This is a genomic window from Priestia sp. 53B2 (genome assembly GCF_056099005.1).
Map to the genome: position 1 here is coordinate 974,722 of NZ_JBLZXA010000008.1, position 57,671 is coordinate 1,032,392.

Annotated in this window: 54 protein-coding genes and 1 other annotated feature (2 of these 55 only partly in view); of the genes, 12 read left to right on the forward strand and 42 right to left on the reverse strand. The window is 38.4% G+C overall.

What is annotated here, in order from left to right:
• From ytaF to ACN6NE_RS08445, 10 genes are all read right to left on the reverse strand, one after another.
• Positions 1–368, reverse strand: partial view of a sporulation membrane protein YtaF gene (ytaF, locus tag ACN6NE_RS08400; protein ID WP_129705024.1) — the 5' portion only. It extends 262 nt beyond the left edge of the window; 368 of the gene's 630 nt are visible here — the first part of the coding sequence; it begins with the start codon at positions 366–368; its stop codon lies off the left edge, out of view.
• A gap of 60 nt (positions 369–428) precedes the next feature.
• Complete coding sequence (mutM, locus tag ACN6NE_RS08405; protein ID WP_129705026.1) at positions 429–1,262, reverse strand: DNA-formamidopyrimidine glycosylase; 834 nt, start codon at positions 1,260–1,262, stop codon at positions 429–431.
• Positions 1,263–1,283: 21 nt separating this feature from the next.
• Positions 1,284–3,911 carry a DNA polymerase I gene (gene polA / locus ACN6NE_RS08410; protein WP_129705028.1) on the reverse strand — a complete coding sequence of 876 codons (2,628 nt, stop codon included), beginning with the start codon at positions 3,909–3,911 and terminating at the stop codon, positions 1,284–1,286.
• 328 nt (positions 3,912–4,239) lie between these two features.
• Entirely contained in the window at positions 4,240–6,012 is a 1,773-nt protein-coding gene (pnpS, locus tag ACN6NE_RS08415) for a two-component system histidine kinase PnpS (RefSeq protein WP_129705030.1), read from the reverse strand.
• Positions 6,005–6,721 (reverse strand): response regulator transcription factor, encoded by a 717-nt coding sequence (locus ACN6NE_RS08420; protein WP_013085192.1) that lies wholly within the window; start codon positions 6,719–6,721, stop codon positions 6,005–6,007. Before ACN6NE_RS08420 ends, pnpS begins: the two co-directional genes overlap by 8 nt.
• 178 nt (positions 6,722–6,899) lie before the next feature.
• Complete coding sequence (locus tag ACN6NE_RS08425) at positions 6,900–7,376, reverse strand: MaoC family dehydratase (protein ID WP_016765707.1); 477 nt, start codon at positions 7,374–7,376, stop codon at positions 6,900–6,902.
• Positions 7,377–7,513: 137 nt separating this feature from the next.
• A complete protein-coding gene (gene mdh, locus ACN6NE_RS08430; protein WP_013085194.1) occupies positions 7,514–8,452 on the reverse strand; it encodes a malate dehydrogenase in 939 nt (312 codons plus the stop codon).
• A 28-nt stretch (positions 8,453–8,480) separates the two neighbouring features.
• Positions 8,481–9,773 carry an NADP-dependent isocitrate dehydrogenase gene (gene icd / locus ACN6NE_RS08435; protein ID WP_255255780.1) on the reverse strand — a complete coding sequence of 431 codons (1,293 nt, stop codon included), beginning with the start codon at positions 9,771–9,773 and terminating at the stop codon, positions 8,481–8,483.
• 75 nt (positions 9,774–9,848) lie between these two features.
• Positions 9,849–10,967: a citrate synthase gene (citZ, locus tag ACN6NE_RS08440; RefSeq protein ID WP_016765709.1), complete on the reverse strand. Its 1,119-nt coding sequence runs from the start codon at positions 10,965–10,967 to the stop codon at positions 9,849–9,851.
• 360 nt (positions 10,968–11,327) lie between these two features.
• The gene (locus tag ACN6NE_RS08445; RefSeq protein ID WP_057244987.1) at positions 11,328–11,789 is read right to left on the reverse strand and encodes a DUF441 domain-containing protein; all 462 of its coding nucleotides are present in this window, start codon (positions 11,787–11,789) and stop codon (positions 11,328–11,330) included.
• A 113-nt stretch (positions 11,790–11,902) separates the two neighbouring features.
• Between ACN6NE_RS08445 and ytvI the strand changes: the two genes are divergently transcribed.
• Positions 11,903–13,012: a sporulation integral membrane protein YtvI gene (ytvI, locus tag ACN6NE_RS08450; protein ID WP_129705032.1), complete on the forward strand. Its 1,110-nt coding sequence runs from the start codon at positions 11,903–11,905 to the stop codon at positions 13,010–13,012.
• 39 nt (positions 13,013–13,051) lie between these two features.
• Here ytvI and ACN6NE_RS08455 read toward each other — a convergent pair whose 3' ends face one another.
• The 7 genes from ACN6NE_RS08455 to dnaE all read right to left on the reverse strand — a co-directional run bounded on the left by ACN6NE_RS08455 (position 13,052) and on the right by dnaE (position 23,306).
• Positions 13,052–13,444: an FxsA family protein gene (locus ACN6NE_RS08455; RefSeq protein ID WP_025750656.1), complete on the reverse strand. Its 393-nt coding sequence runs from the start codon at positions 13,442–13,444 to the stop codon at positions 13,052–13,054.
• 79 nt (positions 13,445–13,523) lie between these two features.
• A complete protein-coding gene (pyk, locus tag ACN6NE_RS08460) occupies positions 13,524–15,284 on the reverse strand; it encodes a pyruvate kinase (protein ID WP_129705034.1) in 1,761 nt (586 codons plus the stop codon).
• Positions 15,285–15,763: 479 nt separating this feature from the next.
• Positions 15,764–16,741, reverse strand: coding sequence for an acetyl-CoA carboxylase carboxyl transferase subunit alpha (gene accA, locus ACN6NE_RS08465; RefSeq protein WP_013059450.1), 978 nt, complete (start codon positions 16,739–16,741; stop codon positions 15,764–15,766).
• Positions 16,735–17,616, reverse strand: a complete 882-nt coding sequence (gene accD, locus ACN6NE_RS08470; protein WP_013059451.1) for an acetyl-CoA carboxylase, carboxyltransferase subunit beta — start codon at positions 17,614–17,616, stop codon at positions 16,735–16,737. The genes accA and accD overlap by 7 nt, the downstream gene beginning before the upstream one ends.
• Positions 17,617–17,843: 227 nt before the next feature.
• On the reverse strand, positions 17,844–18,446 hold the full coding sequence (locus tag ACN6NE_RS08475; RefSeq protein WP_016765715.1) for a FadR/GntR family transcriptional regulator: 603 nt from the start codon (positions 18,444–18,446) through the stop codon (positions 17,844–17,846).
• Between the two features lie 79 nt (positions 18,447–18,525).
• The gene (gene ystJ, locus ACN6NE_RS08480) at positions 18,526–19,755 is read right to left on the reverse strand and encodes an NADP-dependent malic enzyme (protein ID WP_013059453.1); all 1,230 of its coding nucleotides are present in this window, start codon (positions 19,753–19,755) and stop codon (positions 18,526–18,528) included.
• 200 nt (positions 19,756–19,955) lie between these two features.
• Complete coding sequence (gene dnaE / locus ACN6NE_RS08485) at positions 19,956–23,306, reverse strand: DNA polymerase III subunit alpha (RefSeq protein WP_474325135.1); 3,351 nt, start codon at positions 23,304–23,306, stop codon at positions 19,956–19,958.
• 141 nt (positions 23,307–23,447) lie between these two features.
• On the opposite strand from dnaE, the gene ytrH reads away from it, so the two are divergent.
• Complete coding sequence (ytrH, locus tag ACN6NE_RS08490) at positions 23,448–23,783, forward strand: sporulation membrane protein YtrH (protein WP_013059455.1); 336 nt, start codon at positions 23,448–23,450, stop codon at positions 23,781–23,783.
• Complete coding sequence (ytrI, locus tag ACN6NE_RS08495; RefSeq protein ID WP_057233227.1) at positions 23,780–24,298, forward strand: sporulation membrane protein YtrI; 519 nt, start codon at positions 23,780–23,782, stop codon at positions 24,296–24,298. Before ytrH ends, ytrI begins: the two co-directional genes overlap by 4 nt.
• A 38-nt stretch (positions 24,299–24,336) precedes the next feature.
• Here ytrI and ACN6NE_RS08500 read toward each other — a convergent pair whose 3' ends face one another.
• Positions 24,337–25,275 (reverse strand): DHH family phosphoesterase, encoded by a 939-nt coding sequence (locus ACN6NE_RS08500; RefSeq protein ID WP_074893748.1) that lies wholly within the window; start codon positions 25,273–25,275, stop codon positions 24,337–24,339.
• Between the two features lie 251 nt (positions 25,276–25,526).
• On the opposite strand from ACN6NE_RS08500, the gene ACN6NE_RS08505 reads away from it, so the two are divergent.
• The gene (locus tag ACN6NE_RS08505) at positions 25,527–25,823 is read left to right on the forward strand and encodes a YtpI family protein (protein ID WP_474325137.1); all 297 of its coding nucleotides are present in this window, start codon (positions 25,527–25,529) and stop codon (positions 25,821–25,823) included.
• A gap of 26 nt (positions 25,824–25,849) precedes the next feature.
• Here the strand turns inward: ACN6NE_RS08505 and ACN6NE_RS08510 are convergent, their stop codons facing one another.
• The 8 genes from ACN6NE_RS08510 to ACN6NE_RS08545 all read right to left on the reverse strand — a co-directional run bounded on the left by ACN6NE_RS08510 (position 25,850) and on the right by ACN6NE_RS08545 (position 32,885).
• The gene (locus ACN6NE_RS08510; protein WP_013059459.1) at positions 25,850–27,166 is read right to left on the reverse strand and encodes a CBS domain-containing protein; all 1,317 of its coding nucleotides are present in this window, start codon (positions 27,164–27,166) and stop codon (positions 25,850–25,852) included.
• A gap of 81 nt (positions 27,167–27,247) precedes the next feature.
• Positions 27,248–27,484, reverse strand: a complete 237-nt coding sequence (locus ACN6NE_RS08515) for a hypothetical protein (protein WP_129705038.1) — start codon at positions 27,482–27,484, stop codon at positions 27,248–27,250.
• Between the two features lie 98 nt (positions 27,485–27,582).
• Positions 27,583–27,762, reverse strand: a complete 180-nt coding sequence (locus tag ACN6NE_RS08520; RefSeq protein WP_474325139.1) for a hypothetical protein — start codon at positions 27,760–27,762, stop codon at positions 27,583–27,585.
• 134 nt (positions 27,763–27,896) lie between these two features.
• Positions 27,897–28,574: a metal-dependent hydrolase gene (locus ACN6NE_RS08525; RefSeq protein WP_013059461.1), complete on the reverse strand. Its 678-nt coding sequence runs from the start codon at positions 28,572–28,574 to the stop codon at positions 27,897–27,899.
• A 113-nt stretch (positions 28,575–28,687) separates the two neighbouring features.
• The gene (gene ald / locus ACN6NE_RS08530) at positions 28,688–29,809 is read right to left on the reverse strand and encodes an alanine dehydrogenase (RefSeq protein WP_013059462.1); all 1,122 of its coding nucleotides are present in this window, start codon (positions 29,807–29,809) and stop codon (positions 28,688–28,690) included.
• A 150-nt stretch (positions 29,810–29,959) separates the two neighbouring features.
• Positions 29,960–30,127, reverse strand: coding sequence for a hypothetical protein (locus ACN6NE_RS08535; protein WP_013059463.1), 168 nt, complete (start codon positions 30,125–30,127; stop codon positions 29,960–29,962).
• Between the two features lie 164 nt (positions 30,128–30,291).
• A complete protein-coding gene (gene argH / locus ACN6NE_RS08540) occupies positions 30,292–31,680 on the reverse strand; it encodes an argininosuccinate lyase (RefSeq protein WP_474325141.1) in 1,389 nt (462 codons plus the stop codon).
• Positions 31,677–32,885 carry an argininosuccinate synthase gene (locus tag ACN6NE_RS08545; protein ID WP_129705042.1) on the reverse strand — a complete coding sequence of 403 codons (1,209 nt, stop codon included), beginning with the start codon at positions 32,883–32,885 and terminating at the stop codon, positions 31,677–31,679. The genes argH and ACN6NE_RS08545 overlap by 4 nt, the downstream gene beginning before the upstream one ends.
• A gap of 312 nt (positions 32,886–33,197) precedes the next feature.
• Here ACN6NE_RS08545 and ACN6NE_RS08550 point away from each other — a divergent pair, with 312 nt between their 5' ends.
• Positions 33,198–33,512: a hypothetical protein gene (locus tag ACN6NE_RS08550; RefSeq protein WP_129705045.1), complete on the forward strand. Its 315-nt coding sequence runs from the start codon at positions 33,198–33,200 to the stop codon at positions 33,510–33,512.
• Between the two features lie 25 nt (positions 33,513–33,537).
• Here the strand turns inward: ACN6NE_RS08550 and ACN6NE_RS08555 are convergent, their stop codons facing one another.
• The 8 genes from ACN6NE_RS08555 to sppA all read right to left on the reverse strand — a co-directional run bounded on the left by ACN6NE_RS08555 (position 33,538) and on the right by sppA (position 40,917).
• A complete protein-coding gene (locus ACN6NE_RS08555; RefSeq protein ID WP_474325143.1) occupies positions 33,538–34,383 on the reverse strand; it encodes an EcsC family protein in 846 nt (281 codons plus the stop codon).
• Between the two features lie 228 nt (positions 34,384–34,611).
• Positions 34,612–35,802: an acetate kinase gene (locus tag ACN6NE_RS08560; protein WP_013059468.1), complete on the reverse strand. Its 1,191-nt coding sequence runs from the start codon at positions 35,800–35,802 to the stop codon at positions 34,612–34,614.
• Between the two features lie 196 nt (positions 35,803–35,998).
• Positions 35,999–36,991 (reverse strand): class I SAM-dependent methyltransferase, encoded by a 993-nt coding sequence (locus ACN6NE_RS08565; protein WP_129705047.1) that lies wholly within the window; start codon positions 36,989–36,991, stop codon positions 35,999–36,001.
• Between the two features lie 147 nt (positions 36,992–37,138).
• The gene (gene tpx / locus ACN6NE_RS08570; protein WP_013059470.1) at positions 37,139–37,633 is read right to left on the reverse strand and encodes a thiol peroxidase; all 495 of its coding nucleotides are present in this window, start codon (positions 37,631–37,633) and stop codon (positions 37,139–37,141) included.
• A 176-nt stretch (positions 37,634–37,809) separates the two neighbouring features.
• Positions 37,810–38,277 (reverse strand): GerW family sporulation protein, encoded by a 468-nt coding sequence (gene ytfJ / locus ACN6NE_RS08575; RefSeq protein WP_474325145.1) that lies wholly within the window; start codon positions 38,275–38,277, stop codon positions 37,810–37,812.
• Between the two features lie 13 nt (positions 38,278–38,290).
• Positions 38,291–38,989 (reverse strand): DUF2953 domain-containing protein, encoded by a 699-nt coding sequence (locus ACN6NE_RS08580; RefSeq protein ID WP_129705051.1) that lies wholly within the window; start codon positions 38,987–38,989, stop codon positions 38,291–38,293.
• A gap of 403 nt (positions 38,990–39,392) precedes the next feature.
• Positions 39,393–39,896 (reverse strand): RDD family protein, encoded by a 504-nt coding sequence (locus ACN6NE_RS08585; RefSeq protein WP_013059473.1) that lies wholly within the window; start codon positions 39,894–39,896, stop codon positions 39,393–39,395.
• A gap of 10 nt (positions 39,897–39,906) precedes the next feature.
• Positions 39,907–40,917 (reverse strand): signal peptide peptidase SppA, encoded by a 1,011-nt coding sequence (sppA, locus tag ACN6NE_RS08590; RefSeq protein ID WP_474325148.1) that lies wholly within the window; start codon positions 40,915–40,917, stop codon positions 39,907–39,909.
• 149 nt (positions 40,918–41,066) lie between these two features.
• Here sppA and ACN6NE_RS08595 point away from each other — a divergent pair, with 149 nt between their 5' ends.
• Positions 41,067–41,867 (forward strand): NAD kinase, encoded by an 801-nt coding sequence (locus tag ACN6NE_RS08595; RefSeq protein WP_013059475.1) that lies wholly within the window; start codon positions 41,067–41,069, stop codon positions 41,865–41,867.
• A 23-nt stretch (positions 41,868–41,890) separates the two neighbouring features.
• Here ACN6NE_RS08595 and ACN6NE_RS08600 read toward each other — a convergent pair whose 3' ends face one another.
• The 4 genes from ACN6NE_RS08600 to ACN6NE_RS08615 form a co-directional block, all read right to left on the reverse strand.
• Entirely contained in the window at positions 41,891–43,483 is a 1,593-nt protein-coding gene (locus ACN6NE_RS08600) for an amidohydrolase (RefSeq protein ID WP_474325150.1), read from the reverse strand.
• 123 nt (positions 43,484–43,606) lie between these two features.
• A complete protein-coding gene (locus ACN6NE_RS08605) occupies positions 43,607–43,795 on the reverse strand; it encodes an alpha/beta-type small acid-soluble spore protein (RefSeq protein ID WP_013059477.1) in 189 nt (62 codons plus the stop codon).
• 88 nt (positions 43,796–43,883) lie between these two features.
• On the reverse strand, positions 43,884–45,095 hold the full coding sequence (gene thiI / locus ACN6NE_RS08610) for a tRNA uracil 4-sulfurtransferase ThiI (RefSeq protein ID WP_014458016.1): 1,212 nt from the start codon (positions 45,093–45,095) through the stop codon (positions 43,884–43,886).
• 6 nt (positions 45,096–45,101) lie between these two features.
• The gene (locus ACN6NE_RS08615; RefSeq protein WP_164796609.1) at positions 45,102–46,244 is read right to left on the reverse strand and encodes a cysteine desulfurase family protein; all 1,143 of its coding nucleotides are present in this window, start codon (positions 46,242–46,244) and stop codon (positions 45,102–45,104) included.
• 222 nt (positions 46,245–46,466) lie between these two features.
• Here ACN6NE_RS08615 and brnQ point away from each other — a divergent pair, with 222 nt between their 5' ends.
• Positions 46,467–47,822 (forward strand): branched-chain amino acid transport system II carrier protein, encoded by a 1,356-nt coding sequence (brnQ, locus tag ACN6NE_RS08620; protein WP_474325152.1) that lies wholly within the window; start codon positions 46,467–46,469, stop codon positions 47,820–47,822.
• A gap of 30 nt (positions 47,823–47,852) precedes the next feature.
• Here the strand turns inward: brnQ and ezrA are convergent, their stop codons facing one another.
• The gene (ezrA, locus tag ACN6NE_RS08625; RefSeq protein ID WP_013059480.1) at positions 47,853–49,544 is read right to left on the reverse strand and encodes a septation ring formation regulator EzrA; all 1,692 of its coding nucleotides are present in this window, start codon (positions 49,542–49,544) and stop codon (positions 47,853–47,855) included.
• A 213-nt stretch (positions 49,545–49,757) separates the two neighbouring features.
• On the opposite strand from ezrA, the gene hisJ reads away from it, so the two are divergent.
• Positions 49,758–50,552 (forward strand): histidinol-phosphatase HisJ, encoded by a 795-nt coding sequence (hisJ, locus tag ACN6NE_RS08630; protein ID WP_129705063.1) that lies wholly within the window; start codon positions 49,758–49,760, stop codon positions 50,550–50,552.
• Here the strand turns inward: hisJ and refZ are convergent.
• Positions 50,544–51,191: a forespore capture DNA-binding protein RefZ gene (gene refZ / locus ACN6NE_RS08635; protein ID WP_474325154.1), complete on the reverse strand. Its 648-nt coding sequence runs from the start codon at positions 51,189–51,191 to the stop codon at positions 50,544–50,546. The two genes, hisJ and refZ, sit on opposite strands and share 9 nt — an antisense overlap.
• Positions 51,192–51,408: 217 nt before the next feature.
• On the opposite strand from refZ, the gene ACN6NE_RS08640 reads away from it, so the two are divergent.
• Together ACN6NE_RS08640 and rpsD are read left to right on the forward strand one after the other, a co-directional pair.
• Positions 51,409–51,888, forward strand: a complete 480-nt coding sequence (locus tag ACN6NE_RS08640) for a GAF domain-containing protein (protein WP_013085220.1) — start codon at positions 51,409–51,411, stop codon at positions 51,886–51,888.
• Positions 51,889–52,304: 416 nt separating this feature from the next.
• Positions 52,305–52,907, forward strand: a complete 603-nt coding sequence (gene rpsD, locus ACN6NE_RS08645; protein ID WP_013059485.1) for a 30S ribosomal protein S4 — start codon at positions 52,305–52,307, stop codon at positions 52,905–52,907.
• Positions 52,908–52,979: 72 nt separating this feature from the next.
• On the opposite strand, the gene tyrS is transcribed toward rpsD, so the two are convergent.
• Positions 52,980–54,239: a tyrosine--tRNA ligase gene (gene tyrS, locus ACN6NE_RS08650; RefSeq protein WP_013085222.1), complete on the reverse strand. Its 1,260-nt coding sequence runs from the start codon at positions 54,237–54,239 to the stop codon at positions 52,980–52,982.
• A gap of 75 nt (positions 54,240–54,314) precedes the next feature.
• Positions 54,315–54,525, reverse strand: a binding site (T-box leader).
• A 139-nt stretch (positions 54,526–54,664) separates the two neighbouring features.
• Positions 54,665–56,380, reverse strand: a complete 1,716-nt coding sequence (acsA, locus tag ACN6NE_RS08655; protein ID WP_043975961.1) for an acetate--CoA ligase — start codon at positions 56,378–56,380, stop codon at positions 54,665–54,667.
• Positions 56,381–56,664: 284 nt separating this feature from the next.
• On the opposite strand from acsA, the gene ACN6NE_RS08660 reads away from it, so the two are divergent.
• Together ACN6NE_RS08660 and ACN6NE_RS08665 are read left to right on the forward strand one after the other, a co-directional pair.
• Positions 56,665–57,297: an N-acetyltransferase gene (locus tag ACN6NE_RS08660; RefSeq protein ID WP_129705065.1), complete on the forward strand. Its 633-nt coding sequence runs from the start codon at positions 56,665–56,667 to the stop codon at positions 57,295–57,297.
• Between the two features lie 30 nt (positions 57,298–57,327).
• Positions 57,328–57,671: the 5' portion of an acetoin utilization AcuB family protein gene (locus tag ACN6NE_RS08665; RefSeq protein WP_016765739.1), read on the forward strand. Its footprint extends 298 nt past the window's final position; 344 of the gene's 642 nt are visible here — the first part of the coding sequence; it begins with the start codon at positions 57,328–57,330; its stop codon lies off the right edge, out of view.

Below are 57,671 nucleotides of genomic sequence, written 5' to 3' on the forward strand. Positions count from 1 at the left end.
AAATCCGCTGCAATTGGCTTTTTCAATACGTTGATGACTAGGCCAATTGACTTAATTTCAATTTTCACTAATGTTTTTTCTTCTTTCACTCGAGATGAATCTGCCGGACAAAAAAACTGGTATAAAATCCACATCCCAAGCAGAACAAGAATACCTCCGCCTACTTTATTTAGTACATCCACTGAAAATAGATGCGTAAGTACTTTTCCTAAAAACATAGAAAACATTAAAGAAAATGCTGAGCAACATGAAATAATAAAAATGGATTTCAGCGGGATTTTCACCTTTCGAAGTCCGTATGTCAGGCCAACGCTAAAGCTGTCAAGACTTACGGCAAAAGCAAGAATAAGTAAAGAAAATGTTATCATGATGAGAGGACTCCTTTCCTTTCTGTCTATACGTAGTATATGAAAGAAGCCCATCCATTGTTATTTTTTAGCCGGCTGACAATTTGGGCAGATATGTGTTCCTCTACCGCCTACAACAAATTTTTCAATTGGGGTACCGCACATTTTACAGGATTCGCCTTTTCTTCCGTACACATAAAGCTGCTGCTGAAACATGCCTATTTGTCCCTGTGTGTTTACATACGTGCGAATTGTGCTGCCTCCTTGTTTCACAGCTTCTTGAAGAGTCGCTACAATTTCTCCGTACAATTTTTCATACTCTTCGTCTGTTAATTGGCTGGCCACTCGTTCAGGATGAATCCCTGCGCGAAACAGTGCTTCATCTACATAAATATTTCCAAGCCCAACCACGACATTTTGATCGAGTAAAACCGGCTTGATTTTTCGAGAGGTTTTGCCGATTCTCATTTTTAATTGACTAGGATTAAATGTTTCGTCAAACGGTTCAGGTCCAAGGCCAATAAGAGGAGGAAACAGATCTTCCTCTCCCTTTTTAAATAAGTGCATAGTACCAAACTTCCTTACATCCCGGTATCGCAATTCCGTTCCATCCGTGAAGTGAAAAAAGACGTGTACATGCTTATCTGGTTCTTCTGCATTCCCATGGAGAGCATATTTCCCTTCCATACGCAAATGAGAAACCATCGTATAATCATCGAGCACAATTTTCAAAAATTTACCTCTACGTTCAACATCTCGAATGGTTTGTCCAACAAGCGCATCACAAAACTGTTCAACTTGTTCAGGACGTTTGATAATATTAGGCCATTTAACTGTTACACGCTCAATGGTCTTTCCACTGGCTAATTCAATTAACGTACGTCTGACGGTTTCAACTTCTGGTAATTCTGGCACGTTTGTCACATCCTTTTTCCACTACTTTGCTTCGTACCAAGTCTTTCCGTAAGAATAATCTACTTTCAACGGAACTTCTAGCTCTAAAGCGTTCTCCATTACTTCTGGTACGATTTTCTCTAAAATTTTAATTTCTTCTTCTGGGGCTTCAAAAATCAGCTCATCGTGTACTTGAAGCAGCAGCTTAGCCTGAAGATTTTCATCTTTTAAGCGCTTATCCATTTCAATCATTGCTTTTTTAATAATATCAGCTGCTGTCCCTTGGATAGGCGTATTCATAGCCGTACGCTCAGCGAAGCTCCGGAGGTTAAAGTTTCGGCTCGTGATTTCAGGCAAGTAACGTCGGCGGTGCAAGAGCGTTGTTACATATCCCTTTTCTTTTGCATCGCGTACAATCGTATCCATATACTCCTGTACACCAGGGAAGCTTTTTAAATAGCGTTCAATAAAAGTAGCCGCTGCTTTTCTTGTAATTCCTAAACTTTGCGATAAACCGTAATCACTGATGCCATAGACGATTCCAAAGTTAACTGCTTTAGCCTGGCGGCGCATATTCGACGTTACTTCTTCTCTTTCGACGTGGAACACATCCATCGCTGTTTTCGTATGAATATCTAAGTCATGCTTAAACGCATCGATTAGCTTTTCATCATCTGCAATATGAGCCAGTACGCGCAGCTCAATTTGTGAATAATCCGCCGCAAATATTAACCAATCAGGCTGTGAAGGCACAAACGCACCTCTTATTTTTTTACCTTCTTCAAGACGAATCGGGATGTTTTGCAAGTTAGGATCTACTGAGCTTAACCTTCCCGTTTGAGTTAACGTTTGATTAAAGCGGGTATGAACTTTTCCATCGCTTTCATGAATAACCTTTTTTAATCCTTCAATATACGTAGACTGTAATTTTCCTAGCTGACGGTATTGTAAAATCTCTGGGATAATATCATGGGTACTAGCTAATTGCTCTAATACATCGGCTGATGTGGAATAGCCTGTTTTTGTTTTCTTTATGACTGGAAGCTGCATTTTTTCAAAAAGAACAACTCCTAGCTGCTTTGGCGAATTAATATTGAATTCTTGTCCAGCGTATTTGTAGATTTTCGCTTCAATTTTTTCAAGCTGCTCTCGAAGATCTTCGCCCATTTCATCCAAACGCGCGCGGTCAATTTTCACCCCTTGATATTCCATATCAGCAAGGACAATGGCAAGAGGCATTTCAAGCTTCTCAAACAGCTCAAACTGTTCATTTTCAACCAATTCTTTTTCTAACACTTCTTTTAAATAAGCTACGGCGGCTGCTTTTCTTATAACATGCTCAGCTAGCTGAGCAGCTTCCGCAATGCTTCGCTTAGCTCCTTTTCCATACACAGCTTCATCTGATTGCACTTGATGGTATCCTTTTAATTTCGCAATTGTCGCTAGGTCATCATTTGCCTCAGCAGGATTCAAGATGTAAGAAGCAATCATTACATCATGTTCAATTCCTTTAATTTCATGCCCCGCCCATTTTAACGATACAATCGTACGTTTCCCATTAAACACCGTCTTTTTTACGCGTCCATCTTCTAACCATTCTTTAAATTTAGAAGATGAAAGAGCTGTATCTTTATCAATAAAATAGTGGCCATTTTTGTTGCTGATTCCAAAACCGAGCAGCTGATTATGATGGTAGTTTTCTTCATACCCTTCTACGATCAGAGCTGCTTCGCTTGTTAACATATCATCGTGAACTTCCTGCGCTATTTCAAACGTCAGTTCTTCAAAATCTGCTTCCTCTTCTGCTGATTCACCAAATTTAGCAAGCAGAGAATTAAACCCAAGCTCTTTAAATAATGAGATGACTTTTGAAGATTCAAACCCGTCATACTTTGCATCTTCTACTGATACTTCAAGAGGCGCTTTGCAATAAATAGTTGCAAGCTTTTTACTCATGATGGCTGATTCACGATTATCTTCTAGCTTTTCTTTTAATTTTTTACCGCTGACTTGATCGATAGATTCCAATACATTTTCAACCGTTTCAAACTCTTTTAATAGCTTTAAAGCTGTTTTTTCTCCTACTCCGGGCACGCCTGGGATATTATCCGAGCTGTCCCCCATAAGGCCTTTCATATCAATAATTTGTGCAGCCGTAATACCATACTTTTCATCAATGGCTGCAGGCGTATAGGAATCGACATCTGTAATCCCTTTTCTCGTAATATCTACGGTTACATGTTCTGACACAAGCTGAAGTAAATCTTTGTCCCCGGAAATGACTTTTACGGCCATTCCTTTTTGTTCAGCTTGTTTTGAAAGTGTCCCGATAATATCATCTGCTTCATAATCAGGCAGTTCATAGCGCTTAATCCCATATGCATCTAATAACTCACGAATAAAGGGAAACTGCTCTGAAAGTTCAGGAGGCGTCTTTTGTCTGCCTCCTTTGTATTCCGTAAATGTTTTGTGGCGAAACGTTGTTTTCCCTGCATCAAAAGCCACCAGTAAATGCGTTGGCTTCTCTTCCTCTAAGATACGTGTCAGCATTGTAGTAAAGCCATATATGGCATTTGTATGTATTCCTTTATCATTGTTTAAAAGCGGCAAAGCAAAAAATGCACGGTAGGCAATACTATTCCCGTCAATTAATACTAGTTTTTGTGTCATTCATGTTCCTCCATTTCGCTCTCTTCTTATCTTACCTTTATTTTAGCAAACAATAAGCTTTAAGGACAAAAAGTACTCTTGAATTCAACGTTTTATTTTCATGTGGTCATAAGATTTATATATCATAAAATAAAAACACCGCCTAGTTATTTTAGGCGGTGTAGCATGTGAATGGATAGAAATTGTCAAAAAGAATCGGCGAAAATAGCACGGTTAAAGCTATTTTCGCCTTACACATTGGCTCCTTGGATGAAGGGGTTTCCATGAAAAATTGTATCAATTAATTATTAAGCTACATTAAATAAATTGTAAAAGGAACGTAAACATTTTATATCTGCGGCAAATACTTGTGCAGCTTCACCGAAAAAGTTGTCCCTTTATTGACTTCACTTTTCACTTCAATCTCCCCTTTATGAGCTTCAACAAGATGTTTAACAATTGCTAATCCAAGACCTGTTCCTCCGGAATTACGGCTTCTTGCTTTATCTACTCGGTAAAAGCGCTCAAAAATACGTGAAATTTCATCAGAATCAATACCGATACCTGTATCTTGAACATGAACTGTAATCGTTTCTTCTTCCTCTTCAAGCGAAACGTGAACAGTTCCTCCAGGCATTGTATACATGAGCGCATTGCCGATTAAGTTAACAAACACTTGCATAAGGCGCTGACTGTCACCATCAATCCACGCTTCTTCAGGAAGCGTATCTAACGTTAGCGTGATTTCTTTTTCAGTCGCTCGGTTTGATAGCACCGTCGTCACTTCGTAAAGAAGCGTATTCAAATCTACTGAATGAATGCTTAGTTTAAACCCTTGCTGTTCAACTTTAGACAAATCTAAAAGATCTTGAATCAAGCTCTCCATGCGCTGACTTTCCGTTAAAATGATAGATAGAAACTGCTGGCGCAGCTGTGGATCTTCCATGGCACCGTCTAACAATGTCTCACTAAACCCTTTTATAGACGTAATAGGAGTTTTTAGTTCATGAGACACATTCGCTACAAAGTCACGGCGAACTTGTTCTAGTTTTTTTAGCTCGGTAATATCATGGAAAACAAGCACAATCCCTTTCCATTCATCGTTTAAGCCAATAATCGGCGCTCCGTAAACATCAAAATATCTTCGTTCAATATTTAAAGGCAGAACCACTTGTTTTCGAACCTTTACTTCCGTCATAAATATTTTTTCCACAAGCTTAATGATTTCTTTATGCTCAAATACCTCGTAATACAAATGATAAAGGAAGTCATCCGGATGTATATGAAACTGCTCTTTATAAGCTCGATTCACTAAGTTTATATAGCCTCGACTATCGATAAGAAGCATGCCGCTTCCCATATTTTCAATTAGCGTGCGCAGCCTGTCCTGCTGCATTTCTTGATTAGTGATAGACTCTTGCAGATTACGAGCAAGTGCGTTAATAGACTGACTCAGCATCCCTGTTTCATCTACATAATCTTCATATGTACGAGCTTTATAATTCCCTTTTGCAAGTTCCACAGCCACCTTGGTTGCCGATTCAATAGGACGGGTATAGCGTCCCATAATCTTTACACCTAAGAGTAAGATCACAATCAAAGCTAGACCTAAGCTTCCAATAAGAAGGCCCCAAATTTGCTGATTTACTTGTTTTAATGAATCAAACGATGTACTCAGCACAACAAATCCCTCTTGCTTACCTTCTATAATAAGCGGGATACCATAGTAATATAAGTCGTAATCTTCTTTAATTTGATCAAAGCTTTTTTTACTGTTTAACTGCTTTTTTAATACTTGTTGAATTACGATACTTTTTTCGATTCTTTGCTGCTTGCTGCCTGGATTTGAGTCAACTAATATTTTTCCGTCTTTTTGAACGATAGTCGTTCGTACACTTAACGAATGGCTGATTTGATCAACTTTAGATTTTAAAGCAGGACTTGTGATACCTTCTTCGCTAATGTACATTTCTACAAGCTTTGCTTCTTTTTCCATTCGCTCTTGAAACGTCTGAAAATAAAAGTTTTTAAACAACTGTCCCAGCAGCAGGCCAAGACCTACTAATACAATAATAATAAGTACTAATAGAGCCAAAAGTAGCCTTGAACGAAATTTATTCATCTACCTTTGGTTCCTCCAGCTTATATCCTAATCCTCTAATCGTTTTTATATAAACAGGTTTTCGCGTATTGTGTTCAATTTTCTCACGCAAATGGCTGATGTGCACATCTACAATTCGCGTATCTCCGGCAAAATCATAATTCCACACTGCACTTAGCAGCTGATCACGAGTTAATACCCGTCCTTTGTATTTTGCCAAATATAATAATAACTCAAATTCTTTTGGAGTAAGCTCAAGCTGCTCTTGATTAAAGTAGGCCTCATAATGATCTGGAAGAATTTTTAAATCACCGATCATGATGCGCTCGCCATCTTCCTCTTGTTCATTTTCCTGAGCAATAATTTGTGTTCTGCGTAAAATGGCTTTTACACGCGCTACTACTTCTCGAGGACTAAATGGTTTCGTCATGTAGTCATCTGCGCCAAGCTCTAGCCCTAATACTTTGTCGAACTCATCGTCTTTTGCAGTTAACATTAAAATAGGCGTCATCACTTTTTGCTGACGAAGCTTTTTACAAACTTCAATTCCATCCATCTTAGGAAGCATCAAGTCTAACACAATTAAATCCGGTTTTCCTTCTAGTGCCTTGTTGTATCCTTCTTCCCCGTCTTCAGCTGTTTCTACTGTAAAGCCAGCTTGTTGTAAATTATATTGTAATAATGTTGAAATTGATTGTTCATCATCTACGACTAATAATTTCTTACTCATATTAACGATATAAGCCTCCATCTAGTTAAATTAAACCGCAGCTTCATCCAAATGATATTATTTTCTATTTATCTTCTCTTATCATACAATGTTTTAGCCTCGTTCTCCAATACATTTCAACATTTTCAGAAAATATGACCAAACAGTTTCTTCTATATTTATAAATATTTAAGGCGTTTTAAAAATTTTCAAAGTCGTGTGTCTCTACTGATGGAAGTCTAAACGGCGGATACACAAGAAACCGCGCCGTTACTACTTTCTCTTTTTGCTCATTGACCGCTTCCACCTCAATCGTAACAGTTCTAGAAGAAACATCTACCTCTGTCACTTCAAATAAAAATTCAATCGTGCTATAATGATGAATTTTTTTGGGGAAGGCTACCGTATGTTCTGCAACGTGACTTCCAGGTCCGGGCAAATACTTTGAAATAGCTGCTGTCATAATACCGGTAATCATAATACTTGGCACAATAGGTTTTTTAAAAGGGGTCTGAGATGCGTAATCATGCTGAATGTATAAAGGGTTCGAATCATTTGTCAGCCCTAAGTACAATAAGATATCTTTATCTTCAATTCGTTCCGTTAGCGTTAATTTTTCTCCAACTTTTATATCTTCAATACTTCGGCCTATTTTTTGTTTTTTACCTAATACCATCATCATTCCACCTTTTGTATAAAGTAATAGCTTTTCTTTCTCCATATACAAGAAAAATTCGAGGTTTCCCCCGAATTTTCCTTGTGACTATTGTTTGAATATCTATAAAAACCTATACTCAAACCTATTTTATTGTATTAAGCTAATACACCCATGACAGTTTTAACTGATTTTGCTGATTGATCTAAAGAAGCTTTTTCAGAATCAGTCAGTTCTAATTCAATTACTTGCTCAATTCCTGCAGCTCCTAATACGGTTGGAACACCTAAGTAGATGCCGTTATAACCATATTCACCCTCTAGGTAAGCAATCGCTGGTAAAATACGACGCTGATCTTTTAAGATCGCTTCTGTCATTTCCACTAAAGAGGCAGCAGGCGCGTAGTATGCACTTCCGTTACCTAATAAGTTAACGATCTCGCCGCCGCCTTTGCGTGTTCTTTCAACAATTGCTTCAAGACGCGCTTTTGGAATAAGCGTTTCAAGAGGAATACCGCCAGCATATGAGTAGCGTACAAGAGGTACCATATCATCGCCATGTCCACCAAGTACAAAACCTGTGATATCTTTTACTGAAATGTTTAACTCCTGCGCTACGAACGTACGGAAACGTGCAGAATCTAATACGCCTGATTGACCGATTACGCGGTTTTTAGGAAAACCAGATTCTTTAAATACTGTATACGTCATAGCATCTACCGGGTTTGTCAACACGATGATGTGACAGTTTGGCGAGTATTTAACAACTTCTTGAGTAACAGACTTCATGATTTTTTGGTTCGTTGTTACTAAATCATCGCGACTCATACCTGGCTTACGCGCGATACCAGCTGTAATAATGACAATGTCAGAATCAGCTGTGTCTTCGTAGTTGGCTGTTCCTGTAATGTTAGCGTCAAAGCCTTGTACAGGACTTGCTTCTAACATATCCAGCGCTTTACCTTTAGCTGGATTTTCTAATTGCGGAATATCAACTAATACAACATCAGCTAATTCTTTTTGACCAATTAAAAAAGCAGTTGTAGCTCCTGTAAAGCCCGCTCCGATAACAGATACTTTTTTACGCATATTTGCCATTATAATTCCTCCCCTAAATGAATAGCTATTAAACTGTTACTTGTTTTCCTAGATTGCTAATTAATTCATCAGCAAACTCTGAACACTTCACTTCTGTTGCGCCGTCCATTAAACGTGCGAAATCATATGTTACTACTTTTGAAGCAATTGTTTTTTCCATTGATTTCATGATTAAATCCGCTGCTTCATTCCAGCCAAGGTGTTCAAGCATTAACACACCTGATAATAATACAGAAGATGGGTTTACTTTATCTAAACCAGCATATTTAGGTGCTGTACCGTGAGTTGCTTCAAAGATAGCATGTCCAGTTTCATAGTTGATATTTGCCCCTGGAGCAATTCCGATACCACCAACTTGTGCTGCTAATGCATCTGAAATGTAATCTCCATTTAAATTCATTGTTGCTACTACATCGAATTCACGTGGACGAGTTAAAATTTGTTGTAAGAAGATATCTGCAATTGAATCTTTTACAATAATTTTTCCTGCTGCTTCCGCTTCTGCTTGAGCTTTGTTTGCAGCCTGTGCACCTTCTTTTTCAACGATGCGGTCATATTGAGCCCAAGTAAATACTTTATCGCCGAATTCTTTTTCAGCTAGCTCATAGCCCCAATTTTTAAATGCGCCTTCTGTATATTTCATAATGTTACCTTTGTGTACAAGCGTAACAGACTTGCGGCCTTGTTCAATTGCATAGTTGATTGCTGCACGCACAAGACGCTCTGTTCCTTCAGAAGAAATAGGCTTAATACCTAATCCAGAAGTTTCAGGGAAACGGATTTTATTTACGCCTAATTCCGTTTGTAGGAATGAAACAAGCTTTTGTACTTCTTCAGAACCCTTCGCATATTCAATACCAGCATAAATATCTTCAGTATTTTCACGGAAGATAACCATATCTGTATCTTCAGGGCGCTTAATTGGAGAAGGTACGCCGTCAAAGTAGCGAACAGGACGTAAGCATGTGAATAAGTCTAATTCTTGACGCAATGCCACGTTTAGAGAACGAATTCCACCGCCTACTGGTGTTGTTAATGGTCCTTTGATTGCAATTATGTATTCGCGAATTGCATCTAACGTTTCTTCCGGTAACCATTCGCCAGTTTGATTAAATGCTTTTTCACCTGCTAATACTTCTTTCCAAACGATTTCTTTTTCACCATTGTATGCTTTTGCAACCGCTGCTTCTAATACGCGAGAAGCTGCTGCCCAGATATCCGGACCAATTCCGTCACCTTCGATAAATGGAATAATTGGGTTATTTGGTACGTTTAACACGCCGTTTGCTACAGAAATTTGTTCACCTTTTGTCATGAGAATGACCTCCTTAAAAAATTTGTCTACTTTCACTTATGGAAAAGTGCTCAACGAACGTGAGCACCTTCGTCACATTGTTTAGCTGCGCTCTTCAAGCGGAATGTACGTTTGTTTTCCAGGACCGATATAATCAGCTCTTGGACGAATCAAACGATTGTTTGAATACTGCTCTAAAATGTGAGCAATCCATCCTGATACGCGGCTTACAGCAAAAATCGGAGTAAATAGATCGTGATCAATGCCTAAGCTGTGGTATACAGAAGCTGAATAGAAATCAACGTTTGGCGGAAGCTTTTTCTCGCCTGTTACGATTTCCTCAATTTTCACTGACATATCGTATAGCGTTGTATCTCCTGCTTGTTTTGTAAGTTTTTCAGACATTTCTTTCAAGTGCTTGGCACGAGGATCACCCTGCTGATACACACGATGTCCAAATCCCATAATCTTTTCTTTTTTTGCGAGTTTTTCGCGAATATAAGGTTCCGCGTTTTCAACTGTTTGAATGTCAGACAACATTTTCATAACAGCTTCATTCGCTCCCCCGTGAAGAGGACCCTTTAACGCCCCAATAGCGGCTGTAATTCCTGAATAAATATCGGATAACGTTGCCACACAGACACGCGCTGTAAAAGTTGATGCATTTAGCTCATGGTCAGCGTGTAAGACAAGTGCTTTATCAAACGCTTCTACTTGGATATCAGTTGGCTCTTCGCCGGTTAACATATATAAAAAGTTAGCGGCAATGCTATAATTTTCGTTTGGCTCAATTGGCTCTAATCCGTTACGGACTCTTGAAAAAGCCGTTACCACCGTTGGTAATTGTGCTTGCAAACGAACAGCTTTGCGATAATTTGCTTCCTCATCCATTAAATCAGCTTCAGGATCGTACAACCCCAATAGTGATACGACTGTTCTTAAAGCTGCCATTGGATGAACATCTTTAATTGGATAAGTTTTGAAATGATCTAAGACTTCTTGGGGTAATTTAGCGTTTTCTGCTAGTAATCTAGAAAACACAGATAATTCTTCTTTGTTAGGTAATTTTCCGTGCCATAGTAAATACACCACTTCTTCAAATGTTGCATAATTCGCTAAATCATCAATATTGTAGCCTTGATATGTTAAAGTGTCATCAATAATTGAACTTACTGCTGACGTTGTAGCGACTACCCCTTCTAGACCTCGAGTTGCTGTCATAAATCTCCACTCCTTTACAGAAAAAATTCCCCATACCTTTCTGTGTAAAACGTGAAAAACAAAATTGAGCCTATGCTCAACTAGACATTAAATGATATACGAAGCGCCTCTTTTGAATATATATCTTGGAAGAACATTTCTTCACCCCACGTAAAGAAAATGCTTACATTTCCATTTGTTTCAATAACACACAAAATCAAAACATCTGCATGTGTCATTGCTTTGTTACAGCCCTATAGGTAAAACATACAATTGTATGTAAAAAGATGCGGCCTCAAAATATATTATAAACAATTATCTGACTTTTGTGAATCAAAAGAGAGAAGAAATTTCAAAAAAATTATTATTATACAAAAATTTCTACGAAAAAAGTTCAGTTAATTTCATAAATAAATAAGCGATTCCAGCACCGATTAACGGACCTACTGCTACCCCTTGAAACAGCGCCACAGCAAGAATTGTGCCAAAAACTAAAGCGGTCGTAATATGCGGATCATCTTCCAAGAGTGTAAGTCCATATTTAGCAATAATTGCTACAGCAATTCCGGCTCCTAGAGCAATCCAGGCATAAGAAGATTTCACGGCCTCTCCTAATTGTTTGAATCCTATGTCTCCTGTTGCAATTGGCACAAGAACGGCAATTGTAATAACCGTTACTCCAATATTAATTCCTTTTGATTGTAGAAACGGAAAAACCTTACCGTCTAACCCGATTAATTTTAAAATAAGTAAAAATGCAACTGCAATGATTAATGATTGATTTTTAGCCACTAATCCAATTACGAGTAAAACAGCTAAAAAAAGTATGGGTTGTGAGAACATTTTACTCATCCTTTCTTTTTTTATTGTGATAAATCTAAAGCGTATTACGTAAATATTTTATGAGTAGCTTTTTCTTTTGTTGACTATCGTTTACAAGGAGGCCTCTATTTATTGTGTACAAGCTTCATTTACATCGACTATTTCGCTTAGCTTGTGTGTTGGCAATTATTGCAGCATCTATATTTCTTAGTTATTATGTCTCTTCTCTCATATATCCATTTATTATCGCCTGCTGCATCGCTTTTTTTATAAATCCTATGGTTAATCTATTTGAATTGAAGCTGCGCTTACCCCGCTACTTAGCTGTTTTACTGTCAATGGTTCTTATCTTCTCTCTTTTGGCCGGACTTATTACGTTACTTATCACAGAAATCATTGCAGGAAGTACGTATTTAGCGAAAGTTGTTCCCACAAATTTCAAAGAAGTGGTCATATTTATTGAAAATATTGCTACAGAACAAATACTTCCTTTTTATGAACGCATTACTTCTATGTTTAATAACTTAAATACCGGTCAGCAAGCAACTATTTTATCGAACATTAAAGGGGTAGGCAACCATATCGCTCAAACGGTGGGCGATTTTCTGCAAAATGTATTGCAAAGCATCCCAGTACTTTTATCCGTACTGCCTAATGCAGCTACTGCGATTATTTTTTCATCACTGGCTACTTTTTTTATTAGTAAAGATTGGTACAAGCTGATGGCTAAAAGCAGCGTGTTTATTCCTAAAAAAGTAAGGGAAAATGGACAGACAGTGGTTGTGGAGCTTAAAAATGCACTGTTTGGTTTTATTAAAGCTCAGCTTACGCTTATTTCGATTACCACAATCATCGTTCTTTTTGGTTTACTTGTTCTTAGGGTTGATTATGCTATTACGGTCGCTTTATTGATTGGCTTAGTAGATATTCTTCCTTACCTCGGAACAGGACTGGTTTTTGTTCCTTGGATGATTTATGCCTTTGCCACAGATAACGTGTCATTTGCTGTAGGGCTTTCGGTACTATATGCTGTAGTACTTGTGCAGCGACAAATTATGGAACCAAAAATTTTGTCATCAAGCATTGGTCTTGATCCTCTCGCTACATTAATTGCTTTATTTGTAGGATATCAATTGATTGGATTTTTCGGATTAATAGTTGGCCCTGTTATTCTTGTTATTCTAAAAACACTTCATACAACGGGGGTTTTTAAAGAAACGTGGCAATTTATTATAGGAAAATGAAAAAGTGTGTGAAAGAAGCTTCTTTCACACACTTTCTAGTTAACGAATAATCGTCATTCGATTACGTCCTTGAAAAAATCTTCTTAGCCACGTTAAAAGAAAAGGCTTAACGATTCTGCGTGTAAACGGCAGTAAAAAGATAAAGCCTACAACATCTGTCAAGAAGCCTGGAAACAGCAGAAACAGTCCGCCAAATAGTACACACATACCATCAAGGATTTCACCGCTTGGAACATGTCCCTGACTCATCTGACGCTGTGCCTTTTGAAAAAGAGATGTTCCTTGTTTTTTCGCTAGAAACGCACCAATAAAACTGGTAGCAATAATCAGTAAAAATGTTGACATTACACCAATGAGATGACTTGAATAAATCAAAATCATTACCTCAACAGCAGGTACAATAAGAAGGAGCGGAAGGAGCTTCCTCACCATCATCACCTCTTCGCTTATTGAATTGCCTAAACAAAAAGAGAAGGATTCCCCTTCTCTTTTTTCTATCATCTACGTGTTCTTACAGTACGCTTGCGTGTCCGTTGTATACGACACCACGTGAAGCATCAACTGTAATATCTTGATCTTCTGAGAATACGCTTGTTGCGTTTTCTACGCCTACAATGACAGGAATGCTTAAGTTTAACCCTACTACAGCTGCATGGCTTGTTAGACCGCCTTCTTCTGTAATAAGAGCTCCTGCTTTTTCGATTGCACTGATCATATCGCGATCTGTGCTGTTTGTAACAAGGATAGCACCTTCAGTCATTTTTGCATTTGCTTCTTCAGCAGTTTTAGCAATAACTACTTTACCAACTGCTGCTTTACGACCAATTCCTTGTCCTTTAGCAAGAACGTCACCTACAACTTGAACTTTCATTAAGTTCGTTGCACCTGATTCTCCAACTGGAACACCAGCTGTAATAACCACTAAGTCGCCGTGTGCTACAACGCCTGTTTTTACTGCGTCATTTACAGCGTGATCTAACATATCGTCAATTGTATTTACGCGCTCACCAACAACTGGTGTAACACCCCATACTAGAGACAGGCGACGTGCAACAGAATCGTTTGCTGCAACAGCTACGATTGGAGATTGCGGACGATATTTAGAAACGATTTTCGCTGTATAACCACTTTCTGTTGGCGCTACGATTGCACTAGCGTTTAAGTTAAGCGCTGTGTGTACAACAGATTGTCCAATTGCATCTGTAATAGATGGGCCAACTTGCTTGCTGCGCTGCTGTAAAATCTCAGAGTAGTTTAGAGCTTGCTCAGCACGAGAAGCGATTGAATGCATTGTTTGTACAGCTTCAACTGGGTAAGAACCTGCAGCTGTTTCACCAGATAACATAATTGCATCTGTACCATCAAAGATAGCATTGGCAACGTCACTTGCTTCCGCACGAGTCGGGCGCGGATTGCGTTGCATTGAATCAAGCATTTGTGTAGCTGTAATAACTGGTTTGCCAAGCGCATTACATTGTTTGATTAGATCTTTTTGTACTAATGGTACTTCTTCAGCAGGAATTTCTACTCCTAAGTCACCACGAGCAACCATTAAACCGTCTGAAACTTCAAGAATTTCTTTGATGTTATCTACGCCTTCTTGGTTTTCGATTTTTGAGATGATTTGAATGTGAGCTGCATTGTGTTTTTCTAATAGTTCACGAATTTCTAATACATCAGATGCGCGACGCACAAAAGAAGCAGCGATAAAATCAATGCCTTGTTCGATACCGAATACAATATCGTTTGCATCTTTTTCAGTGATACCAGGAAGGTTTACACTTACGTTTGGCACGTTTACACCTTTTTTATTTTTTAATGTACCAGGGTTAAGTACTTTTGTTTTGATTTCACCATCAGTTTTATTGACGTCTAGTACTTCAAGACCGATTAAACCGTCATCTAAAAGGATTTTTGATCCTACGTGTACGTCATCAATTAGACCTGGATATGTAATTGAGAATTTTTCAGTTGTTCCCACTACTTCTGTCATAGAAACAATGATTTCAGAGCCTTCTTCTAACTCAATTGCACCATTTTCCATTGTGTTTGTACGAATTTCAGGTCCTTTTGTATCAAGTAAGATACCTACTGTTTTACCTGTTTGTTTCGCAGCTTCACGAATGTTAACAATACGTGCACCGTGCTCTTCAAAGTCACCGTGAGAGAAGTTTAGACGACAAACGTTTAAGCCTGAGTTAATTAGTTCAACTAATTTTTCTACACTTTCACTCGCTGGTCCAATAGTACATACAATTTTAGTTTTACGCATTCAAATTTCCTCCTATATATTTACTATTCACTCTTTAGATAGGGCAAATAGCTATTTCTTTTACTAACCTTGTACTAGCAGGCTATGAACAAATATTTTTTTGCCCTGACTTGTTCACCTTGCTTTACGTGTAACTTATGAAATACCTACGTAGCGCTGAATCAAATAGCAAACAAATACACAGCACTTTAACGATGAATTTCTTCATCGTTTGCTTCTTGTTTTACTATTCCCTGCAATTCATACAGCAATACTTGCTGCCTGATTTGTCTTATATATCTCACGTTTTGGAGAAAAGACAAACGCTCGCACAGCTGCTAATAACCATAGGATTTTTTTAAAAAACACTCTTTTTCTACTTTTACTTAAAGGTTTTTGCTGTCTATAAAATACCACGAAGAACTTGTAAACACAATAGAGAAGGGCTATACAAACCGCACAAAAACGCGCACCCTTATTTTTCAAGAGTGCACGTTTCTTTATTTTATAGTAATGGCATCGTTTTCAGCTGCAAATTGTCCGATTTTTTTGTATTTTAAATAACGCTCTTCCACTAGCTCTTCTTTTGATAAATTCATCAGCTCTTTTAATGATTTCTTGATAATGCCCTCCATGTATCCAGCTTGTGCATCGATATCTCGGTGAGCTCCGCCTTTTACCTCGGAAACCATTTCATCTACAATACCCAGTTCTTTCAAATCTGGTGCTGTAATCTTCATCGTTTCAGCAGCTTTTTTCGCAAGAGAAGAATCTTTCCAAAGAATGGCTGCCGCTCCTTCTGGAGAAATAACTGAATACGTCGAGTTCTCAAGCATATGAAGGTGATTTCCTAAACCTAATGCCAAGGCTCCCCCGCTTCCTCCTTCTCCAATTACAATGCAAATAACAGGTACAGTTAAGCCAGCCATTTCGAAAAGGTTTTTCGCAATAGCTTCGCTTTGTCCGCGCTCTTCTGCCGCTTTTCCTGGATAAGCTCCTTTTGTATCAATAAAGCAAATAATTGGGCGGTTAAATTTCTCCGCTTGCTTCATTAGACGCAGTGCTTTACGGTAGCCTTCAGGATGAGGCATACCAAAATTACGGCGAATATTTTCTTTCGTATCTTTACCTCTCTGATGTCCAATCACGGTAACAGGCACGCCATTAAACTTGGCAATTCCTCCTACGATTGCTTCATCATCTCCATAAAAGCGATCTCCATGACACTCTAAAAAGTTTGTAAACAAGCGAGAAATATAATCGAGTGTTGTAGGACGCTCAGGATGACGAGCAATTTGAACACGGTTCCATGGGCTTAGATGATTGTAAATATCGTTTTCTACTTTTTCTAAGCGATTTTCTAACTTATCAATTTCGCTAGATAAATCCACTTCTGTATTTTTAGCAAACTCTTTAAGCTCTGCAATCTTGTTTCGCAACTCAACAATTGGACGTTCAAATTCTAATTCGCTTACCACTCGATGTCACCTCCTGCTACGTGTATATCTAAAATAGTTGTTAATGTTTCTTTTAAATCATGACGGTCAATAACTCCGTCTAGCTGACCATGCTTCAACAGAAATTCCGACGTCTGAAAATCTTCTGGAAGCTCTTCTCTAATTGTTTGTTCAATAATACGTCTTCCAGCAAAGCCAATTAACGCGCCCGGCTCGGCTAAATTATAATCACCTAACGAAGCAAAGCTTGCTGACACGCCTCCTGTAGTAGGATGTGTCATAATCGAAATGATTAAGCCGCCTTCATCACTGAACATTTTAAGAGCTGCGCTAGTTTTAGCCATTTGCATCAAGCTCAGAACACCTTCTTGCATACGTGCACCGCCTGAAGCTGTGAAAATAAGGAATGGAACATGCATTTCCTTCGCTTTTTCAATGGCGCGAGTAATTTTCTCGCCGACTACAGAGCCCATGCTTCCCATACGGAAGTGTGAATCCATAACAGCAACTACTACTTTAATTCCTTCAATATCTCCTTCACCCGTAACAATCGCTTCACTTAAATTAGTTTTCTCACGATCTTTTTCGAGCTTTTCAAGATAATCAGGGAACCCAAGAGGATTTTCTGACGTCATATCTTTGTCGTATTCAACAAACGTTCCGCTGTCGATTAAACTTTCGATACGCTCTGGTGCTGTCATTTGATGATGATATCCACAGTTTAAACATACTTTTAAGTTTTTATTTAACTCTTTCGTATACATTATTTTTTTACATTTTTTACACTTGGTCATAATTCCTTCAGGTACATCTTGTCTCATATGCTCAGAAGGAATCGTAGCATATTTTCGTTTTTTTGGAGTTTTTGTGTTTTTTGTAAATAAATCTCGTAACAAGGTGTAACCTCCTTTTGGTTCTTTTCTTTATCATAAGAACCTTTATTCTTCCTCTTCTTCTACTATTTACAAGTTGTGAAAATCCGCCTCAAATACAAATCAAGTGACGGATAGACAAAAATTGGACGAATTGTTCGCTTCACTTTATTAGTTGCTATTTACTTTACTAGATGACTGTTTGATTTTGTGTAGAAAGATGGCATGTCTCTTTCGACAAATTCCTTCTTTCACACTTGTTTGTAGCACTGATGGTGAAGATTTAATACAGCTGCTTCATCTTTTTTAGCTAACGCCTCTACTAATTCACTTATCAGAATGTCGCTTGGCGCTGAGTTTTGTTGGAAAGTTTGAGAAAAACGGCAAATAATCAGCCAGATTCGGTGTAATAGCCGATTAGGCTGCAAAGAAAACAAATAGTCAAACAAGTTCTTCAAACAATCGTCATTCTGCTTTTGAATTGCTTTCGAAACATTGATTTCGTCCTGTTCCGCTAAAACAAAATACAAACAGCTCTTTTCAAGAATATATCTCGTCTGAATTAAATCTGATTTTGTTTTACCGTCTTGTACTAAAAAAGTAGCTAATAAATCAATAAATTGATGATCTCCTACTTCTTTAATAAACGTACCTTCACCTCTTCTAGTCTCAATCAGCCCAATTAGCTCTAACGCTCTGAGCGCTTCTCGAACGGAAGAACGTCCTGCGCCTAACCGTTCAGAAAGCTCTCGTTCTGACGGGATTTTATCCCCCGTAGTTAAACGATCGTCTTCCATTAGCTGGCGAATTTGTTTTAGAATTTCTACATATACTTTTGAACGTTCATTCTTCAAGTTTACTACCACTCACTTTACATTACTTTAACAGGCATGCTTGAAGCATCATGCCTGTCAAAGAACAGTTGATGTAACCTTATTCAATAATCGCTAAGCGACGTGTGTTTTCAGCTACGGCTTCTGGCTTTACCTTTATTCGGGCAACGCCTGTTTCCATAGCTGCTTTTGCAACAGCGGCGGCTACTGCCGGAGCTACTCGTGCATCAAATGGACCTGGAATCACATAGTCTGTATTCAAGTCCTCTTCCGTAATTAAATTAGCAATGGCCTCAACTGCAGCCATTTTCATTTTTTCATTAATATGAGTAGCACGTACATCTAGTGCACCTCGGAATATCCCCGGAAACGCTAAGACATTGTTCACTTGATTAGGAAAATCAGAACGTCCGGTGCCGATTACTTTCGCGCCAGCTTTTTTAGCTTCTTCTGGCATAATTTCAGGCACCGGATTTGCCATTGCAAAAATGATTGGGTCTGGATTCATCTTTCCAATCATCTCCGGTGTGAGTGCTCCTTCAACCGAAACTCCAATAAATACGTCAGCTTCTTCTAACGCATCAGCTAACGTACCTTCTACTTTGCTTCGATTTGTATAGGCTGCAACTTCATCTTTTATACGGTTCATGCCGTGAGGACGCTTGTCATAAATCGTTCCTTTGGAATCACACATAATGATATCGCGCACTCCATAGCTGTATAATAATTTAATAATAGCAATGCCAGCAGCTCCTGCTCCATTCGCTACCACTTTGATTTGTGACATTTTTCTTCCTGTCAGCTTCAGGGCATTAAGAAGGCCCGCTACCGTAACAATAGCCGTTCCATGCTGATCATCATGAAAAACCGGGATATTTGTTTCCTTTTTCAACCGCTCTTCAATTTCAAAACAGTTAGGAGCCGCAATATCTTCTAAATTAACGCCTCCAAAAGTAGGTTCTAGCAATTTAACAGTTTCTATAATTTTGTCCACATCTGTCGTGTTTAAACAAATTGGGAATGCATCTACGCCGGCAAAACTTTTAAAAAGGACAGCTTTCCCTTCCATTACTGGCAGAGCAGCTTCAGGACCTATATTGCCCAAGCCCAATACGGCAGTGCCATCAGATACAACAGCTACCATATTTCCTTTCATCGTATATTCATATACATTGTTTACATCATCATATATTTCTTTGCAAGGTTCTGCTACACCAGGGGAATAAGCAAGGCTTAAATCCTCTGCGTTTCGAACAGGAATTTTGGACTTTGATTCTAGTTTACCTTTGTTAATGCGGTGCATATGCAATGCTTCTTCACGTAAAGACAATGAATTTCACTCCCAATAAACAAAATGATAACAAATACTGCGCCTGAACCATGTTCTTTCCCACACTCATATGATGTTATAAATCCAATTGCATTTCATTTCAAGAAAAAAGCATCTAATTCGTATATTTCATAAAAAACGGTGGTCAGACCACTTTTTTAACTATTTTACCATATAACATCACATGAAATCTGTAAAGACTATATCTTCTTGAACACAACGTGCTTCTCTCCTAGCATTGCTTTTAAAGTTTTTATTAACTCGTCGCTTCGTTCAATAGAATAGTGAACGGGAAGCTTGACCAATTGACGTTCTGCCTCATAATAAATTTTTACGGGGATTTTCCCTCTATGAGACTGAAAGTGCTGGTAAATAGTATGAAGCAGCTTTTCTGTACCTTGCTTTGTTTCTATACGTAAGTATAATTCTTCTGACGGTAGTTTTTGAACCGCCTCGCTAGCAGCTTCAGCACGTTGACAAACAATTTGCTGCTGCCCATTTCTTTCATCTATCTTTCCTTGTATCAGTAAAACCTTACCTTGTTCAAACAGCAGACGATTCTGCTCAAATACGCGGGGAAACGCAACAACTTCTCCTTCTCCACTTTCATCCGTGATGCGTAAAAAGGCCATTTGCTCTCCTTTTTTCGTTCGAATGACGCGAATTTCCAACACAAATACTAAAAGAGAGACCGCTTTTCCTGAAGCGTATTCTTTCATATCATGAAGAGAAACAACAGAATAAAAGGAATTCAGTGCTTCATACTGAGAAGCAGGGTGGCTTGATAAATAAAAACCTAGCATATCTTTTTCATACTGAAGCCGATCTTCTATTTTCAGTTCCTCTTTTTCCATATATTTAGGCTTTAACGAAAATTCATCTCCAAATCCAAAGTCATCATCTGGGAGTACCAAGCTTGCATGTTCAAACGCTACATCAATCGTTGCTAATAAAGTAGCTCGATTTTCTCCAAACTCATCAAAGCCTCCAGACAGAATCAAAGCTTCAAGTGCCTTTTTATTTACGGCTTTTTGTGAAACACGGGCACAAAAATCAAATAAGTCTTCAAATCTTTTTTTCTTTCGCTCTTCTGTTATTTCCTGCATAGCTGCTGCACCAATATGTTTGATCGCTGCAAGGCTATACCTTATACTTTCACCTTCTACGTTAAACGAATACATGCTCTTGTTAATAGAGGGTGGGAGAACTTGTATTTTTTTTCTTTTTAGTTCATTAATATATTGAGCAATTTTCCCTTCGTTTCCAATAACGCTCGTTAGTAAAGCTGAAAAGAACTGTAGCGGGTAATGTGCTTTCAAATAAGCTAACTGATAGGCTACCATACTGTAAGCAACAGCATGACTTCGGTTGAAGCCATAATCAGCAAAACGCACAATAAGGTCATACACTCGATTAGCAACGGATAGGTCATATCCTTTCTTCTTGCTTCCTTGGATAAAATGAGCTCGTTCACGATCCAGCACTGCCCGTTCTTTTTTACTAACTGCTCTTCTCAACAAATCTGCTTCTCCAAGAGAAAAACCGGCCATTTTTGAAGCAATCTGCATAATTTGCTCTTGATACACGATAACGCCGTGCGTGGATTGTAAAATGTCTTTAAGCGTAGGATGATCATATATTACCTTCTCCACTCCATGCTTGCGCTTAATATAGGTTGGAATATTTTCCATCGGACCAGGTCTATACAGCGCGTTAACTGCTACAATATCTTCTAGCTCTGTAGGTTTTAATTGCTGAAGCACTCTTCTCATTCCATCTGACTCTAGCTGAAAAATACCGGTCGTATCCCCTTTACTCAGCAGTTCAAAAGTTTTCTGATCGTTAAACGGTATATGAGACAGTGACAGCTTTTGATTCATGTCCCGCTCAATTTTCTTTAAAATATGATCTAAAATGGTTAAGTTGCGCAAACCTAAAAAGTCCATTTTCAAAAGCCCAACTTCTTGCAGAGCTTCCATTGGATATTGAGTCAGATATACATCATCATGTCCTTCTTGTACAGCTACAGATTGCGTCAGCGGCTTCTCACTAATCACAACGCCTGCTGCATGCGTAGAAGTATGCCTTGGCAGTCCTTCTATCTTCATGGCAATGTTGTACCATTGTTTTCTGGCTTCATTTTCAGATAAATAGTCTTGAAGAACTCTTGAATCACGAAGAGCGCTTTTCAACGTTGTACCTGGTTTAGTTGGAATTGCTTTGGACATTTTGTTTAGCGCTTCTTGATCAAATCCCATCACTCTCCCTACATCACGTACGGCTGCTTTAGCTGCTAGTGTTCCAAATGTAATGATTTGAGCTACATGCAGCCCTCCATATTTTTGAGCCACATACTGAATGACTTGATCTCGTTTGTTATCAGGAAAATCAATATCAATATCAGGCATCGAAATACGTTCAGGGTTTAAAAAGCGCTCAAATAAAAGCTGATGCTGAATTGGATCAACATTTGTAATTCGCAAGGCGTATGAGACCAGTGAGCCTGCCGCTGAACCCCGGCCTGGGCCCGTTAAAATACCGTGTTCATGAGCATAATTCATAAAATCCCATACGATAAGAAAGTAATCACTAAAGCGCATATTTTCAATAATGTTCAGCTCATAATCCAAGCGTTCCTCGTATTGTTCCGTGATCACTTGAACTCTTTCTTGCAATCCTTTTTCGCAGAGAGTGCGCAAGTAGGCTGATGATGTAACAGACGGGGGAACAGGATATTTTGGAATGGACATTACGCCTAGAGAAATTTCGAGCTCGCATCGTCTTGCGATTTTTATACTTTCTTCTATTAAAAAATGCTGGTCATGAAAGAGATCTTCCATTTCATCAGGTGATTTGAAATAGTACTCGCTGCTCTTACTTTTTACCTCTTCATCGCTATGTAATTTCTCTCCGTCTCGAATAGCTGCTAAACACTCATACGCATCCTGATCTTCTTTTTTTAAATATTTCACTTGATTCGTCGCAACAAGCGGGATATTTTCTTCAGCAGCAAGTTCCGTTAACTGCTGATTTATAAAAGCTTCATCCTGTCCGTGGCGCTGTATCGATATATACAAAGACTGCGAATATACTTTTTTAAAGAATTGAAGGACTCGCTTGGCATCTTGAAGTTTGTTTTCTGCTAGCAGGGTTTCAATCTCTCCAGTTACACCGGGTGTAATAGCAATCAACCCGCCGCTGTAATGATGGAGCCATTTTTTATTTACACCGTGTTTTTCCTTGGTTTGAACTAAACTGCTTAGTTTTAATAGATTTTCATATCCCTTATCATTTTCCGCTAACAAAACTAAAGGGTACGCTCGCTCGCTTTCTTCATGTTCTAGGATTGATAATGTGAGCCCAATAATTGGCTTGATTCCCGCTTTCACGCAGGCTTTATAAAAAGGAATGACTCCGTACATCACGTTTTCATCAGTCAAAGCAATCGCTTCATAGTTCATTTTCTTAGCTGTTTCTACAAGTTCATGAATACGAACGGAACTGCTTAGTAAGCTATAAGAACTTTGAAGCTGCAAGTGAACAAAAGGCACAGGACTTCCCACCTTTCTTTAATTCTTTATTCTTATTATAAATTTTGTTGCCGGCGTAGACAAATTACATAACTCTGAGCGTTTGTCCATATATATGTAGGAAGCGTGATTCATTGATAAACTAGTAAAGGAGGACACGTCATGACAAAAGAGCCTTTTATGTCTCTTTTCATTTGGAGTTACTTCACTTCATTAGGTATTATTTTAGGCGGTTCATTAATTGGAGCATTTGCGGGGTTTTTAATTGGAAAATCTCCTTTATATGTCATGCATACCCTCAGCAATAGTTTGAAAATCTGGGCAATTGTCGGAGCAATTGGAGGAACATTTGATACGTTTTACAGCTTTGAGCGAGGACTCTTTGAAGGAGCCACAAAAGATGTATTCAAACAAATCCTTTTAATTCTATCCGCTATGGGAGGAGCTCAGACCGGGGCTCTTATCATCAAGTGGTTAACTCAGGAGCATTTTGTATGAGGGTACCCAGCGAGCGAATGTTCAAGCGCTCCGACTGGCAGCGTTTTTTTGCCGGTATAGTCATTGGAGCAATTGTTAGCTGGGGGGTGTTTTTAACGATTTATGGCGTTTCAAGAGATAGAGAGCTAGAAGAAGTTCGAATTGCTAATGATAAGCTAGAAAAAGCAAATTTGCAAATTAGCGCATGGCAAGAAGATGTAAAAGCATTAAACAAGGAAATGAAGCAGCATTTAATTATTCAGAATGTGAAAGTGAAATTAGTAAACGGCAATCGTTATAAAGTAAACTCTGTGGTTGAATACAATATTCAAAAAAGCGTGGACGAAGAAGCACAGCACTTAATTGCCCAAGATATTGAAAGTGCGTATCGAAGCAGGGATATCTTAAAAAAAGCAATTGAAAATAAAAAATACGAATTCGATAAAACGATTTATGAAGTTGAAGTTCATCAAATTTATTTTTATACAACGCTTTCGATTGAAGTTCGAATTAAAAAGATGGAAAAAGTACTATAAAAAGCCGCTGATTTAAAATCAACGGCTTATTTTACAGATTACTCCTGACTGCAGAGCTCTTCTAAATCAAGTAGTAAAGGCTCTACTTCTTCCCATGAATAAATGGAAGCGCCGGACGCAAGAGGATGGCCTCCTCCGTTGTATTTTCTAGCAATTGTATTAATGACAAGCTCTTTTGAACGAAGGCGAACACGAATTTGATTTTCTTCCTCCACAAAAAACACCCACGTTTTTACTCCATCAATTTGCCCTAACGAACCGACTAGCTGAGAGGCATCAGCTGGTGTCACATCATATTTTCGAAGAATTTCATTTGGAATTTTCATATGAGCAACTCCTGCTGGAGACATCGTAAAGTTTTGCAGCACATATCCGTGTAAGTGAGCGACGTTTTCTTTTGTTTTGTATAACTGATCATATACATCTTTAAAATTGAAACCATATTGAATCAATTCACTTGCATAGCAAAACGTTTTCGGCTTTGTATTTGGAAATAAAAATCGACCCGTATCTCCGACGATACCGCTGAAGATCAGCTTTGCTCCTTCATCATTCAGAGATAATCCCTTTTCTTTTCCTTCCAAGTAAAATTCATAAATCATTTCGCTTGTCGAAGAAGCAGACGTCTCAACCCAAAGCAAATCACCGTAAGGAGTTTGGTTTGGATGGTGATCAATTTTAATGACCATTTTTCCATTTACGTAGCGCTGATCTGATACTCGTGCTTCATTAGCCGTATCACACACGATAACAAGCGCATCCTCGTAGGTGTCATCAGCGATGTCATCCATCCGGTATAAAAATTTTAATGACTCCGCTTCTTCTCCCGTTACGTATACCTTCTTCTCTGGAAAAGATGTTTTTAACAATTCCGCTAATCCGCACTGAGATCCGTATGCATCTGGATCTGGACGAATGTGCCGGTGAATAATGATGGTGTCAAACTGCTTAATAGCTTCTAATATTTGTGCTTTCATTTTCTCTCTCCTGTCAATACTGTTCTTGTTTTATGTACGCACCACATGCACTTACATTTCCACAGCGCTGTATCCATATTATTTATTAAATCATATCTCTTCTCTTTTTTAAAAGAAGAATCAATCAATAGTAGAATTTTCTGTCATCGACCTGTAAAATAATAGATACTACTGTAAACACTTTCAACACTACGCATTACTAACATCTAGAAACATTACGGATAGAAATACACCGGACTGGAGGGGCGTCTGTGCCATTTTTTATGATTTTAATCGTTGTGTCCTTTGTTTTCTATATGTATTTAAAAGTAAAATACGTACGTTCGAAACGCCCAATGGAACGAAAGTGGATTTCCGCTAAGTCGAGTATTTGTCTTGGCTCTTTTGTATTATTTTTTGGAATCCATCAATGGTTTATTTACGAAACAAGCCTTTCGCTTATCATCGGCATACTATTTGTATTATTCGGTTCAGGCAGCATATTAGCAGGTATCAAAGCTTACAAGTACTATCAGCCTTATGCAATAAAAGAAGCTGATCAAATGTAAAAGAAGCTGCAGAGCAGCTTCTTTTTTTATACTCTTTCCAATAACTGAGCCATCATCATCGCTTTCCCTACTACAACCCCGGCATTGTAGACTTCTACATCTAATTTAGCAAACTTCCGACCAAGTTCTAATAGCTTAGGACGAATTTCAATTACGCTTTCAATTTGAACTGGCTTAATAAAATAAACGGTGATGTTTTCAATAACCAAATCACCTTTTTTATATAAGCGAAGAACACGATTGGCGGCTTCCGTTACAATAGTAGTGAAAACTCCGTATGAAATAGTCCCCATATAATTCGTCATTTGCGGCGTTACTTCACAGCGATACACCGGTGCTTCTTTTGTCTCTTGTACATCCATGAATTGATTGGTTACAATGTCGTCAATGGTTTCTCCTACCTGCGGTTGACGCTGAATCATTTGCAGCGCCTTTAAAACATCTTGACGGCTGATAATGCCCTCTAGCCGGTGGTAATCATCCACTACAGGCAGCACTTCAATCCCTTCCCATACCATCATATGCGCAGAAGAAGCGACCGATGTTTTCCCGTGAACCGTCATCGGATTTTTCGTCATTACTTTTTCAATTGAAGTAGAAAGGTCATATCCAATAACATCTTTTGAGGTGACCATACCGTGAACTTTCATATGCTGATCCACTACAGGAAAACGACTGTGGTGAGTCTTATCGTTACATTCATGCCATTTTTCAATCGTATCGGTTAACTGCAAGCTAACCGCTTCAGAGATAGGTGTTAAAATATCCTCTACAAGCACAATTTCTTTTTTTATCAGCTGATCATAAATAGCACGATTAATCATCGTTGCAACTGTAAACGTATCATAGCTCGTTGAAATAATAGGAAGCTTAAGATCATCCGCAAGCTTCTTAACCCATTCTTCCGTATCAAAGCCGCCCGTAATTAACACGGCTGCTCCTGCTTCAAGAGCTAATTCATGAGCGTTTACTCGATTCCCTACGATAAGAAGGTTTCCGGCCTCGGTATATCTCATCATAGCATCAAGCTTCATCGCTCCAATAACAAACTTGTTTAACGTTTTATGCAAACCTTCACGTCCGCCCAGCACTTGTCCATCCACGATGTTTACTACTTCAGCAAACGTGAGCTTTTCAATGTTTTCTTTCTTCTTTCGTTCAATTCGAATGGTCCCAACTCGTTCAATCGTTGAAACATATCCTTTATTTTCCGCGTCTTTTATTGCTCGGTACGCCGTGCCTTCACTGACATTCAGTTCTTTGGCAATTTGGCGCACTGAAATTTTTTCACCAATTGGAAGCGAATCGATATACTGTAAAATTTGCTCATGTTTTGTCGCCACGTGTACTTCACCCTTCTAAAACGTTTTTACGTTTCATATGTCTTTTCTTTTATTATACGGGGGAAGTGAAATGGATTCAATCTAACCTCTTTTAGGCAAAGGCTTTCTCGCACTATTTTTTTGAATACCTGCCTTCTTGCGGCGCGGTGCATAAAGTAGTGATGACAAATTGCCTCCGGCTACAAAAAGAGCAAAGGTAAGCCAGCTTATACTAAAAACCCCTTGCAAACTCGAAGTTGTTAACACTAAGTGCGGCATTGCATAGTAAAGCATCACTCCGCATAATAAAAGCGATAAAATAACTCGATTTTTTTCCATAGCTCTCCCTCCTTATTATTACTATCGTATGCAGGGAAGTAAAAAAAGCAGAACGTTTCTTTACAAATAAAAAGAGATTAAGACATAACTGCATCGATTCAATCTAAAGACGAACAAATGTGAGACATGAGCTGAACCGCTTGTGGCACCGCAGTTGATTTCCGTGCAAGACTTTGCTTTCCGCGGGCGGCCGGTGAGCCTCTTCGTCGCTTGCACTCCTGTGGGGTCTCACCTATTCCGCTTTTCCCGCAGGAGTCTTCGTCTTGCCCTCCAATCAACAGCTAGAAGCCGCTGCATATATGAAACCTACGTTCACCATAACAATAAAAAAAGAACGAGTGATCGATATTATCGATCACTCGTTCTTTTTTAACTCTAACTGAAATCGTTTTGTCCCAGCCTCTATTTATGATTAAAGATCCAATCCTTCTCCAACTTTTAATACTTTTCCTTCAATGCCAGATAAAGACTCAATAAATTGATGAGGATCTTGCTTAATTACAGGAAATGTATTGTAGTGAATTGGCACAACAAGCTTTGCCTGCACCCACTCCGCCGCGATAGCCGCATCTTCAGGTCCCATTGTAAAGTTATCTCCAATTGGAAGAAATGCTACGTCAGGCTCATGGCGACCAATTAACTTTAAATCAGAAAATAAAGCCGTATCTCCAGCATGATAAATTGTCTTTCCTTCAATCGTTAAAAGCAAACCAGCCGGCATTCCTGTATAAATAATTTTCTCATTATTTTCTGTATAACTTGAACCGTGGAAAGCTTGTGTCAATTTCACCGTGCCAAAATCAAATGTATAGGCTCCGCCTATGCTCATTGGATGTACGTTTAAGCCTTGCCAGCTAAGATATGTAGCTAATTCTGCTACTGCCACAACAAGTGCACCGCTGCGCTTAGCAATTTCCACCGTGTCGCCTACATGATCATTATGGCCATGAGTCAGTAAAATCACATCTGCTTTTACATCTTCAGCATTTAAATCTGTTAATTCGTTTCCAGTGATAAACGGGTCAATTAAAATTGTTTTTCCTTTTGTTTCAATTTTAACAATAGAATGTCCATGATAAGAAACGTGCATCATATATTCTCTCCTTTTACACTAACCTTTTCTATATTCTACCCGTCTGTTTTGGTTACAAAACAAGTGAATACGCGGCTATCATATCACAAACTGCGCAAAAACATGCCTTATTATGCTTGCTCTAATAAAGTTGTTGCATCAGCGTAAGTGAGACCGTGTGCATCTGCTACAGCCGCGTAAGTGACAAACCCGTTTAGGGTGTTGATGCCTTGAAGAAGGGAAGGGTTTTTTAAGCACGCTTTTTTATATCCCTGACTTGCTATTTGCAGAGCATAAGGCACCGTTACGTTGGTCAGTGCTAAGGTCGACGTGCGGGGAACAGCTCCTGGCATATTAGCAACAGCATAATGCAAGACCTCATGCTTCGAATAAGTCGGGTTATCGTGAGTGGTAATGCGATCAGTTGTTTCAAAAATCCCCCCTTGATCAATAGCAATATCAACTACAACGGACCCTTTTGACATCGTTTGAACCATTTCCTCGGTGACAAGCTTTGGTGCTTTAGCTCCCGGTATGAGAACCGCTCCTATCACTAAATCTGACTCTTTTACAGATTGTGCGATATTGTAGTGATTTGACATTAATGTCGTCACTTCTTTACCAAATAAATCATCAAGCTGGCGAAGGCGATCAGCGTTTAAATCAATTATTGTAACATCAGCCCCTAATCCGACCGCAATTTTAGCAGCGTTGGTACCTGCTACTCCTCCTCCAATAATTGTTACTTTTCCTCTTTGCACGCCTGGAACTCCACTTAATAAAATCCCTTTGCCACCTTTTGTTTTCTCCAAAAATTGAGCTCCAATCTGAGAAGACATTCTTCCTGCTACTTCGCTCATCGGCGTTAACAGAGGCAAGCTTTTGTTTGGAAGCTGTACAGTTTCATAAGCGATGCCTACCACCTTTTTATCAATCAACGCTTTCGTTAATGCTTCTTCAGCTGCCAAATGTAAATACGTAAACAAAATAAGTCCTTCACGAAAATATCCGTATTCTTCTGAAATCGGTTCTTTTACTTTCATAACCATTTCAGCATCCCATGCTTCTTTTGCAGTATTTACGATAGAAGCTCCTGCATTTGTGTAATCTTCATCATGGAATCCAGAGCCTTCTCCTGCCTGTGTTTCAATATATACATCATGCCCACCGTTAACTAAAGCTGTAACACCGGCTGGAGTAATAGCCACGCGATTTTCATTGTTTTTTACTTCTTTCGGCACTCCAATTTTCATCTTTATCCCTCTTTTCTTATATCAGTGATTAACTGAAAAAAGAACGCCACACCAAATCCTTTAGAAAACCGGATTTACTATGACGTTACCTTTCGATAGAGCTCAGCATAATCCTGCTTTTCTTAGTCTATATACAGTATATGCATCTAGTTATTCATATAGTTCGTTATCACTCTGTGCTTCTGGATTTTCAACTACAGAAGCCATAGCATCGCCAATGACGCCGCTTGAATAAGAATCCATTAGCTGTCTTGATGTCTCTTTTTCTCCTTCAAAATCGTATTCATATACATGCTGCGGATGTTTTTTGTCTTTCATATTTCACTTCTCCTTTTTTACTCTATTTTCTTTACGAATGTGAACTTTACTTCATAATCCCTTACATGATCTTTTCTATTTTCTTCTTAAATGCTCTAGTTATACCATTTATCTCACATCAAAAAACGCCCGCAGATTTTTCTGCGGACGTTTTGATAACTTTTTTATATCGATGTTTTTTCGTGCAATTCATCTTTAGCTAGCTGGATTGCTTTTTTTACTTGTTCAAACCCTGTTCCTCCCGCGCTATTGCGGCGATTAACAGCTGTTTTTGGACTTAATACATGATAGATGTCTTCCTCGAATAAATCTGACGCTTCCTTATATTGCTCAAGCGGCAAATCCATTAGGTAGATATTTTTCTGAATACAAACGAGAACCAGTTTCCCAACCACTTCATGTGCTTCACGAAACGGCATGCCTTTTGAAGCAAGATAGTCAGCTAACTCCGTTGCATTTGAAAAATCTTGTTTCGTAGCTTTTTCCATAACATTTGTTTTTACTGTCATTGTTTCGATCATGCCAGCAAAAATGGTCAAACATCCTTCAATCGTTGTAACCGTATCGAACATGCCTTCTTTATCTTCTTGCAAGTCTTTGTTGTATGTTAAAGGCGTGCCTTTTAACACAGTCAATAAGCTAAATAAATGACCATATACTCGTCCTGTTTTGCCACGAATTAACTCCGCCATATCAGGATTTTTCTTTTGAGGCATAATACTGCTGCCCGTTGCGTACGTATCATCCATTTCAATAAATTGAAATTCTTGACTAGACCATAAAATTAACTCTTCACAAAAACGAGATAAATGCATCATTAAAATAGAACTGTTGCTTAAAAACTCTAAAATAAAGTCACGATCGCTGACAGCATCCATACTATTTTGATAAATCCCATTAAAGCCTAGAAGCTCCGCGCTATAGTGACGATCAATTGGGAATGTTGTACCAGCTAAAGCTCCCGCTCCTAAAGGAGATAAATCAATACGCTTCAGCGATTCCGCATAACGTTCAGTATCGCGCTTGAACATTGAAACATAAGCCATTAAATGATGAGCAAAAGAAACCGGCTGTGCGCGCTGCAAATGTGTGTAGCCTGGAAAAATGGTTTCAACATGCTGATCTGCTTTTGTAAGCAATACATCTTCTAGATTTTCAATCAGCCCTACAATCTGCTGAACATGCTTTTTTAAATATAAGTGCATATCTGTAGCAACTTGATCATTACGGCTTCGACCCGTATGAAGCTTTCCGCCAACCGGACCAATTTCATCAATTAATAACTTTTCTAAATTCAAATGAATATCTTCATATTGAGCAGAAAATGTTAATTCTTTCTTCTTAGCTTTTTCAAGCAGTGTTTGAAGGCCTTTTTTAATTTGTGACGCTTCATCTCCAGAAAGAATACTGCATTTCTCAAGCATTGTTACATGTGCTAAACTGCCTTCAATATCTTCTTCTACAAGATGCTGATCAAATGAAATCGACGCACCGAACTCGTCAATCCATTGTTCAGGGCGTTTCGTAAAACGCCCTCCCCAAAGTTTGGTCATACCGTTGTCACCTTCTTTTGATTTACCATGCTGCTCACTTGTGTTGGAAGTCCCCATAATGTGATGAAACCAACTGCTGCATTGTGATCAAATTCATCTTCTTTTGTATATGTTGCAAGTTTTTCATTGTATAAAGAATTAGGAGATTTACGTCCCTCTACGATAGCATGCCCTTTAAATAGTTTTACTCTCACTGTTCCGTTCACATATTGCTGCGTATCTTTTAAGAATGCAAGCAGTGAATTTGTTAATGGAGAGAACCATAAACCTTCATAGATAACTTCTGTTAATTTTTTCTCAATCACTGGTTTGAAGTGCGCTACTTCTTTCACTAATGTTAAATCTTCAAGCTCTTTGTGTGCTTTAATTAATGTCATAGCAGCTGGACACTCATATACTTCACGTGATTTAATTCCTACAAGACGGTTTTCTACATGATCAATACGTCCGACTCCGTGCTTACCTGCAATTTCGTTCAATTCTAGAATTAACTGAGCTAGCGTGTAAGATTGGCCGTTTAATGATACTGGAACACCTTCAACGAATTCAATTTCTACTACATCCGCGGTGTCCGGAGTGTTTTCAAGAGAAGCCGTTAGGTCATATGCTTCTTCAGGTGGAGCTGCCCAAGGATCTTCAAGAACGCCACACTCGTTACTTCTTCCCCACAAATTTTGGTCAATTGAAAATGGGCTGTCTAAGTTAATTGGAATTGGAATATTCTTTTCTTTTGCATACTCGATTTCTTCTTCACGAGACCATTTCCAGTCACGAACAGGAGCTAAAACTTCTAAGTGTGGATTTAATGCTTTAATTGATACTTCGAAACGCACTTGGTCATTTCCTTTTCCCGTACATCCATGTGCGACAGCTACTGCATTTTCTTGTTCTGCTACTTCTACAAGCTTTTTAGCGATTAGCGGTCTAGATAGTGCAGATACTAATGGATATTTCCCTTCATATAATGCGTGTGCTTGAAGTGCTGCTAACGCAAATGTATTGGCATATTCTTCTTTTGCATCAATCACATATGATGATACCGCTCCAACTGTTAAGGCTTTTTCTTTAACGAATTTTAAATCTTTTCCTTCGCCTACATCTAAACAGCAAGCTACCACATCGTACCCTTTTTCCTGTAACCATTTAATTGCAACTGACGTATCTAAACCTCCGGAATATGCTAAAACAACTTTTGGATTACTCATTATCTATTCCTCCTACAAATTATATATATTAATACAACCGTTTTAATTTTTATTCATTTAATCTACTATTACTTTAACAACTTTTTAATCTATTTTCAATAGTTATTCAAAAAAAAGTATATAAATTCACATTTATTTTAATTTAATAGGGTAAAATCTCTTAAAATACTGTAAAAATAGACATGAATGAATATTTCTTTCTTAAATACTGTGTATATTTATATGCATAAATCAAGTATAAATGATTTATTTTTCACTTACAGTAGCTCTGGCTTTTGTCATTGTATAAAATGGAAGGGAAGAGGTGAAAAAATGGAGCGCTTTTTTACTTATGACAACAGACTCGGTATAAAAATTCCTGCTCTTGAAAGAGAATGGAAATTCTATTCTGAAAAAGTTCAGCAGGATATCCTCCTAACATGGGAATCCATTCGGGGGCAGATTCCAGACAAAATTCAATCTTTAGAAAAAAGTATTAATCAAAAACAAGCGGCGTTAGAAGATGAGACTAATTTTATCCGCTCCTGTGAATTAAATAGCGAGATAGGAGAACTTGCTTCTATTATTAATGATTTGTGGATTTGGTATCGAACAAATGAGGAAATATCAAAAAAAGTTCACGGATAGACAAAAAAACGAGTCTCATGAAAAATTAATGAGACTCGTTTTTCTTATCCAGCAAATAGCGGTATTGGTAAAAGCGCTTTGCATAATCTGTCACTTGTTTGGCCATTCGATAATTCATCCCTCCGCCAACCATCATACTCACAATTGGCAAACGATTATAAACTTTTCGCTTCGCAGCGAATATAGCTAGCGTTTTCCCGATTTGCACAACGATTTTTTGCAGCCACGTTTTATCTACAATTTGATCAACACCTTCATAAAAATACGGGTCAAATTCTTGGCTTAACTCACTCTTTAATTGATGCCACCCCTCAGCCTGAAGATGTCTAGGTAACGTTGCTGCATGGAAAACTTTTAGTGTTAGCATAAGCTCTGAAGGAGTCTGGATATGATAGCCGTAGCTCATTGCTGCCTGTTGCACCGCTTGAATATTCATGCATAAAACAGCAGGTATATCCATACCGACTAGCAGCGATTGTCCGGTTCCTGAAAGTGCTCCCTGACTCAGCGCATACAATCGAAGCTTGGCCATTTGCTGTTCGCATATATAAGAAAGCTGATCTACTTGAAGGGAATTCATTTCTGACAGATCTGTGATATCCTCTTTGAATACACGGGCGGTTTCAATAATTCGTTTTGTCGCTTGAGTTTGCATTTCCGTACCTTGAATTAATGCAGTTAACTGAAAGAGTCCCTCATCAATTTTATGTAAATAGGTCTCACGAACAGAAGCTGGAATTAAGTTAAGCCCTTTTTCTAACCACTCTTCGTACAATAACTCCATCTCAGTTGCTTCTACACTCTGTAAGCTCTCTTCCCATTTATAGATTTCTTCTAAAAGCTGTTCTTCGCGATTCGTTAGTATCATCATGTCACCCTTTCAAGAAATAAGTAGTTTTATTTTTATTATAACAAATAATGCATCCGTTACATTTTGCTTCCTATATTATTTCTTTCTTCTATACGTTGTAAACCTTCTTTCAACCGTAAGCTACTTACGCTATATAAAAAAGCTGATTTCCTAACAAGGAAATCAGCTTTTCGTTAGTTTGCCTGACAATTTATGAGAATTCATGCATTGAAGAGGCACTTTATGAACTTAAATATTCGCTAAACGAGTAACGTCACGTGCAATCATAACTTCTTCGTCTGTAGGAATAACCATAACTTTAACTGGAGAATGAGGGTAGCTAATAAATGCTTCTTCTCCTTGTACACTATTTAAAGCTGGATCCCAATAAACGCCCATGAACTCTAAACCGCGAAGAACGCGAGCACGTACAACATCACTGTTTTCTCCAATACCTGCTGTAAAGATGATTGCATCTACACCAGACATACGAGCAGCATAAGAACCGATATATTTATGAATACGGCTAGCAAACACTTCAAGTGCTGTTTCAGCGCGTTCATTGCCTTCAGCGCTTGCTTTGATTAGATCGCGTAGGTCACTAGAAATACCAGATACACCTAAAAGACCACTTTCTTTATTTAATACATTTAATACTTCGTCAGCAGTTTTTCCTGTTTTCTCCATAATAAATGGAATTAATGCAGGGTCAATGTTACCTGAACGAGTTCCCATTGCTACACCAGCTAATGGTGTGAAGCCCATTGATGTATCAATTGACTTGCCGCCTTCAATTGCAGCGATACTTGCACCGTTACCTAAGTGACAAGAAATCAAGCGCAATTGTTCGATTGGACGGCCAAGAAGCTCAGCTGCACGCTCAGAAACATATTTATGAGATGTGCCGTGGAAACCGTATTTACGAACGCCATACTTTTCATAGTACTCGTACGGTAAGCTGTACAAGAATGATTTTTCTGGCATTGTTTGATGGAATGCTGTATCGAAGACTGCTACAGCTGGAACATTTGGAAGAATATCTTGGAACGCTTTAATTCCCACAATGTTTGCTGGGTTGTGAAGCGGTGCTAAATCAGATAAAGCTTCAATTTCGGCTAGTGTTTCATCTGTGATTAAAACAGAATCAGCAAATTTCTCTCCGCCGTGTACTACACGGTGACCTACACCAGTGATTTCATCGTATGATTGAATGATGTTTTGAGAAAGTAACTTTTCAACTAAAATTTTAACTGCAACAGCATGGTCAGGGATTTCTGTAATATCCGTTTGTTTTTCACCATTTACCGAGATCGTGAAAACAGCGTTATCTAAACCAATTCGTTCTACTAAACCTTTTGTTAATACCGTCTCACTTGGCATTTCAAATAATTGAAACTTAAGTGAAGAACTGCCGGCGTTGATTGCCATGATTTTTGACATAAAAAAACAGCTCCTTCTTTATTATACGTGCATCATAAACATAACGAACAGAACATAAAAGTGTAATCTCTACAATATTCTATGCATTTCGACACGATTTCTATCCTTATTCATTTAATCATTCACGACAATAGATTTCAAGAGCTATACATCAAGAAAACGCTACCGGAAAATATTCATTATTTTCGAAAAAGACTTACTTTTTATTAACGCTGAACCATTGGTCCATTTGAGCCATAATATCACTCATTGCTTCTCGATTACTGAACTTCGGCAAATTCACAAGCAGCGCTTGATCAGGCGCTGTTACCCCTTCTCCCTGCTTTTGAAGAATGATAATACTCTTAGCAGCCTGCTCTTGTTTGAACATTGAAAGCGGCAGCTGAACGATTCCTTGAACGATTGCTTCCTCTTTTAGCAGCGGCTGCAATAAATGAGACTGTTCAGACTCGAACAAGTTATTTGGAATAAGGGCCACTACGTATCCTCCCTCTTTTACATGACGCAAGCTTTGTTCAATAAATAAGTGATGAGCATAGGTGTGACCTTCTTCAGCTCTTACTTTATAATCTTTTGCCCCTTCGTCGTTTGGATAATAACCAACCGGCAGGTCACAGACAACTAAATCAACAGGATCAATAAAAAGCGGCTGTAAGCTGTCTTGATTGAATAATTGAACGCCGTGCTTCTGTAAATTTGCATTTACATATGTCAATTGAAGTAATAAATCATCCACGTCTACACCGTATACGTGTTCAATTGACGCAGCGTGTGTATTTAAAATTGTTGTTAATAAGTTCCCTGCTCCTACTGCTGGATCTAAAAGCGTATATTTATCTTTTCCTGCCATGAACTTTCCAACTAAGTAGCTGACAAATAGTCCTACAGCATCAGGCGTCATTTGATGGTTAGGCTGAACTGCTTCTTTCATGCCTTTTAAAATAGCCAGCTGATACGCTTTTCGAATAGTTTCTTTTTCAAAATGATCAAGCGTGATTGAATCGTACTCTTTTTTTAAACGTTTTTTAGTTACCTCATCTAGCTCTTCTTGTAAAATAGTTCCTTGAAACAAATTTTCTCCCGTTTCAGCTACTGCTTCTAAATATACGCAGTTTAGTTCTTTTCTTAAAATAATAGCTGTTTGATCAATTACACCAAATAGCTTTTCCATACTAGCTAACTGACTCATATTCTGCCTCCTGTGTAATGAAATAATATCTATATAAATGAGTAAACGTCCTATTTGGAACATCATATTTTATCATAAAAACTTCTTAAAACACAAAGAAGGCGAAAAACATTGTTTTCCGCCTTCTGCCGAACGCCACTGACAATCTTACTTAGCTGTTTTAGCTGCTTCGATTGCTGCTTCATAGTTCGGATGCTCAGTTACTTCTGGTAAGTACTCAACATACGTTACGTTGTCATTTGAGTCTACTACAAAGATTGAACGAGCTAATAAGCGTAATTCTTGAATAGCTACACCATATGCTTCTCCGAAAGATAAGTCGCGGTGGTCAGATAAAGTTTGAACATTATCAATGCCATTAGCACCACACCAGCGCTTTTGAGCAAACGGTAAATCTACGCTTACTGTTAATACTTTTACGTTATCTAATTTAGCTGCTTCTTCGTTGAAGCGGCGAGTTTGCGCATCACAAACTCCAGTATCAATAGAAGGAACTACACTGATTAGGCGAACAGAACCCTTTGTGCTGTCAAGCGTTACTTCTGATAAATCATTTGCTAAAACAGTAAAGTTTGGAGCCTTGTCTCCAACCTTTACTTGATTTCCTAATAATGTTACATCGTTACCTTTAAATTTAGTCACGAATAATTCCTCCTTTAAATAAGTATGTACACTGTTCATATTAGCTTGTCTGTCTCTATATTGCAATTAAATGACATACAAAACATGGCACTCCAAGCTAGAAAACAAACCAAACAAAATAAGCTTTGCTTGCTTCTTTTACTATTCAAAGAAGCAAGCAAAGCTTTGTTTTATACCTACAAATTAAAATCGTTTGCACTATCATGATGCTGATTTTGTTGATTATGATGATCCTGCTGATGATTGTTTCGTTTAAACATTTGCTGCACGCGTTCAATTGCTTGAGGTGCTGTATCTAAAATCTTTTCATATAAATGTGTACTTTCGTTAAGGTGAAGCATTTTAATTCCGCTTCCACTCACAATTAAAAAGGCAATTGGCGTAATTGATACACCGCCACCGCTACCTCCGCCAAATGGATGACTCGATTCTTGCTGATGCTGTCCCGGAGAAGATGATGCATGCCCTTCTACTCCAAACTCGCTTCCGCCCGCTGCAAAACCAAAACCTACTTTTGAGACAGTTAAAATAACACTGCCATCAGGTGTTTCTACAGGATCACCAATGATTGTATTAACATCAATCATTTCCTTTAAATTTTCCATAGCTGTCGACATTAAACTTTTAATTGGATGTTCTGCCATTAAGATAACCTCCTTATGTTTTCACAGAGTGTGTCTTGTTCTTATTTGACGACTTCCATCTTTTGCGACGCTTTTTGGACGTATGCCGCCAGTATCTCAAGGTCCGTAAACCTACTAGAATAGCTTGACCAACTCGAAAAGAAATTATGCACTCAAATACCGTTTCTGACCAAAGATGTTGAAATACAGGAGTAACGCTCATGACAGGCATATCTTTTAATTTCATATACCGGCTGATTATACCAACTATGCTCCCCTTTGCAGACCATACAGCCCCGGTAAATACGCCTGTTAACGCAGAGTCACCTAAGCCGAAACGGCTGTGCCATCTAATATCACTTACCGTCACTTTCTGTAAGAAACGACGAAAAATTTTATGAAAACCGACTACCTGTTCAAGGAATTGCTTCGCATTTTCTAACATGCTTAGCCCGTCTTCTACAGAATAATCACTCCATGAATTCTCATCTTCTTTTCCTTGATCACCCATTCCTTTCTTCTTTTCAACAAGCAAACGAGGAGAATCTTTTTTCACTTTCACTACCGGAATTTCATATGTATAGCGAATAAGACCAAACCAAGCCCTGAGTCTCACTCTGTAATAATCGTTATCTCGGACATGGTGAAGATCTACAAATAGCGTGATTTTTGTCCATACAATAAGTACAATAACAATTAAAAGTGCTAGCAATATCCATAAAAGCCATAGCACATCCTTCACTCCTTCTTAGCTTCACATTATCTCCAAAACACAGAATATTAAACCTTATGGAAACAATAAAAAGAGGTTGAGACATAACGAAATGAATCCAATCTCAAGACGAACAAATGGGATACATGAGCTGAACCGCTTGTGACACCGCAGTTGATTTCCGTGCAAGACTTCACTTTCCGCGGGCGGTTGCTGAGCCTCCTCGTCGCATACGCTCCTGTGGGGCCTCACCTGCTCCGCTTTTCCCGCAGGAGTCTTCGCCTTGCCCTCCAATCAGCTGCTAGAAGAATCTAAACAAATGAAACCTGCGTTTACCATAAAAAAAACGAACCACTAATCAAAGTCTTGATCAGTGGTTCGTTTTTCACTTCGTCTAAAATCCTTTTGTCCCAGCCTCTTTTTATTATCTGCTGATTGTACCTTCGTGTATGACGGTTGTATCTGCGTAGTAATCGTGGGCTCCTTGCTTCTTAGGTAAAAACGCAACTAATAAATAGCCAAGTAAAAAAACTGTTTTAGAAATATAACGTCCAACTCCTTCACGAAACAGCACAACAGGCCAAGTTAATGTGGAGTCTTTCAACGATACTACTTTAAGCCCAAACACCATCTTTCCAAGCGTTTGTCCAAAATACTTGGTCATTAAAACAAAATAACCATAAAAGATAATAACCGTTACAATCGTATAGGGAGAAAAAAATCCATCTCCTCGAGAAATACCTGCTAAATGGAAAATGGGCTTAATCAGCAGGGAGTTCAAGCTAGCTACCACAGCTAGATCTAAAAGATATGCCCAAAAGCGCATCCAAAAGCCTGCATAATGGAATTCACTACCTATTGGCGTACTTACCGCTGGCTCATGTTTTATATTGTCGTTTGATTCGGTTGAATGAGACTGATTTTCCATATTCCCACCTCTATTCTGCATATAAATACATCAGACGCGGAGAGCTTGGCTGCGCAAATGTTTTTAACATTGCAGTGACTTGTTCATCTCCACCTATTACTTTTTGCATGCTCATTGAAAGCCAAGAAGGCAGTCCGAACCCTTGATTGTATTGAATTACTTGTGCACCTTTTAACTTATAATCTTTCTCCATTCCTGTTACCGCATCTTCAAAATAGCCTAGTTGATCAACCAGCTTCAGCTCTTTAGCCTGACGTCCATCGTACACTCGTCCATCTGCGATAGAACGCACTTTTTCTTTAGACAAGTGACGTCCCTCAGAGATAACATTGACGAAACCATCGTACGAGTTGTCTACAAGTGTTTGCATAATTTCTTTTTCTTCTCCGGTCATTTCTCTTGTTGGAGACATAATATCTTTATGAGCTCCGCTTTTGATAACAACAGATTCTACTCCTAGTTTATCAGCCAGCTTGCCGTAGTTAACGCTTTGCATGATTACGCCTAGTGAACCTGTTAAAGTGTCCGGAATTGCATAGATTTTATTAGCAGCTGTTGAAATGTAATAGCCTCCTGAAGCAGCCATTGATCCCATTGAAATATACACTGGCTTTTTCGTTTCTTTCTTCAGCTCTTCAATTTTTTTATGTATTTCAGCACTTTCAACGACGCCGCCGCCCGGTGAATTCACCTTAATAATGACTCCTTTAACTGCCTTATCATTTTTTGCAGCCTCTAGCTGCTTTAAAAATGCTTGGTGGTTATAACCATTTTGGGACATAAGCGGAGAGGAACCGCTCCCTGTATCTTGAATCGTTCCATTGACCTCTAGCACTGCAATTTTCTTAGCTGCATTCCCTTTTTCGATAACTGTTTCTGATAGTTCACTGTCGTCTCCTCCAAATATGCCTGTTAGACCGTCATCTTTTTCTTCTTTGACTGAAAAACCAATATTAACAATCGCAGAAAAAATGAATAAGCAGGCCGCAATTAAAAGAGCAATCCACCTTTTTTTGTTCATGAAAATCCTCCTTTTTAGGTGTCAGAATTAAAAGATTATTCTTTTAATTCTTAAAGCAATAATGCTATAATTATTGTAACAAACTTTTTTTAAAAAGTTTACTTTATCGCTAATATTTTACATATCAGACAAACAAGGGGGAACTATCTATGCCAAATCGTCGCAACGTTTATTTCTTTCATCCAAAAAACCAGGAAACAAAGGCGCTCGTAAGTCCACTTATTGAACTTGCAAAACAATATGACTTTCAAGTAGTAGACCATTTCGACAGCGCTAACATCATTGTAAGTATTGGCGGTGACGGAGCTTTCTTACAAGCTGTCCGTCAATCTGGCTTTCGAGATGACTGCTTATATGCTGGTGTCACAACTTCAGATCAACTAAGCTTTTACTGCGATTTTCATATCGATGAAACGGATAAAATGATTGAAGCTATTACGACAGAAAATATAGAAGTACGTCGATTTCCCGTTTTACAAACTCAAATTGATCAAGGAACTTCTTTTTATTGCTTAAATGAATGTTCGATTCGATCAGGTGTTATAAAAACACTCAGTCTAGATGTTTTTATTAATGAAAATCACTTTGAAACATTCCGTGGGGATGGGATGATTATTTCAACACCAACAGGCAGTACGGCTTATAATAAATCAGTAAGTGGAGCCGTAGTTGATCCGTTAATTCCTTGTATGCAAGTCAGCGAATTGGCATCATTAAATAATAATAACTATCGTACATTAGGATCTTCATTCATCCTAAGCGCTGAGCATACGCTCACTTTAAAACTATCCAATGACAACAACCACAGTCCAATTATTGGAATAGATAACGAAGCATTAAATGCACGTCAAGTTGATCAAGTTCAAATTCGTTTAAGCGACCGTCAAATTAAAACGGTTAAGCTGAAAGATAACTCTTTCTGGCAACGAGTTAAGCGTACATTTCTATAATAAAAAGCGCCCAAGGGCGCTTTTTATTTTTGATATACAATTTCTCCATTAATAGCAGTCATCTGCACCTGCACCGATGGGATATCATCTGCAGGTATCTCAAACAGATCTCTTTTTAATACAGTAAAATCAGCTACATAGCCCTTTTGAACATATCCTTTTTTATGCTCTTGATGAATGGCCTGCGCGCTTCCTAATGTAAACAGCTGAACAGCTTCAAATACAGTGAGTCGCTCAGAAGGTATGTAAACGACCGAGCTGTTCGGAGAAGTTTTTCTAGAAACTGCTGCATGAATCGTTAACATGGGATTGATAGGTTCAATAGGCGCATCCGATCCGCCTGCACACATGACGCCCTCGTCCAATAACGTTTTCCACGCATAGCAATAGTCCAAATGCTCTTCTCCAATTTTTTCAATAACCCATGGAAAATCACTGGCTAAAAACCGAGGCTGAATATCCAGCACAACCGGGAGCTTTTTTACACGATCAACTAAATCTTTTCGTAGAATTTGCGCATGAATAATACGATCTCTTTGCCCTGTTTGAGGAGGATATTGTTCGATGCTTTCTACTACATATTGAAACGCTAAATCACCAATCGCATGAATTGCAACGGTCATATTCAATTCCCTCGCTTTTCTCACTAGCTGTTTTAATTCATCTAGTGATTGAATAGCTACACCTCTTGTAGAAGGGTCGCTTTTGTATGGAAAGCTTAAAAGAGCAGATTGACTGCCGAGCGAACCATCAGCAAAAATCTTCATTGGCCCTATTTCAATAAAAGCGGATGTGTCTTTCTTTTCTTCAAAGTATGTATACATATCATCTACAGCTTCATGATGAACAAGTAAATGAGCACGAAACAGCTGCTTTTCTTTATGAATAACGTCTTGAAATGCTTGGTATGCACGCAAAAAGCCTCCATAATAATTTAAATCTTCCGTATGTCCACCCGTCAATCCGTGCTGAACACAATCTTTAATGGCTACTGAAAGAGCTTGTCGAATGTATGCTTCTGATACTTGAGGAATATGAGCCGTTACTAATTCTTGCGCTTGATCAGCCAAAAAACCGGTAGGGTTTCCCGCTTCATCCCTCTGGATAATACCTCCTTCCGGATCGCGTGTTTCAGCTGTAATCCCGGCTATTTTAAGAGCCGTTCCGTTCGCTACTAATCCGTGACGACAGACTCGCTTCAACATAATAGGATGTGCTGTTGAAAGCTGATCAAGATCTTGATACTGAATCAAAGAGGAATCTTCCCACTGATTTTCATCCCACCCTTCTCCAATTACCCATTCTCCTTTTGGTGTACTCTCTACTTTTTGCCGAACGCGCATCAGCACGTCTTCCCTAGAAGTAGCTTGAGACAAGTCAAGCCTAAGAAGCTTTTCACCGTGACCAATTAAATGAAGATGGCTATCTACAAAGCCCGGATACATTGGATATCCTTTGAGGTGTACTTCTTTGTCAATCTCAGCACCCCATTTGATTCTTAGATCTTCTTCTGCGCCTATATCTTCAATGAATCCTTTTTCAACATATACGCTTTCTACATGCTCACCTTCTTTTAGCATCGTATATATTTTGCCGCCGTAAAATAAAGTCCCCATCGCCAACATCTCCTTTACTTTATAAAGCTTGATCTTGTCTCTATTATACGTGACAAAACAAACAAGACAAAAGAGTGGGGTTTCCCCCACTCTTTTTAGCCATCATTATTTAATTAATATGACTTATTTACCACCAAGTTGTTGCTCAGCCATTTGAACTAAGCGTTTAGTGATTTCTCCACCAACAGATCCGTTAGCGCGAGCTGTTGCTTCTGGTCCAAGATTTACACCGAATTCAGAAGCGATTTCGTATTTCATTTGGTCGATAGCAGCTGCTGAACCAGGAGCTACTAATTTGTTTGTGTTTGCCATGTGTTTTCACCTCCTTGTTGAATATAGATTGTGTCAAAACACATGGCATCATACATTATTTTTTTGGTAATTTTATGAAATTTAACTTTTAAAACAAATCTTCTACGCTGTCTGCGGTATTTGTAGCCGAAGAAGCTGTCATCTCAAGCGTTTCTACATTATTTACCGCTTCTTGAATTAATGTTTCAAAATCATAAAATTGTTCGTATCGATTTATTTTTTCACGTTTTGGCTTCGTTTTTGGTGAGCTTGGCGTAAAAATTGTACAGCAGTCTTCATACGGTCGATTCGAAATTTCATGTGTATCAATTTTGCGGGCAATTTCAACAATCTCTGTTTTATCCATCGTTACAAGCGGACGCAAAATTGGCGTATTAGTCACTTCATTAATCGCATACATACTCTCAACCGTTTGACTAGCTACTTGCCCTAAGCTGTCGCCAGTTACGATAGCTAACGATTCATTTTTTTCACGAATAAGGTCCGTAATTCGAAGCATCATACGGCGTGTAGAGGTCATGGTATAATTCTCTGGAATTTGCTTTTGAATCGCTTGCTGTACAGCTGTAAACGGTACAATGTGAAGCTTTACTTTTTCGTGATAAGCGGTTAATTTTTGCGTTAAATCGATGACTTTTTGCTTAGAACGTTCACTTGTAAAAGGCGGACTGTAAAAATGAACCGCTTCTATTTCTAAACCGCGCTTCATGGCTAAGTATCCTGCAACCGGGCTGTCGATTCCTCCAGAAAGCATCAGCATCGCTTTTCCACTCGTACCAACTGGAAGACCTCCTGCTCCGCGATAATCAAAACATGTAATATACGTTGCTTCACTTCTCACTTCTACTCGTACATTTACGCTTGGTTCTTTTACGTTTACCTGTAGATGCTCTGTATTTCGTAGAATATGACTTCCTACTGCATAATTTAATTCGTTTGTATCAAGAGGAAATTGTTTATACGCTCTCCGAGTAGATACTTTGAATGTTTTTCCTTCTATATCAAATTCTTTCATTGCTTCTAACGCTGCTTCTTGAATCGCTTCAAGCTCATTTTCAACTTTTAATGCTAAACTAAAGCTTTGAATACCAAAGATTTGCTGAAGACGTTCGATGATAGGCTCGTGATTTTCACCGTTTAAGTGAATATACATGCGGTCTCTTGTGTATTTTACGTGAATATTTTGGAATGCACTAAGAGCCGTTACAATATTTTTTCTTAGCTGGGCAACAAATTTTTTTCTATTTTGTCCTTTGGTTGAGATTTCTCCGTACCGAATTAAAATATGGTTATATATCATAATCATTTACCTCATTACTTTCTTTAGATCTTCAATTACTGTAAAAATAGCATTTACAATGGGCGTTACTTCATTATAATCATTTAAGCCTGACAAGCTCAATCGAATGGACTGATCGGCTTCTTCGTAATTTTTACCGATAGCTAAAAGCGTTTTGCTTGGCTTTTTTCGCTTTGATGAGCAAGCAGATGTAGTGGATACAAACACTCCTTTTTCTTCAAGAGCGTGAACAAAAACCTCGCCTTTAATACCTTGTGCTGTAAAATTTATAATATGAGGTGCCGAATGCTCACTTGGTGTATTAATCGTGATTCTTTCGTGAGCAGAAAGTTTGTCCATCAGTTCTGCTTTTATTTTCCGCATTTTTTGCTGATTTTGAGCAGCATGTTCAAGTGTTAAACGAAGTGCTTTAGCAAATGCTACGATTCCCGGCACATTTTCCGTGCCTGATCGATGCTGCATTTCCTGAGAGCCTCCGCTAAGCAACGGATGAAGCTGAACTCCATTTCGTTTATATAAAATTCCCGTCCCTTTTAAGCCGTGAATTTTGTGTCCTGATAATGTGCATAAATCAATTTTATGATCCGCTAAAGAAAGCGGAACTTTTCCAATTCCCTGCACATGATCGACGTGAAAAAGCACCTTCGAATAGTTCGTCAGCATCTGTCCAATTTCTTCAATTGGCTGAATGGTGCCAATCTCATTATTTACATGCATAACAGATACTAAAATGGTTTCATCCGTAATAGCTGATTCAATAGCCGCAGGTGATACAAATCCACTGGAATCTACCGGAACATACGTAACGTTAAATCCTAGAGCTTCTAACTGCTTGAATGGTTCATGAACAGAATCATGTTCAATATTTGTCGTAATGATATGCTGACCGCGGCTTTTATATTGCATCGCTACGCCTTTAATAGCCAAATTATTCCCTTCCGTTCCTCCAGATGTAAAGATAATTTCATTTGACGATACGTGCAGCAATTCTGCTACTTGCTCACGCGAACGGCTCAACAAATTCTCCGCCTGTACGCCAAATTGATGGAGGGAAGATGGATTGCCATAATAAGTTGTAGCTACTTTGGTAAAAGATTGTATGACTTCATTATAGGGTTTTGTTGTAGCGCTATTATCTAAATAAATCAAGGATGCGCGCCCCCTTCTTCATTTTTTCGGAACAACGTACTATCATAACATACCTTGATGCTTTTTTAAATTGGACGTTAGTTATATTATTGATAAACTATTTAGATTTTTTCAAAAAAACCTATATATGATTTCATAAATATGATAGTATGTATCACGTACTTTTAGTTTTTAAAAAGTCAGAAAATTTAATTATCAACACAAGATACACTAGGAGGCATTATGAAAACCAAAGCACTTACTAACAAAGAAATATTTGCCATCGGGCTTATGCTGTTCGCTCTCTTTTTTGGAGCAGGTAATATGATTTTTCCTCCTTTACTCGGACAGCAAGCAGGAACACACACTTGGAGCTCCATCATCGGTTTTCTCATTACAGGTGTAGGACTTCCGCTTATGGGCGTAATTGCTGTTTCTAAAAGTAACGGAAACTTTACCGAAGTAGCTAAAAAAGTTCACCCTATTTTCGGAATTTCATTTACTATATTGCTTTACTTAGCAATCGGTCCTTTTTTCGGTATACCAAGAACAGATACGGTAGCGTTTGAAATCGGCGTGACACCATTTTTATCAGAAAATGCGGTTGCAAGCAAGATTCCTTTAATTGTCTATACCGTTATTTTCTTTGGCCTAACGCTTTATTTATCATTGAATCCAACTAAAATTGTTGATCGTATAGGAAAAATCCTAACTCCTTTGCTGCTGGCAGTATTAGCTCTTTTAGCTATCAAAAGTTTAATGACCCCTATGGGTTCTTTTAAAGAACCTCACGCCAAATATATAGCCTCTCCATTTACGGGCGGCTTTATTGATGGATATTTGACAATGGATACAATTGCAGCTCTCGTATTTGGCATCGTCGTTATCAACAGCATCAAGGAAAAAGGCGTCACAGACGAACGAACACTTGCTTCGATATGTATAAAAGCCGGATTGATTGCTGCTGCTGGGTTAGCTCTCGTTTATCTCTCTCTCGCTTACGTCGGTGCTTCAAGCGTAGAAGCAATTGGTATGAAAGAAAATGGAGGAGCTATTTTAACAGCTGTAGCTACAACATTATTCGGTTCGTTTGGAACCATTATTTTAGGACTTGCTATTACATTTGCTTGTTTAACGACAGCCATCGGATTAACTTCTGCTTGCGCACGATTTTTCACGCAGCTGATGCCGAGCATGTCATATAAAACATTTGTTGTCATTTTAATGCTGTTTAGCGCTGTTATTTCAAATGTAGGTCTTACTCAATTAATTTCTATTTCCATACCTATTTTGACCTTTATATACCCTATTGCCATTACGCTAATTGCTTTATCATTAATTGAAAGAGCCATTTCGTCTGGGCGAGAAGTATATGTGACAGCCGTAATCATTAGCTCGATTCTTAGCATTTTTGATGGGTTAAAAGCAGCAGGAATTATCCTAACAGGCATAGACGATTTTTTCAAAAACTATTTGCCGCTTTATAACCAAGGCCTTGGATGGCTCATTCCAACAGTCGCTGCCGCCTTCATAGGCTATATTATTAGTATTGCAAGAGGTACACATCGCACAGATAGTATACAAAGAAAAGCGTCATAAAAAAGCTCGTGTCCTTTGGACACGAGCTTTTTAACTCTGTGAAGATACAATACGCTGTATACGATCCAACGCACCAGGATCTACTTGCTCAATAGCTGCAGATGCCTGTTTTAATGCTTCTTTGTATTCGTAATGACGAAATGCTTCTTCTGCTTCTTCTAAAGACTGTGCAATCGAGTGATGAGTACTTCTATAACGGTTACCGTATTGAATAACTCTTTCAACGAGTCGCGCTTCTTCTAACATTGCCTCTGTTTCATCAAATGTATCCTGAACAAAACCAACAGCATCTTCAAGTAAAGATTGAACAGCTTGAATATTAAGCGGTTTTTCTTTCAGCTTAGCGGTTACTTCATTTAAGATATGAACCGTTTTTTCAAGCTGCACTTTATATTCTTCAGGAACACCAGGAAGGTTGCTTTTTTGAATAAGGCGTCGTGCTTCAATCAACTGAGATTTCAGTTCTTCTATTTTGTCCTTAGCTGATAGCTCATCTTTGCGAAGAGCTTGTAGCATATCGCTATAGGATTCCTGAGATTCTTTTAATTGGTTAAGCTGTTTGGAAACGTCTTCGAGTTCTTCTTGGATCACACTGTAGGCTAAATTGTGCTCCGCCACCTTGTCCGAAATATTATAGTACAAGTTAGTCAATCGTTTTAGTTCGCGGTCCATTTTATAATATACGTCTAAATCGCGCTCTTTAAAATGATAGCTTTGCTGTACAAATAGCGTTTCTTCACGAAGTTCACGGTTTCGTTCTTGAAGCATACGAAGGAAGTTAGATACCGTATGAGATTCACGGTTCATTTTATGATAGGAGAAAACCTCATGCTCAAGTGAGTCATATAACTGCTCTAAGCGTTCGTTCACATCATCTAGTTTTGTAATCGCTTCTTCCACATATAATTCTTCAATATCTGCAATAATTTCAGCAGTTTCTTGTTTTAAAAGCTCTACCGTTTCTTCTACTTGCAGATGATCTAACACATATCCCTGCTCACTCATTTCGCGGAACCCGTCAAGCAGTTCATTGAACTGAACAGGAAGAGTGGTCTGACACTCAACTAACACTTTTGGAATTTGTTCTAAATACGAATCAATAGCTGTTAAATCAGTTTTTAATTGAAGAACAATCTCACGTGCTTGAAGATAGTTTCCGTTAATCGTCTCTTCCTCGTATTTTTTAAACTGCTCTTTAGATGTATTAATTGCGTATTCTAACGTTTTTTCAGCATTTCCATAGGAATACCGATGTGCGAGCAATTTTTTCTTCACATGGCGGTGAAGCTGATTTAATTCCTCAATATCATATCGATTATCTTGTTCGCTACCAATTAAATTTTGAAGTTCAGTAAGTATGTTTTCAATATCTATCTTGGTTTGTTCTAAGGCTTGATCAATATGTATAGATAACTGCTTCGCTTTTTTAAATCGGTATTTATCTGCTGCTTCTTCCGTTTCAAACAGTTCTTTATCAATTTTCGGGAGATTAGTTGATATAATTTCATCCCACTGCTCACGCCAACGTTCAAATAGCTCTTCAGTTTGACCTGTCATGTTCAATTCTTTCACTTTTGAAATTTCCTCTGCAACTGGCGTATTTGCTAATTCGACTTTGATCGTTTCCAGGCGATCAATTTCTTGATAAATCTTTTTACGTGAAAACATTCCGTACACAACTAATCCGATAATAAGTATGATTAGTGCTATAATGAATTCCATACTAAGCCCCCTTACAGTGCGTTCTACATGACAAGTTTCTTATTTATAAAAAGGGTGAATTTAATCCTTTAAATTTTTTTGCGTCAATGTTTTTATGATACCATGTAAAGTCCAACTTTTGAGCAAAAAATTAAATTTTTTTATACAAAATATTGGCATGGAGTCACTTTATGTCGTTACAATGGAAAAAGAAGAAAAAAGGAGGCATTTTTTATGAAAGTTGACAAACATATTCATACTCCATTTTGCCCACACGGTTCACCTGATTCATTGCAACAATATGTTGAACAGGCGATTTCCCTGAACTTTGGCGAGATTTCGTTTACAGAGCATGCTCCATTACCAAAAAGCTTCAGTGATCCGACGCCTGATCGCGACAGCGGAATGGATCCTGACAAACTTGATCGCTACATTCAAAACGTACAGCAAGTTAAAAAAGAATTTGAGCTCGATATTCGTATTAATATCGGATTGGAAGTTGACTTTATTGAAGGATTTGAACACGAAACAACAGATTTCTTAAACGAGTATGGTCCTTATCTCGATGACAGCATCCTTTCTGTCCACTTCTTAAAACATGAAGAAGGATATGACTGCCTAGATTTTAGCGCTGACGTATTTGCACATATTGTACAGAAGTTTGGCAGCGTAAGCAAAGTATATGATAAGTATTACAACACGGTATTACGCTCTGTACAGGCCAATTTAGGCGTTTATAAGCCTAAGCGCATTGGTCATATGACGCTCGTACATAAATTTCAAACTCGCTTTCCATATGAAGACAAACTTTCCCCTATTATTTTATCAATACTCGATGAAATAAAAATGAAAGATCTGGCTTTGGACTATAATGGTGCAGGGTTGTTTAAGCCTTTGTGCAAGGAAGCGTATCCAGCTCCCTTTGTCGTAAAAGCAGCCCAACAGAAAAAAATCCCTCTCGTATATGGGTCAGACGCCCACTGTGCGAAGGATTTAGGCCAAGGCTATGGAGAGCTCCATTTAGGATAATTGAACGCGCAGTTTGTTTGTCCGTTCATATGGCAAACATACCGTTGTGTGCACCCATTGCTCAAGCTCAATCGCATATTGCTGAACAAAATACGGTTCGTGAGGCAATATATGAAGAACTTCACTTAGGTACTGAGGATGAAGATAAGGCATAGACAGCATGCCCTTAAGCTCAATGATTGTAAAGGAAACGTGCACCTTTCGAAATTCCTTTTCTTTCATCCCTCTTTCAAGGATTGTTTTTAAGTAGTATTTTTCCTTGGTTAAATACGTAGTCATAACTTCTCGAATTAAAATCGTGTCAAGAGAGATTTCTCTATATACGAGACGGGCAATATGCCTATTTTCGTGCTGGTAATGTAAGATAGCTCGAATCATCACGATCATACTTTCTGTTGAAGACAGCTTTTTCATTTCTTGGAATGCTTGCTCCAGTACTCCAATATAACCTTCAAAATAAGAAATCACTAAACTTTCAAGCAACCCTTCTTTGCTATGAAAATAATATGAAATATTCGCTACGTTCACTTTAGCTTTTCCTGCAATCTCGCGCACCGACGTACCATCAAAACCTTTTACGTTAAAAAGAGAAACAGCCGCATCAATAATTTTCTCTTTCGTTTTTGACTGTACAGCCATCTATCTACACCTCATTTCGATTTATTTTTATAAAACACATATGATTGCAAAATTGTGTAGAAATCGTTACAGTATTTAAAAAGGATTTTAGTAGCCTCTCTACATAATTCGTGATAGGCTTTTTAGTTCCTGTAATCTTTTATCGACAAAGTAGCGTTAAAACTGACGTTTCCTGATAAAAACTCATTAAATCTTATGTTGAATGGAGGAGAATACATTGTTTAATGTCGAAAACTACAGCGGCTCAAAACAAAAGGATTATGAATTAGTAATTAAGCAATTACGCGCCTTATTAGAAGGAGAAAGCAATACAATTGCTAATCTAGCAAATGCTTCAGCTTTACTAAATCAATTTTTAAATGAAGTAAACTGGGTAGGCTTTTATTTAATGGAAGACGGTGAGTTAGTACTCGGCCCTTTCCAGGGGCTGCCGGCTTGTGTTCGCATTCCACTTGGAAAAGGCGTATGCGGTACAGCAGCTCAAAATCAAAGAACAGAGCGAATCGAAGATGTTCATGCATTCCCTGGCCACATTGCATGTGATGCTGCTTCTCAATCTGAAATCGTTGTACCAATGGTAAAAGATGGTAAACTTTTAGGTGTTCTTGATATTGACAGTCCAATCAAAAATCGCTTTGATGAAATCGATCAACAGTATCTTGAAGAATTCGTCAAAGAACTCACTTCTTTTCTTTGAATATGAATAAGCAAAAAAACCGCTGCAAATCAGCGGTTTTTGCTTATTAAACAAACGTTTGATTAGCCCATCACCACCGTTTTCTTACGTTCTTTCTTCTCCTTTCATACTTCAAAAGAATATATCCTTTCTTTTACATTCTTTTAATCTTCAATCTTCCTTGACTTTATACGAGGAAACACCTATAATACTCGTTGTGTGAAATATTGCAGCTTATACAATCTTCTTTATGTTTTTTCATTTTGTTCCTCATTAAAAGATTGTTTTACAGAAGTAGCAATTCTTTTAACAAGATGGTGTATCGTGTAACTCTCTGCTGCTAGAGCGATGGTACATGAAAACAAAATGAGCATATCGCTAGAATGTGTCTGTTTTTGTTTTGCATAAAATAAAAACACAAACAAGGAGGAGTCATCATGGCTCGTTATACAGGTCCAAGTTGGAAAATCTCTCGTCGCTTAGGTCTTTCTCTAAGTGGTACAGGTAAAGAATTAGAAAAACGCCCTTACGCTCCAGGTCCACACGGCCCAGGTCAACGTAAGAAAATTTCTGAGTACGGTTTACAATTACAAGAAAAGCAAAAATTACGCCACATGTATGGTGTAACTGAGCGTCAATTCCGTAACTTATTCGTTGCTGCTGGTAAATTAACTGGTAAGCACGGTGAGAACTTCATGATTCTTTTAGAAGCTCGTCTTGATAACTTAGTATACCGTATGGGTCTTGCACGCACTCGTCGTCAAGCTCGTCAATTAGTTAACCACGGTCACGTTTTAGTTGACGGTAAACGCGTTGACATCCCATCTTACCGTGTACAACCTGGTCAAGTGATCGGTGTTCGCGAAAAATCTCGCAACCTTTCAATCGTGAAAGAAGCGCTTGAAGTTAACAACTTCGTACCAGACTACTTAACAGTAGACGCTGAGAAATTAGAAGGTACATTCACTCGCTTACCAGAGCGTTCTGAATTATCTGCTGAAATCAACGAAGCACTAATCGTAGAGTTCTACTCTCGTTAATAGTAAAAAGCCGTTCCTTATGGAGCGGCTTTTTTACTGTCTATATAAAAAAAAGGCCTTTCGGCCTTTTTTTTATGCGTATTGAATAAGCGTATATTTTTTCTTGCCTCGACGAATCACTGTGAATTGACCTTCAATACGGTCTTCTGCACCTACTGTTTTTTGTAAATCTTGTTCACGCTCACCGTTTAAGTAAATCGCACCGTTTGAAATATCTTCACGTGCTTGACGTTTAGAAGGAGAAATTTTACTTTCTACAAGTAAATCAATTAAACCAATATCTTCACCTGTATGCGTGTAAGAAGGAACATCCTTGAATCCTTGCTTAATTTCTTCTGCTGTTAACTCTGAAATACTTCCGCTAAATAAAGCTTGGGAAATACGAATTGCTTGCTCAAGAGCTTCTTCACCGTGTACAAGCGTAGTCATCGCTGCCGCTAGTGCTTTTTGTGCTTCGCGTTTTTCAGGAGCTTCTTTTGCAGAAGCTGCTAATTCATTAATTTCTTCGTGTGATAAGAATGTAAAGTATTTTAAATATTTTATAACATCACGATCATCTGTATTAATCCAGAATTGGTAGAATTCATACGGACTTGTTTTTTCAGGGTCTAACCAGATTGCTCCGCCTTCTGTTTTACCGAACTTCGTCCCGTCCGCTTTTGTTACAAGCGGAACTGTTAATCCAAATGCTTTTGCATCTTCTTCTGATTTACGAATTAATTCTAAGCCAGCCGTAATATTTCCCCATTGGTCGCTGCCTCCAATTTGAAGCTTACAGTTATATGTTTGGTATAAATTCAAGAAATCGTATGACTGTAAAATCATATAGCTAAATTCCGTAAATGAAATGCCTGATTCGATACGAGATTGAACAGAATCCTTTGCCATCATATAGTTAATACCAAAGTTTTTACCGATATCTCGTAGGAATGTAATAACATCTAATGAGCCAATCCAGTCATAGTTATTTGCAATAACTGCTGCATTTTCACCTTCTTCGAAATCTAAGAAGCGTGAAAGCTGACCTTTAATACGCTCACTAAACATGGCAACCGTTTCTTTTTCATTTAACGTACGCTCTGCTTTTTTACCGCTTGGATCCCCAATAAGACCCGTACCTCCACCAACTAATGCAATTGGTTGGTGTCCAGCTTGTTGAAAGCGACGTAAAATTAAAACAGGAAGCATGTGGCCGATGTGAAGGCTGTCGGCTGTCGGATCGAATCCGCAGTACAAACGAACAGACTCTTTACTCAAAAGTTCACTTAAACCTTTTTCATCCGTTTGTTGGTTAATGAGCCCTCGAAACTCAAGATCTTGTAAAATATCCATGTTATATATTCTCTCCTTTATCTAATTGCTCGTTACAATTTGTTGAACAACATAAAAAACGCCCCTTCTTAAAAAAGAAGGGACGAAAATATCGCGGTACCACCCTATTTGGAAATAAATTATTTCCCACTTAAATGATGTAACGGTCTACCCGTCTTTTGCTACTGTAAGTTCACAAAAGATGCTCAAGGACGTATTTCATATTTGTCTATGTACTGATTTTCAGCAACCATCAGCTCTCTTAAACAGGGAGACAAGTATTACTTCTTCCTATCACTGCAGTTTATTTTATTTAAAAGTTTACACCCCACAATTATGAATGATTTCATTTTAAAATTCAAGTCCAAAAAAAAGTTCAAACAGCTGGCTGTTTGAACTTTATAAAAATCACTTATTTTCCCTACAAAGATTGAAACATTTACTCCTTAGTCTTCCATCGTTGACAAATCGCCCGTTGGCAAATCTAATTCCCACGCTTTTAAAACGCGACGCATAATTTTACCGCTTCGTGTTTTAGGTAGCTTATCTTTAAACTCGATTTCACGCGGGGCTGCATGAGCAGCTAACCCTTTTTTCACAAATTGACGAATATCTTCAATCAGTTCATCTGAAGATTCATACCCATCTCTAAGTGCGATAAATGCTTTAATAATTTCCCCGCGCACAGGGTCAGGCTTACCAATAACACCCGCTTCTGCTACAGCAGGGTGTTCAACAAGCTTACTTTCTACTTCAAATGGACCCACGCGTTCTCCTGCCGTCATAATAACATCATCGATTCGGCCTTGGAACCAAAAATAACCGTCTTCATCCATATACGCCGAATCACCTGATACGTACCAATCACCTGGCATAAAATATGACTCATACTTTTCTTTGTTGTTCCAAATCGTATGCATCATAGATGGCCAGCCTTTTTTAATTGCTAAGTTACCCATTCGATAAGGTGGAAGCTCTTGTCCTTGATCGTCAACGATTGCTGCTTGTACACCTGGAATTGGTTTCCCCATAGATCCTGGCTTAATTTTCATAGACGGATAATTACAAATCGTCTGACCGCCAGTTTCAGTCATCCACCACGTATCATGAATACGTTTTTGGAACACCTTCATTCCCCAGCGTACCACTTCAGGATTTAACGGTTCTCCCACACTTAATACATGTCTGAGATTGCTTAAATCATAGCGTTTAACTAAGTCATCACCAGCACCCATTAGCATACGAAAAGCTGTAGGTGCACTGTACCAAACCGTTACGCCAAAATCTTCAAGTGCTTGATACCATGCATCTGGACTAAATCGTCCTCCTACAATCACATTGGTTGCTCCAGCAAGCCAAGGACCAAAAATCCCATAAGAAGTCCCCGTTACCCAACCGGGATCTGCTGTACACCAATACACATCGTCATCTTTTAAGTCGAGTACCCATTTTGCAGTTTGATAGTGCTGAAGCATTGCGTTGTGAACATGAAGTACGCCTTTTGGTTTGCCAGTTGAACCTGATGTATAATGAAGCAGCATACCATCTGTCCTATCTACCCACTCAATTTCCACCTCTTTATTCGCCGCTTCTAATCGCTTCAGAAAATCTAGTTGAATGCCTTCTTCTTCTACATTTTCCCCTACAAGGAGAATGTGTTTTAAAGCTGGCAAATCTTTCACCGGAACGCGGCTCAGCAATTCAGGCGTTGTAATTAACACTTTTGCATCACTGTCTTGCAAACGATCTTTTACTGCACCTTCCATGAACGCTTCAAACAAAGGCCCAACAATAGCGCCAAGCTTCACCGCGCCTAACAATGCAAAATAAAGTTCCGGAGAGCGAGGCATAAAGATAAACACGCGATCTCCCTTCTCTACGTCTGCTTGTTTTAGCACGTTTGCGGCTTTGTTTGACCATTCTTTCATTTCTTTGAATGTATATTTTTCATTGCGCTGCGCATCTCGATAATAAAGCGCAACTTTATTTTTACGTGTAGAGTTTGCGTGCTTATCAATCGCTTCATAAGCTGCATTTAATTTACCTGTTTCATGCCATGAAAATTCCTTCTCCACTTGTGACCAGTCAAAGGTTTGATACGTTTTATCATAGTCCTGTAAGTTGTATACCCCTTCAATTACAGGAAGCGCTTCCACCTTCATCACAAACTCCCCCTTATGTATAAAATTTACAAACCTATTATATAACAAAAATAGACTTTTCACAATTTTATAAAAATTATTTGTCGGAATTAGGATAATAGTCTCCCTTGTTATATGACAACCTTTGTTATAGAAGTGTCGAATTAACAAGAATCTCTTTTAATTTTCTATTCTATGTTTTTTAAAAAACTCCTTTTCTTTTATTTAATTTTTTGAAAACGCTTTAATATAGAGTTTTTTTTGTATTATAATACAGATAAGACTGCTTGAAGGTGGTGATTCATGTGAAACATTCCCAAACATACAATATGAAAGAACTAAAAACAGCTGTTGGGGCAATTGTTATTGAAGGACCTGTCTCCTCCCAGACCTTGCAACAACTTGATTTTCATGAGCAACTAACGGCCTTTCGTCCACCTGAACAGCAAAAAGAAGCATTGATCGAGATTGCCAACTTGCCTGAAGGTAGAATCATTATTGCTCGCCATCATCATACAATCATTGGTTACGTAACCTTTTTATATCCCGATCCTCTAGAACGATGGTCGGAAGGAAATATGGAGAATTTAATCGAATTAGGAGCTATAGAGGTAGCCGCTCCATTTCGCAGCTATGCTGTTGGTAAAAGCTTGCTTATCGTATCTATGATGGATGATACAATGGAAGATTATATTGTCATTACGACAGAATACTACTGGCATTGGGATTTAAAAGGAACAGGGCTAAATGTGTGGGATTACCGCAAAATTATGGAGAAAATGATGAATAAAGGCGGACTGACGTGGTTTGCCACAGATGATCCGGAGATTAGCTCCCACCCTGCTAATTGTTTGATGGTAAGAATTGGGAGCAGAGTACCTCAAGAAAGCATACAAGAATTTGATAGCCTGCGCTTTCGAAATCGCTTTATGTATTAAGCTGACCTTTAAGAAAAGGAGCTGTGTCTGATGATTGTTGAAGAGATGATGAAAACTGATCTCGTTACCTTAACCCCCGACCATACGATTGCTGAAGCTATGAAACTTTTAGATACACATAAGATTAGACATATTCCTATCGTTAATGACCTTCATCACGTAGTTGGCATCATTTCTGATCGAGACGTAAGAGATGCAAGTCCATCTATTTTAGATAATACTTATACATCTGCTCTTCTATCCGAACCCGTGCGGATGATTATGCAAACAGAAGTCATTACAGCTCACCCTCTTGATTTTGTTGAAGAAATTGCAAGTATTTTTTATGAACATCAAATCGGTTGTATTCCCGTCACAAAAAACAAGCGGTTAGT

Coding starts and splice junctions, on each gene's coding strand:
- ACN6NE_RS08515 (WP_129705038.1), bottom strand. CDS start 27,484: ATGGAAAAAAATCGAGTTATTTTATCGCTTTTATTATGCGGAGTGATG.
- ytfJ (WP_474325145.1), bottom strand. CDS start 38,277: ATGGCAGAACATCCAATTAAAAGTTTAATGTCGACAGCTATGGAAAAT.
- polA (WP_129705028.1), bottom strand. CDS start 3,911: ATGACACAAAAACTAGTATTAATTGACGGGAATAGTATTGCCTACCGT.
- ald (WP_013059462.1), bottom strand. CDS start 29,809: ATGAAAATTGGAGTGCCGAAAGAAGTAAAAAACAATGAAAATCGCGTG.
- ACN6NE_RS08565 (WP_129705047.1), bottom strand. CDS start 36,991: ATGAGTCAGTTAGCTAGTATGGAAAAGCTATTTGGTGTAATTGATCAA.
- ezrA (WP_013059480.1), bottom strand. CDS start 49,544: ATGGAATTCATTATAGCACTAATCATACTTATTATCGGATTAGTTGTG.
- ACN6NE_RS08560 (WP_013059468.1), bottom strand. CDS start 35,802: ATGTCAAAAATCATGGCAATCAACGCCGGCAGTTCTTCACTTAAGTTT.
- ytrH (WP_013059455.1), top strand. CDS start 23,448: ATGACAAAAGAGCCTTTTATGTCTCTTTTCATTTGGAGTTACTTCACT.
- ACN6NE_RS08455 (WP_025750656.1), bottom strand. CDS start 13,444: ATGGTGAGGAAGCTCCTTCCGCTCCTTCTTATTGTACCTGCTGTTGAG.
- ACN6NE_RS08605 (WP_013059477.1), bottom strand. CDS start 43,795: ATGGCAAACACAAACAAATTAGTAGCTCCTGGTTCAGCAGCTGCTATC.
- ACN6NE_RS08420 (WP_013085192.1), bottom strand. CDS start 6,721: ATGAGTAAGAAATTATTAGTCGTAGATGATGAACAATCAATTTCAACA.
- ACN6NE_RS08585 (WP_013059473.1), bottom strand. CDS start 39,896: ATGGAAAATCAGTCTCATTCAACCGAATCAAACGACAATATAAAACAT.
- citZ (WP_016765709.1), bottom strand. CDS start 10,967: ATGACAGCAACTCGAGGTCTAGAAGGGGTAGTCGCTACAACGTCAGCA.
- acsA (WP_043975961.1), bottom strand. CDS start 56,380: ATGAAGGTGGAAGCGCTTCCTGTAATTGAAGGGGTATACAACTTACAG.
- ytrI (WP_057233227.1), top strand. CDS start 23,780: ATGAGGGTACCCAGCGAGCGAATGTTCAAGCGCTCCGACTGGCAGCGT.
- ACN6NE_RS08525 (WP_013059461.1), bottom strand. CDS start 28,574: ATGCACGTTTCTTATCATGGACATTCTATTGTTAAAATTGAAACAAAA.
- hisJ (WP_129705063.1), top strand. CDS start 49,758: ATGAAAGTTGACAAACATATTCATACTCCATTTTGCCCACACGGTTCA.
- ACN6NE_RS08545 (WP_129705042.1), bottom strand. CDS start 32,885: ATGAGTAATCCAAAAGTTGTTTTAGCATATTCCGGAGGTTTAGATACG.
- refZ (WP_474325154.1), bottom strand. CDS start 51,191: ATGGCTGTACAGTCAAAAACGAAAGAGAAAATTATTGATGCGGCTGTT.
- ACN6NE_RS08555 (WP_474325143.1), bottom strand. CDS start 34,383: ATGATGATACTAACGAATCGCGAAGAACAGCTTTTAGAAGAAATCTAT.
- ACN6NE_RS08500 (WP_074893748.1), bottom strand. CDS start 25,275: ATGAAAGCACAAATATTAGAAGCTATTAAGCAGTTTGACACCATCATT.
- ACN6NE_RS08595 (WP_013059475.1), top strand. CDS start 41,067: ATGCCAAATCGTCGCAACGTTTATTTCTTTCATCCAAAAAACCAGGAA.
- mdh (WP_013085194.1), bottom strand. CDS start 8,452: ATGGCAAATATGCGTAAAAAAGTATCTGTTATCGGAGCGGGCTTTACA.
- ACN6NE_RS08445 (WP_057244987.1), bottom strand. CDS start 11,789: ATGTTCTCACAACCCATACTTTTTTTAGCTGTTTTACTCGTAATTGGA.
- thiI (WP_014458016.1), bottom strand. CDS start 45,095: ATGATATATAACCATATTTTAATTCGGTACGGAGAAATCTCAACCAAA.
- ACN6NE_RS08425 (WP_016765707.1), bottom strand. CDS start 7,376: ATGGTATTAGGTAAAAAACAAAAAATAGGCCGAAGTATTGAAGATATA.
- ACN6NE_RS08600 (WP_474325150.1), bottom strand. CDS start 43,483: ATGGGGACTTTATTTTACGGCGGCAAAATATATACGATGCTAAAAGAA.
- rpsD (WP_013059485.1), top strand. CDS start 52,305: ATGGCTCGTTATACAGGTCCAAGTTGGAAAATCTCTCGTCGCTTAGGT.
- pnpS (WP_129705030.1), bottom strand. CDS start 6,012: ATGAATAAATTTCGTTCAAGGCTACTTTTGGCTCTATTAGTACTTATT.
- ACN6NE_RS08535 (WP_013059463.1), bottom strand. CDS start 30,127: ATGAAAGACAAAAAACATCCGCAGCATGTATATGAATACGATTTTGAA.
- argH (WP_474325141.1), bottom strand. CDS start 31,680: ATGACCAAACTTTGGGGAGGGCGTTTTACGAAACGCCCTGAACAATGG.
- ACN6NE_RS08550 (WP_129705045.1), top strand. CDS start 33,198: ATGGAGCGCTTTTTTACTTATGACAACAGACTCGGTATAAAAATTCCT.
- pyk (WP_129705034.1), bottom strand. CDS start 15,284: ATGCGTAAAACTAAAATTGTATGTACTATTGGACCAGCGAGTGAAAGT.
- brnQ (WP_474325152.1), top strand. CDS start 46,467: ATGAAAACCAAAGCACTTACTAACAAAGAAATATTTGCCATCGGGCTT.
- tyrS (WP_013085222.1), bottom strand. CDS start 54,239: ATGGATATTTTACAAGATCTTGAGTTTCGAGGGCTCATTAACCAACAA.
- sppA (WP_474325148.1), bottom strand. CDS start 40,917: ATGAACAAAAAAAGGTGGATTGCTCTTTTAATTGCGGCCTGCTTATTC.